General features: G+C 40.0%; 59 protein-coding genes and 12 pseudogenes (2 of these 71 cut by a window edge). 68 read left to right on the forward strand and 3 right to left on the reverse strand.

Translation table 11 applies throughout. The features are described from left to right. The 35 genes and pseudogenes from HHK02_RS02065 to HHK02_RS02240 form a co-directional block, all read left to right on the forward strand. Nucleotides 1-348, forward strand: partial view of a dipeptidase gene (locus HHK02_RS02065; RefSeq protein ID WP_003670741.1) — the final stretch only. Its footprint begins 987 nt before the window's first position; 348 of the gene's 1335 nt are visible here — the last part of the coding sequence; its start codon lies beyond the left edge, outside the window; it ends in the stop codon at nucleotides 346-348. Continuing rightward, nucleotides 349-1866 carry a YfcC family protein gene (locus HHK02_RS02070; RefSeq protein WP_078009610.1) on the forward strand — a complete coding sequence of 506 codons (1518 nt, stop codon included), beginning with the start codon at nucleotides 349-351 and terminating at the stop codon, nucleotides 1864-1866. It abuts the gene before it with no gap. Further along, entirely contained in the window at nucleotides 1867-2811 is a 945-nt protein-coding gene (locus tag HHK02_RS02075; RefSeq protein WP_011953543.1) for a Dyp-type peroxidase, read from the forward strand. It begins immediately after the preceding gene. Further along, nucleotides 2812-3318 (forward strand): ATP-binding cassette domain-containing protein, encoded by a 507-nt coding sequence (locus HHK02_RS02080; RefSeq protein WP_181462700.1) that lies wholly within the window; start codon nucleotides 2812-2814, stop codon nucleotides 3316-3318. It abuts the gene before it with no gap. After that, nucleotides 3319-4236, forward strand: coding sequence for an ATP-binding cassette domain-containing protein (locus HHK02_RS02085; protein ID WP_181462701.1), 918 nt, complete (start codon nucleotides 3319-3321; stop codon nucleotides 4234-4236). It begins immediately after the preceding gene. Beyond that, nucleotides 4237-4953 carry an alpha/beta hydrolase gene (locus tag HHK02_RS02090; RefSeq protein ID WP_016496555.1) on the forward strand — a complete coding sequence of 239 codons (717 nt, stop codon included), beginning with the start codon at nucleotides 4237-4239 and terminating at the stop codon, nucleotides 4951-4953. Continuing rightward, the gene (locus tag HHK02_RS02095) at nucleotides 4954-5982 is read left to right on the forward strand and encodes a YeiH family protein (RefSeq protein ID WP_078009611.1); all 1029 of its coding nucleotides are present in this window, start codon (nucleotides 4954-4956) and stop codon (nucleotides 5980-5982) included. Beyond that, a complete protein-coding gene (locus tag HHK02_RS02100) occupies nucleotides 5983-6519 on the forward strand; it encodes a flavodoxin family protein (protein WP_181462702.1) in 537 nt (178 codons plus the stop codon). Beyond that, nucleotides 6520-7434, forward strand: coding sequence for a PLP-dependent cysteine synthase family protein (locus tag HHK02_RS02105; RefSeq protein WP_152744457.1), 915 nt, complete (start codon nucleotides 6520-6522; stop codon nucleotides 7432-7434). It begins immediately after the preceding gene. A gap of 185 nt (nucleotides 7435-7619) precedes the next feature. After that, the gene (gene hemH / locus HHK02_RS02110) at nucleotides 7620-8552 is read left to right on the forward strand and encodes a ferrochelatase (protein ID WP_152719107.1); all 933 of its coding nucleotides are present in this window, start codon (nucleotides 7620-7622) and stop codon (nucleotides 8550-8552) included. Continuing rightward, a complete protein-coding gene (locus HHK02_RS02115) occupies nucleotides 8553-9857 on the forward strand; it encodes an Nramp family divalent metal transporter (protein ID WP_181462703.1) in 1305 nt (434 codons plus the stop codon). It begins immediately after the preceding gene. Continuing rightward, nucleotides 9858-10403, forward strand: coding sequence for a class I SAM-dependent methyltransferase (locus HHK02_RS02120; protein WP_098035565.1), 546 nt, complete (start codon nucleotides 9858-9860; stop codon nucleotides 10401-10403). Further along, entirely contained in the window at nucleotides 10404-11072 is a 669-nt protein-coding gene (locus HHK02_RS02125) for a potassium channel family protein (protein ID WP_085679035.1), read from the forward strand. It begins immediately after the preceding gene. Continuing rightward, entirely contained in the window at nucleotides 11073-12416 is a 1344-nt protein-coding gene (locus HHK02_RS02130) for a TrkH family potassium uptake protein (protein ID WP_004562239.1), read from the forward strand. It abuts the gene before it with no gap. Then, entirely contained in the window at nucleotides 12417-14189 is a 1773-nt protein-coding gene (locus tag HHK02_RS02135; RefSeq protein WP_004562240.1) for an oleate hydratase, read from the forward strand. Then, nucleotides 14190-14951 (forward strand): NADPH-dependent oxidoreductase, encoded by a 762-nt coding sequence (locus HHK02_RS02140; protein ID WP_181462704.1) that lies wholly within the window; start codon nucleotides 14190-14192, stop codon nucleotides 14949-14951. Further along, entirely contained in the window at nucleotides 14952-16091 is a 1140-nt protein-coding gene (locus HHK02_RS02145) for a glycosyl hydrolase family 8 (RefSeq protein WP_152744453.1), read from the forward strand. Then, nucleotides 16092-17405 carry a glycosyltransferase family 2 protein gene (locus HHK02_RS02150; RefSeq protein ID WP_085679047.1) on the forward strand — a complete coding sequence of 438 codons (1314 nt, stop codon included), beginning with the start codon at nucleotides 16092-16094 and terminating at the stop codon, nucleotides 17403-17405. Between the two features lie 147 nt (nucleotides 17406-17552). Beyond that, nucleotides 17553-18416, forward strand: a complete 864-nt coding sequence (locus HHK02_RS02155; RefSeq protein ID WP_085679050.1) for an efflux RND transporter permease subunit — start codon at nucleotides 17553-17555, stop codon at nucleotides 18414-18416. Next, the gene (gene phoU, locus HHK02_RS02160; RefSeq protein WP_029507504.1) at nucleotides 18417-19121 is read left to right on the forward strand and encodes a phosphate signaling complex protein PhoU; all 705 of its coding nucleotides are present in this window, start codon (nucleotides 18417-18419) and stop codon (nucleotides 19119-19121) included. Then, on the forward strand, nucleotides 19122-19877 hold the full coding sequence (gene pstB / locus HHK02_RS02165; RefSeq protein WP_098035581.1) for a phosphate ABC transporter ATP-binding protein PstB: 756 nt from the start codon (nucleotides 19122-19124) through the stop codon (nucleotides 19875-19877). Further along, on the forward strand, nucleotides 19878-20759 hold the full coding sequence (gene pstA, locus HHK02_RS02170) for a phosphate ABC transporter permease PstA (RefSeq protein WP_098035580.1): 882 nt from the start codon (nucleotides 19878-19880) through the stop codon (nucleotides 20757-20759). Further along, nucleotides 20760-21659, forward strand: coding sequence for a phosphate ABC transporter permease subunit PstC (gene pstC, locus HHK02_RS02175; protein WP_003671970.1), 900 nt, complete (start codon nucleotides 20760-20762; stop codon nucleotides 21657-21659). It abuts the gene before it with no gap. Next, nucleotides 21660-22532 carry a phosphate ABC transporter substrate-binding protein gene (locus tag HHK02_RS02180; protein WP_180875037.1) on the forward strand — a complete coding sequence of 291 codons (873 nt, stop codon included), beginning with the start codon at nucleotides 21660-21662 and terminating at the stop codon, nucleotides 22530-22532. Beyond that, on the forward strand, nucleotides 22533-23243 hold the full coding sequence (locus HHK02_RS02185; RefSeq protein ID WP_098035578.1) for a winged helix-turn-helix transcriptional regulator: 711 nt from the start codon (nucleotides 22533-22535) through the stop codon (nucleotides 23241-23243). A gap of 126 nt (nucleotides 23244-23369) precedes the next feature. Then, nucleotides 23370-24845, forward strand: a pseudogene (locus tag HHK02_RS13070) (transposase). Continuing rightward, nucleotides 24846-25229: a hypothetical protein gene (locus tag HHK02_RS02195; RefSeq protein WP_181462705.1), complete on the forward strand. Its 384-nt coding sequence runs from the start codon at nucleotides 24846-24848 to the stop codon at nucleotides 25227-25229. Beyond that, a complete protein-coding gene (locus tag HHK02_RS02200) occupies nucleotides 25230-26243 on the forward strand; it encodes a hypothetical protein (protein ID WP_003671535.1) in 1014 nt (337 codons plus the stop codon). It abuts the gene before it with no gap. Continuing rightward, nucleotides 26244-26774, forward strand: a complete 531-nt coding sequence (locus tag HHK02_RS02205) for a GNAT family N-acetyltransferase (protein WP_003671533.1) — start codon at nucleotides 26244-26246, stop codon at nucleotides 26772-26774. It abuts the gene before it with no gap. Continuing rightward, nucleotides 26775-27347 (forward strand): annotated as a pseudogene (locus tag HHK02_RS02210) (type I phosphomannose isomerase catalytic subunit); the annotation flags it as partial. A gap of 6 nt (nucleotides 27348-27353) precedes the next feature. Then, the gene (locus HHK02_RS02220) at nucleotides 27354-27779 is read left to right on the forward strand and encodes a zinc-binding dehydrogenase (protein ID WP_003671529.1); all 426 of its coding nucleotides are present in this window, start codon (nucleotides 27354-27356) and stop codon (nucleotides 27777-27779) included. Further along, nucleotides 27780-28244, forward strand: coding sequence for a low molecular weight protein-tyrosine-phosphatase (locus HHK02_RS02225; RefSeq protein WP_181462706.1), 465 nt, complete (start codon nucleotides 27780-27782; stop codon nucleotides 28242-28244). Beyond that, nucleotides 28245-29288, forward strand: a complete 1044-nt coding sequence (locus HHK02_RS02230; protein ID WP_003671526.1) for a hypothetical protein — start codon at nucleotides 28245-28247, stop codon at nucleotides 29286-29288. It begins immediately after the preceding gene. Beyond that, on the forward strand, nucleotides 29289-29846 hold the full coding sequence (gene efp / locus HHK02_RS02235; protein ID WP_003664757.1) for an elongation factor P: 558 nt from the start codon (nucleotides 29289-29291) through the stop codon (nucleotides 29844-29846). Beyond that, on the forward strand, nucleotides 29847-30956 hold the full coding sequence (locus HHK02_RS02240; RefSeq protein ID WP_181462707.1) for a PTS transporter subunit IIC: 1110 nt from the start codon (nucleotides 29847-29849) through the stop codon (nucleotides 30954-30956). A 148-nt stretch (nucleotides 30957-31104) separates the two neighbouring features. Here the strand turns inward: HHK02_RS02240 and tnpA are convergent. Beyond that, nucleotides 31105-31563 (reverse strand): annotated as a pseudogene (tnpA, locus tag HHK02_RS02245) (IS200/IS605 family transposase). A gap of 166 nt (nucleotides 31564-31729) precedes the next feature. Between tnpA and HHK02_RS02250 the strand changes: the two are divergent. The 8 genes and pseudogenes from HHK02_RS02250 to HHK02_RS02280 all read left to right on the forward strand — a co-directional run. Next, entirely contained in the window at nucleotides 31730-32131 is a 402-nt protein-coding gene (locus HHK02_RS02250) for a hypothetical protein (protein WP_003671520.1), read from the forward strand. Further along, a complete protein-coding gene (locus HHK02_RS12845) occupies nucleotides 32132-32257 on the forward strand; it encodes a hypothetical protein (RefSeq protein ID WP_003664763.1) in 126 nt (41 codons plus the stop codon). After that, nucleotides 32258-33121 (forward strand): MetQ/NlpA family ABC transporter substrate-binding protein, encoded by an 864-nt coding sequence (locus tag HHK02_RS02255; protein ID WP_178084821.1) that lies wholly within the window; start codon nucleotides 32258-32260, stop codon nucleotides 33119-33121. Then, nucleotides 33122-33598: an S-ribosylhomocysteine lyase gene (locus tag HHK02_RS02260; protein WP_003664767.1), complete on the forward strand. Its 477-nt coding sequence runs from the start codon at nucleotides 33122-33124 to the stop codon at nucleotides 33596-33598. It begins immediately after the preceding gene. After that, a complete protein-coding gene (locus HHK02_RS02265; RefSeq protein ID WP_085720337.1) occupies nucleotides 33599-34285 on the forward strand; it encodes a matrixin family metalloprotease in 687 nt (228 codons plus the stop codon). Beyond that, complete coding sequence (locus HHK02_RS02270) at nucleotides 34286-34486, forward strand: hypothetical protein (RefSeq protein WP_231124896.1); 201 nt, start codon at nucleotides 34286-34288, stop codon at nucleotides 34484-34486. Beyond that, complete coding sequence (locus HHK02_RS02275; protein ID WP_078010085.1) at nucleotides 34487-34672, forward strand: hypothetical protein; 186 nt, start codon at nucleotides 34487-34489, stop codon at nucleotides 34670-34672. Continuing rightward, nucleotides 34673-35029: pseudogene (locus tag HHK02_RS02280) on the forward strand (helix-turn-helix domain-containing protein); the annotation flags it as partial. 152 nt (nucleotides 35030-35181) lie between these two features. Here HHK02_RS02280 and HHK02_RS02285 read toward each other — a convergent pair. Next, nucleotides 35182-35514, reverse strand: a pseudogene (locus tag HHK02_RS02285) (RNA-guided endonuclease InsQ/TnpB family protein); the annotation flags it as partial. Between the two features lie 2 nt (nucleotides 35515-35516). Here HHK02_RS02285 and HHK02_RS02290 point away from each other — a divergent pair. Next, nucleotides 35517-35849: pseudogene (locus tag HHK02_RS02290) on the forward strand (RNA-guided endonuclease InsQ/TnpB family protein); the annotation flags it as partial. Here HHK02_RS02290 and HHK02_RS02295 read toward each other — a convergent pair. Further along, nucleotides 35842-36126: pseudogene (locus HHK02_RS02295) on the reverse strand (IS30 family transposase); the annotation flags it as partial. The pseudogenes HHK02_RS02290 and HHK02_RS02295 sit on opposite strands and share 8 nt — an antisense overlap. A 257-nt stretch (nucleotides 36127-36383) precedes the next feature. Between HHK02_RS02295 and HHK02_RS13075 the strand changes: the two are divergent. The 24 genes and pseudogenes from HHK02_RS13075 to ezrA form a co-directional block, all read left to right on the forward strand. Next, nucleotides 36384-36491: pseudogene (locus HHK02_RS13075) on the forward strand (IS30 family transposase); the annotation flags it as partial. Then, complete coding sequence (locus tag HHK02_RS02300) at nucleotides 36492-37907, forward strand: sugar porter family MFS transporter (protein WP_181462897.1); 1416 nt, start codon at nucleotides 36492-36494, stop codon at nucleotides 37905-37907. It begins immediately after the preceding pseudogene. Then, on the forward strand, nucleotides 37908-39530 hold the full coding sequence (locus HHK02_RS02305) for a xylulokinase (RefSeq protein ID WP_098046612.1): 1623 nt from the start codon (nucleotides 37908-37910) through the stop codon (nucleotides 39528-39530). Next, nucleotides 39531-40259, forward strand: a complete 729-nt coding sequence (locus HHK02_RS02310; RefSeq protein ID WP_003666594.1) for an L-ribulose-5-phosphate 4-epimerase — start codon at nucleotides 39531-39533, stop codon at nucleotides 40257-40259. Next, nucleotides 40260-41681: an L-arabinose isomerase gene (gene araA, locus HHK02_RS02315; protein WP_078009152.1), complete on the forward strand. Its 1422-nt coding sequence runs from the start codon at nucleotides 40260-40262 to the stop codon at nucleotides 41679-41681. It abuts the gene before it with no gap. Continuing rightward, nucleotides 41682-42230: a sugar O-acetyltransferase gene (locus HHK02_RS12850; protein WP_152697264.1), complete on the forward strand. Its 549-nt coding sequence runs from the start codon at nucleotides 41682-41684 to the stop codon at nucleotides 42228-42230. Continuing rightward, on the forward strand, nucleotides 42231-43073 hold the full coding sequence (locus tag HHK02_RS02325; RefSeq protein ID WP_098046615.1) for an aldo/keto reductase: 843 nt from the start codon (nucleotides 42231-42233) through the stop codon (nucleotides 43071-43073). Then, nucleotides 43074-44171, forward strand: coding sequence for a GntR family transcriptional regulator (locus HHK02_RS02330; RefSeq protein ID WP_098046616.1), 1098 nt, complete (start codon nucleotides 43074-43076; stop codon nucleotides 44169-44171). It begins immediately after the preceding gene. Beyond that, nucleotides 44172-44660, forward strand: coding sequence for a universal stress protein (locus tag HHK02_RS02335; protein WP_003666602.1), 489 nt, complete (start codon nucleotides 44172-44174; stop codon nucleotides 44658-44660). Next, nucleotides 44661-44957, forward strand: coding sequence for a hypothetical protein (locus HHK02_RS02340; RefSeq protein ID WP_098046617.1), 297 nt, complete (start codon nucleotides 44661-44663; stop codon nucleotides 44955-44957). Beyond that, the gene (locus HHK02_RS02345) at nucleotides 44958-46262 is read left to right on the forward strand and encodes a replication-associated recombination protein A (protein ID WP_181462709.1); all 1305 of its coding nucleotides are present in this window, start codon (nucleotides 44958-44960) and stop codon (nucleotides 46260-46262) included. Then, complete coding sequence (locus tag HHK02_RS02350) at nucleotides 46263-46751, forward strand: YueI family protein (RefSeq protein WP_029507553.1); 489 nt, start codon at nucleotides 46263-46265, stop codon at nucleotides 46749-46751. Further along, nucleotides 46752-47024, forward strand: a complete 273-nt coding sequence (locus tag HHK02_RS02355) for a hypothetical protein (RefSeq protein WP_181462710.1) — start codon at nucleotides 46752-46754, stop codon at nucleotides 47022-47024. Next, entirely contained in the window at nucleotides 47025-47432 is a 408-nt protein-coding gene (locus HHK02_RS02360) for a VOC family protein (RefSeq protein WP_003672370.1), read from the forward strand. Continuing rightward, nucleotides 47433-48176, forward strand: coding sequence for a hypothetical protein (locus tag HHK02_RS02365; RefSeq protein WP_003666612.1), 744 nt, complete (start codon nucleotides 47433-47435; stop codon nucleotides 48174-48176). Next, nucleotides 48177-48926, forward strand: coding sequence for a peroxide stress protein YaaA (gene yaaA, locus HHK02_RS02370; protein WP_180374489.1), 750 nt, complete (start codon nucleotides 48177-48179; stop codon nucleotides 48924-48926). Then, nucleotides 48927-50432 (forward strand): annotated as a pseudogene (locus HHK02_RS02375) (thiamine pyrophosphate-binding protein). Beyond that, nucleotides 50433-51638: pseudogene (gene frc / locus HHK02_RS02380) on the forward strand (formyl-CoA transferase); the annotation flags it as partial. 9 nt (nucleotides 51639-51647) lie between these two features. After that, nucleotides 51648-52880, forward strand: coding sequence for an NCS2 family permease (locus HHK02_RS02385; protein ID WP_181462898.1), 1233 nt, complete (start codon nucleotides 51648-51650; stop codon nucleotides 52878-52880). Continuing rightward, nucleotides 52881-53934 (forward strand): annotated as a pseudogene (locus HHK02_RS02390) (glutamate decarboxylase); the annotation flags it as partial. Between the two features lie 29 nt (nucleotides 53935-53963). Then, nucleotides 53964-54253, forward strand: a pseudogene (locus HHK02_RS02395) (glutamate decarboxylase); the annotation flags it as partial. Further along, on the forward strand, nucleotides 54252-55781 hold the full coding sequence (gene gadC / locus HHK02_RS02400) for a glutamate:gamma-aminobutyrate antiporter (protein ID WP_181462711.1): 1530 nt from the start codon (nucleotides 54252-54254) through the stop codon (nucleotides 55779-55781). The pseudogene HHK02_RS02395 and the gene gadC, both read left to right, overlap by 2 nt. After that, nucleotides 55782-56387 carry a 30S ribosomal protein S4 gene (gene rpsD, locus HHK02_RS02405; protein WP_003666632.1) on the forward strand — a complete coding sequence of 202 codons (606 nt, stop codon included), beginning with the start codon at nucleotides 55782-55784 and terminating at the stop codon, nucleotides 56385-56387. Beyond that, nucleotides 56388-57671, forward strand: the 5' portion of a protein-coding gene (gene ezrA / locus HHK02_RS02410; protein ID WP_035160188.1) for a septation ring formation regulator EzrA. It continues 420 nt past the right edge of the window; only the first 1284 of its 1704 coding nucleotides appear in the window; its start codon is at nucleotides 56388-56390; its stop codon lies beyond the right edge, outside the window. It abuts the gene before it with no gap.

The raw sequence follows: 57671 nt of genomic DNA on the forward strand, positions 1-57671 counted from the left end.
ATCGATCGCGATAATTTACTAGCAAAACTAAGTAAACAGGTGGCAGCTTATGATTTGAAGTATGTTCATTTTGATTATTTAGCACCCCTGTACGTTCCAAAAGACAGTAAATTAGTGCAAACTTTGATGAAAGTTTATAAAGAACAAACTGGGGATGTTGATGCTGAACCACAAATTTCTGGTGGGGCAACATTTGCTCGAACCATGAATAATTGTGTTGCCTTTGGCGGAATGTTACCAACAACTCCCGATTATATGCATCAAGCTAATGAACAGTGGCCATTGCCAGACATGTATAAAGCGATGGAAATCTATGCGCAGGCAATCAAGAAGCTTTGTGTGGATTAAGTGCAGGAAACACAAACGAAGAAAAAACATCATTTTCATATGCCCTCTGCGTTTACAATTTTATTTTTAATTATTATTTTAATTGCAATTTTAACGTGGATTATACCAGCAGGGACATATGAGACGGATAAAGCTGGAAATATTATTTCTGGCACATATAAGGCGGTGACAAATAAACCCCAGGGAATTTGGGATGTCTTTATGGCACCCGTTATCGGGATGGTCGGTGATAAAAAGACAGATGGAGCCATCTCAGTATCACTATTTATTCTTGTTATCGGTGGATTCCTAGGAGTGGTTAATAAGACAAATGCATTAAACGAAGGGATCGGTTCAATCGTTCGCCGGTATAAGGGACGAGAAAAACAATTGATTCCAATTTTAATGCTTCTGTTTGCTCTTGGTGGATCAACATATGGAATGGGGGAAGAAACGATTGCATTCTATCCTCTCTTGATCCCCGTGATGATGGGTGTTGGCTTTGATTCAATTGTAGCGGTTGCGATTGCTTTAGTGGGAAGTCAAGTTGGTTGTTTAGCATCAACTGTTAACCCATTTGCCACAGGAGTAGCTTCTCAAACGTTAAATATTTCTCCTGGTGATGGTTTAGTTTCCCGGGTAATCCTTTTAATTATTATGATAACGATTAGTATTATTTATGTTTACCACTATGCATCGGTAATTGAAAAAGATCCAACTAAATCATTGGTTTACAATCAACGAGCAGAAGATGAAAAGCACTTTTTAGTCAAGGCTGATCCTAGTGACGACCATAAGATGACTGGTCGTCAAAAGACAGTTATTTGGCTATTCGGAATTACTTTTGTTGTGATGATTCTAGGACTAATTCCATGGTCAAACCTTAATAGCCATTGGACATTTTTTGATAAATTTACAAAGTGGTTGGTTAATATTCCATTCCTAGGCGATTTATTAGGGCATGATATGGCACCCCTTGGAACATGGTACTTCAATGAAATTACCATGCTCTTCCTCTTTATGTCGGTCTTGATTATGGCTGTTTACCATATGAAGGAAAGCGAATTTATTGATGCTTTCATGTCAGGAATGGGAGATTTCTTAAGCGTTGCAATTATTGTGGCAGTTGCACGGGGAATTCAAGTAATAATGAATAATGGGATGATCACTGGAACAGTTCTTCACTGGGGAGAATTGGGCCTTCATGGATTATCACAAACGATCTTTATTATTTTGACTTACATTTTCTATATCCCAATGTCATTCTTAATTCCATCAACGTCTGGGTTAGCTGCGGCAACGATGGGAATTATCGGACCAATGGGACATTTTGCGCATGTTTCTGGTAGCCTTGTTATTACTGCTTATCAAGCAGCTTCGGGTTGGGTTAACCTTATTACCCCAACTTCGGGAGTTGTTATGGGAGCGTTAGCAATTGCGCATATTAATGTCGGCATTTGGTGGAAGTGGATGCTGAAATTAATGATTTATCTCTTTGTTGCTACTTGCTTGTTCTTAGGAATTGCTGCCTTGCTCTAGATGGTAATGAATCCTAATAAAGCACAAGACGTTTGGAAAGACGCCGGTGAACATGTCCAATTTACTGTATTAGAATTAAAACGAGAAAATCAAGCAAAGGAACAAGAAGCAATTCAAGAATTTGTTGAACGGTTCCAAGCAATTACTCGATCACTGCGAATTCGGGATAATAAGGGTAATCTTAAAGTTTCTTTAGGCTTTAGCAACGACGCATGGGACTATCTTTTCCCAAATGCCCCTAAACCCAAAGAATTAGAAACTTACCAAACATTAACCGGGCCAAAATACAAAATGCCTGCCGCAAAAGGAGATATTTTCCTCCATATTCGTGCAAACGATGAGGCTGCAGTTTACGAATTCATGGCTCAAGTAATGCTCTTTATTAGAGATATTACTAATGTTGTTGATGAAACAAAGGGCTTTCGCTATTTTGAAGGCCGGGCCATTATTGGCTTTATTGATGGAACTGAAAATCCGGAACCTCAGGATGCTGCTGAATATGCAATTATTGGTGATGAGGATCCTACGTTTGAAAATGGTTCATATGCCTTTGCACAAAAATGGCGGCATAACATGGACATTTGGAATAAGCTAACTACTGAAACGCAAGAAAAAGCTGTTGGACGAAAGAAGTTTTCTGACTTAGAATTAAGCGAAAAAGAGAAGTTTAAGAATGCTCATAATGTCGCTTCCCAAGCGGAAATTGATGGTATTGAACAGAAGATTGTGCGCATGAATGTTCCATATTCAGACCCTGCCGCTGATAATACTGGAACTTTCTTTATTGGTTATTCACGGCATTGGACTGTAACTAAGAAGATGCTTGAAAATATGCTTGAGCAAAACGATTATCTCCTAACTTTCTCTGATATTTTAGGTGGTCAACTCTTCTTTATTCCTTCGCGTCCAATGTTGGATCAAATTGCTGAAGGCGAATTAAATTAGATGGAACCAATCACGATAAATAATTTAACTTTTGCTTATCCGGGACAAGAACCGCTTTTTAATCATTGTGATCTTAATATTAGCAGCGATTGGAAACTTGGTCTTCTTGGACGAAACGGTCGGGGCAAAACCACACTACTCAAAATCTTGCAAAAGCAACTTTCCTTTCAAGGAAGTATTCAAACCAATCTTAAGTTTAACTATTATCCATTAGTAATTCGTGAACCGAATGATTACACATTGAATGTCCTTATGAGAAGTGGCTATCAAGGTGAGCAATGGCAAATCGAACGAGAATTAAATTTAATGGCAACTCCCACAGAATTACTATGGCAACCTTTCAGTACTCTTAGTGGTGGCGAACAAACACATGTGATGCTAGCAACCCTTTTTGCCCAGGATGGATATTTCCCCCTGCTTGACGAACCGACTAATCACCTTGATCAAGATGGTCGAAAACAAATTGCTCAATATCTAAAAGCAAAAAAACGGCTTCATTATCACTAGGTGATTGAACAACACCAGCTTGTTTTAACCCGTGGTAATTACAGTGATTATTTCGTTCATAAGGAGCAACGAGATTCTACGGCTATCAAGAAAAACGAAAATTTATTAAAAGATATTCATCATTTAAAGCAAACACGTCAGGCAAAATCTCAATGGGCTCAACAAGCAGAAAATGAAAAGAAGAATAATTCGCATGCGGATAAAGGCTTTATTGGTGCCAAAGCTGCAAAAATGATGAAAAAAGCAACCATAATGAAAGGACGCTTAGACACCGCAATCGAGGAACGAAAAGGACTTTTAAAAGAGATTGAAAACGTTGTTCCGCTAACAATTAATGTCCTCCCCACTAATCATCAACTATTGTTAAGCATTAATGATCTAACGTTATCGTATCCAACTAAACAACTCTGTTCTAATATCACTACAACCATTGAAAAAAATGACCAGGTCCTGCTCTGTGGGAATAATGGTACTGGAAAATCTAGTATTATTAATGCAATCATCGGGACATTCAGTGGTAAGCAAAGCGGAGATATACTTTTTAGCAGTGCCCTTAAAATCAGCACAGTACGTCAAGATTATTATGATAATCATGGAAGTTTACGTAGTTTTGCATCTTCTTCTAAAATTAACTACGATCAATTTCTTAACCTTCTTCGTAAATTAGGGATGGAACGTGCTACTTTTAATGTTCCGATTGAAGAAATGAGTATGGGACAACAAAAGAAGGTTGAACTAGCACGGTCATTAGCTGAGCCCGCTCACCTTTATTTATGGGATGAGCCGCTAAATTATCTTGATACCTATAATCAGCAACAACTAATTCAGTTAATTCAAGAAAAGCGACCACCAATGCTAATTGTTGAACATGATCAAAATTTCATTAAGCAAATTGCCACAAAGAAAATTGAAATTTAAATGGAAATTAAAAGTGTTAACTTAGATCAACCATATTCGTCTCTAGATATTTATCATAGTAATACTGATAAAACTTTACCCGGCCTTGTTATTTTGCCAGGAGGCAGTTATAACAAGATTATGGAACGAGATTCTGAGCGGGTGGCATTAACGTTTGCAACCCATGCATGGCAAACATTTGTTGTGCGGTATCCAGTAGTTGAACATAAAAATTATGAAGAAGCCAAAATAGCAGTTCACCAAGCATTTGAATATATTGTTAACCATGCAAATGAATTAGATGTTGACGTTGATCGACTGGGAATTATTGGCTTTTCTGCAGGAGGCCAAATTGCCGCTGCATATAGTAACGAAAAACTAACACACGCTAAATTTGCCGCATTAGGATATCCTGTTATTCAACCCTTGATTGATGAACGCATGGGGGTTACAACAGAAAATGTAGCGGAATTGGTAAATCCACAAACACCACCAACCTTTATGTGGGGATCGGCAAAAGATGAATTAACTCCCTTTGTTGATCACCTCCAAGTATATGCAGATGCGTTAATCAAGTATGATGTTCCATATGAATTACATGAGTTTGGCACTGGGGGACATGGAATCGCATTAGCTAACGAATATACTGGTATTGTCAATAATGATCGAGTAGATAATCATATGGGAAAGTGGTTCCCACTATTTCTTGAGTGGTTAACTGAGTTGAATTTAATTTAGATGAGTATTATGAAGACTAAGTCATTCTGGATTGCTGCTATTATGACCTTAATTTGTTCTGTTGCTGGGGTGCTTTTAGCAAAACTACCTTATGTCAACTTGATTGGAGCATTGGTTATTGCTTTATTATTAGGTATTGCCATGCAGTTGACTCCTGCTAGCTTGCGGAATGAAGCTCAAGGCGGCATCGGATTTATTTCTAACAAATTTTTACGTCTTGGTATTATTCTTCTTGGTTTCCGCTTAAACCTAGAAAAACTTGCTGCCGCTGGGGTTAAGACTATTTTGGTTGCAGCTATTGGGGTTACCGGAACGATTGTCCTCACTTATTGGCTTAGTCGAAAGTTTGGTGCAGAAGATGAATTAGCTATCCTTTCTGCTTGTGGCTGTGGTATTTGTGGAGCGGCTGCTGTAATGGGGGTTTCACCACAAATTGAAACTGACAACGAGGAGCGCAAACGAGAAAATGAAGTATTAGCTGTTGCCGTTGTTTGTGTAATGGGGACAGTCTTTACTTTAGTTGAAATTGGAATCAAACCATTACTCGGACTTACCGATCCACAGTTTGGAATTGTGGCTGGTGGTTCATTACATGAAATTGCTCATGCCGTTGCAGCCGGGGGAGCTTTTGGTGAAGCAAGTTTAGATAACGCCCTTATTATGAAACTTTCACGGGTTCTTCTCTTAGCGCCAGTCGCTTTAATTGTTGGTTACTGGTATCAACACCGCCTTATAGTTGAAAGTGAAGAAGAACATACTAAAGAACCAAAGAAATTACCAATTCCTTGGTTCCTCGGTGGTTTTATTTTAACTAGTGTGTTAGGAACCTTTCTTCCATTCTCACCAGCCTTTCTTGATGCACTTGTTCAAGCAGCCTATATCTTTTTAGGAATGGCAATGGCTGCATTAGGTGTTTCAGTAAACTTTAAGGTTATTTTTAAACGTGGAGGGGCCGTTTTTGGCGCGGCTGTGATTAGCTCAACCTGTTTATTGGTATTTATGATTATTATGAGTAAAATATTCTTCTAAATGAAGATTGTTGTATTAACAGGAAGTCCCCATCATCCAGGAACTTCTGAGCAATTAGCAGATGCCTTTGTTAAGGGCGCTACTGAAGCAGGAAATGAAGTTTATCGCTTTGATGCTGGACGCCGGACCGATGAATTTTCGATGATTAAATTGGAAGACAATCATCCCGGACAAGAAGTTGCGATTGAACCGAATGATGTTATTACTAATGAAGTAATGCCTAAGCTGTTAGCGGCAGACATGGTAGTCTTGGTTAGTTCGCTATATTATTACGGGATCAATGCAGCGCTAAAAGCAGTGATTGATCGTTTCTACAACTATAACCATGAACTTCACGGCGGAAAGAAAGCTATTACTTTAGTGAGTGGTTATGGTCAAGAAGATGCCTTTGCTTCACTTAACTTATATTTTAAGCAATTGCTTGAATATATGTGTTGGGATAAAGTAGGAGAGGTGCTCGCAGCTGATTCTTGGAATAATCAAAAACTAGCTAAACATGTTGAAGAAGCTTACCAGCTGGGAAAGACGGTTAAATAGATGTTAGTTGAAAATACTTATGATTTGATTGGTCACACCCCCTTGATGCACTTGCCGATGAAGGCTCCAAATGACGTTAATATTTATGCTAAGCTCGAAATGTTTAACCCAGGTGGCAGTATCAAGGATCGTTTGGGGATGGCGCTAATCCAGCGAGGAATGGAAGAAGGAAAAATAAAAGATACAACGACAATCATCGAGCCAACTGCCGGAAATACAGGGATTGGAGTTGCTTTAGCAGCACTAAAATACCATTTACCAGTTAAATTAGTGGTACCAGAAAAGTTTAGTTTTGAAAAGCAAACGTTAATGTGTGCATTGGGAGCCAAAGTGATTAATACTCCAAGTGAAGAAGGGATCAAAGGAGCAATTGCGGCCGCCAAAGAATTAGCTGCTGAAATCGAGGATGCTTACGTGCCTTTACAATTTCAGAATCCAGCGAATCCTGATGTTTATCAGCACACCTTGGGACCAGAAATTTTAGCTGATCTTGCTAATAAACCGCTGGCGGCCTTTGTAGCTGGTGCAGGAAGTGGTGGCACTTTTGCGGGAATTCAAAAGGCGCTCCAAGATGCTTACCCAGAATTAAAAGGCTATATTGTTGAACCAGCCGGATCGATTTTAAATGGGGGTCCAGCCCATAGTCACCGTACAGAAGGAATTGGAGTGGAGTTTATTCCACCGTTTTTTAAGGACTTAGATTATACCGGGGTAAAAACAATCAGTGATGAGGATGCATTCTATTATGTTCGCTGGGTTGCTAAAAATCTTGGCCTCTTTATTGGTAGCTCTAGTGGGGCTGCGCTTGCGGCAAGTTTAGAAGTTGCTAAAGAATTGCCACACGGGGCTAATTTAGTCACGGTATTTCCTGATTCAAGCGAGCGTTACCTCAGTGAACATATTTATGAGGAATAGAAAGTAAGTGGGAATTAACCTCCTCGACAAGGCGGTGGGCTAAGGATAGAATGGTGATTAGCACGGCACGGGCTGATTATCGTTCGAACTTAGCCTCGAGCCTTGTGGTTAATTTCCACGATATCGTAACAATATACCTATAAAAAACGAGGCTGTTGAAAAAACAAAAGTTTTTTCTCAGCCTCATGAAAAAGAACGGACTATTATTAGTCAATCTCGGTTCACCCGATACGCCAACAACTCCCGACGTTAAGCGTTATTTGAAAGAATTTCTCAGCGATCGGAATGTTATCGAAATGCCACCAGCACTATGGCAACCACTCCTTCGCGGAATTATTCTTCCAACTCGGTCATGGCGATCAGCGACTTTTTATCGTAATTGTTGGACAAAAGATGGGTCTCCATTGATTGTCTACACAGAACGGTTGGTTGCTAAGGTCCAGAAATTGATGCCGGAGTGGATTGTCAAAATGGCAATGACCTATGGCAAGCCTAAAATTAGTGACACAATTGTCGAAATGAAAAAGGAATGTCAAAATATTACGGTTCTCCCTCTCTTCCCTTTTTTCACTAAAAGCACAACCCAAACGGTCATTGAGAAGGTAAAGGATGCTGATCCAGAAGCGAAAATAATTGATCGTTTCTCGGCAGAAGAAGATTATTTAGACTTATTGGCTAAGCAAATCCAAACGGCATGGGATAAAGGGAAATATGACAAATTACTCATTTCGTATCATGGAATTCCGACAGCCATGGTTAATCATGGTGATCCTTATCGTGATGAAACAGAAGCGGCCACCGCGGAACTGATTAAACGGCTGGACATTCCTGAAAAGCAAATTAAGATGGCTTACCAATCTAAGTTTGGCCCAATGCCATGGTTAAAACCTTACCTCCGGAATACGCTGCTTAATGAGGCACAACTCGGTCATCGTGATGTGTTAGTCGTTGCTCCATCATTTGTAGCGGACTGTTTAGAAACATTAGAAGAAGATCAAGTGCAGAACTATCAAGTCTTTCGTGAAAATGGCGGAAATAACCTTGTAATGGTCCCTTCGCTCAATGACTCACCAGAATTTGCTCAGTTTATTACTGATCTTGTGCAACGAAAGGGATAAATGGAACGAAAAAGTTTAGATGAAATCAATGGAAGTGTTGATGTTCCAAATGTTTATCAAAGTGCATTTTGGCAGAAATTTCTTGCTTATAGTGGGCCGGGTGCTTTAGTCGCCGTTGGTTATATGGATCCAGGAAACTGGTTAACGTCGCTTGCCGGTGGTAGCCAATACCGCTACCAGCTATTAGTGGTCCTTTTTACCGCCATTTTAATTGCTATGTATATGCAATCTTTATCAATCAAGCTTGGGGTTACGACTCGGACCGACCTTGCACAGGCCATTGCACGACGTTTACCTACTCCCCTGCGGATTGCCTTGTGGTTATTTAATGAAATAGCAATGATGGCAACGGACTTAACCGGAGTCGTTGGAACTGCTGTCGCCTTAAACATGTTATTCAAGCTGCCCTTACTTATCGGCGTCCTGCTAACAATTGCGGACGTGCTAGTTGTCTTATTTTTCCTTCATTTTGGGATCCGCCGAATTGAATTTATCGTTTTAACTGCTATTCTGGTTGTCGGCGTCATCTTTGTGATTGAAGTCTGTTGGGCCCACCCTGAATTTTCCGCGATCATGGACGGTTTTGTTCCTCGTTCCACAATTTTTACTAATCACAGTGAGTTGCTAATTAGTTTAGGGATTGTCGGCGCCACGATTATGCCCCATAATATTTATCTTCATTCCTCCCTGGCGCAAAGTCGACGCTACGATGAACATGATCCAAAGCAAGTCAAAGAAACGCTCCGTTTTGCTAATTGGGATTCATTAATTCACCTTTTTGCGGCCTTCGTCGTCAACGCCCTTCTGCTTATCCTTGGAGGAACCCTCTTCTTTCATGCGGCAAGTCTCGGTAGTCTTGAGGATGTCTTTTTCGGGCTAAAGAATCCTCAGATCGTTGGTAGCCTCGCTAGCCCATTAATGAGTTGGTTGTTTGCCTTTGCCCTTTTGGTAACTGGTTTAATCTCCTCTATCACTAGTACCTTGGCTGGTCAAATTGTCATGGAAGGATTTATCAATATTCGCCTCCCACTCTGGAAAAGGCGTCTCCTTACGCGGGCCGTAACCTTAGTACCAATCTTAATTATCGGCTTCATGATTAATTTTAACGAAGAACAATTTGAACAACTCATCATTTATGCGCAAATCGTCCTCAGTATCGCCTTGCCATTTACGCTCTATCCCCTTGTTGCTTTGACGGGCAATAAGAAACTGATGGGACCACATGTCAATTCACCATGGCAAACCGTCCTTGGATATGTTTTGGCTAGTTTGGTTACTGGGTTGAACTTGCTTGTGTTGGTATAATTGATAGTCGTTATTGGGATCGTAATTGTTATAGTTGTTGGAATTATTGGATGGTTGATCTGGCAAAGGCAACAGGTCTGGAAAAAGATAAGTGCTGATTTATCGATACGCGGGGATGTTCAAATCCTTGATATGAGCATTGGTAATGGAAAAACGTTTATTAACCTTGCCAAGCAATTGACTGCTCCCGGCAAAATTATGGGAATAGTTAAAAATGAAAAGCAAGCACAGCAAGTGAAAGAACTGATCAAAGAAGAGGCAGTAGCTGATCGCGCGAAAGTAGAATTGACTGATAACACTAATTTGCCTTTCACTGATCATCAGTTTGACTATGTTCTGATTAGTAATTTACAGCAGGTAAAACCGGCAATTACGCAAGGACGTGTTTTGCAAGAGGCGATAAGGGTCCTCGCTTTTAAGGGAACCATAGTGATTACTGCTACTACTGTACAACACTATCGTCAACTACTGGAATATTATCGTTTTAAAGACATTAAAGTTAAACAAATAGGTGGACAGCGCGTGATGATTGCACGACGAAACTAATTGGCTAAAAAAGAAAGTTATGCTGTTATTGGAATTGGACAATTTGGGGCCTCGATATGTGAAGCTTTAGTTCAAGCTGGTCAAGAAGTATTGGCGATTGATTCTAGTGAAGAAGTGGTAAATGAATTTGCGGGGTCAGTTATGCGGGCGGTAATTGCGGATGCGCAAGATGAGGATGCTCTGTGTGACCTTGATATCGGTAGTTTTGATCATGTGTATATTTCAATCGGAAAAAATGTTGAAGCAAGTATCATGGCCACGCTAATTGCTAAAGAACTCGGGGCACCAGATGTAATCTGTCGGGCTGAAAATGTTAATCATGCGCGCGTTTTGGAACGAATTGGCGCTGATATGGTTGTTCGTCCAGAGCATGATTTAGCTAAGCGGCTTATTTTTCAACAACTAAATCCAAGCGTCGTTGATTATGTCACCTTGAGTAAGGAAATAACTTTGGCAGAAGTAAATATTAATAATCCAAAGTTCTTTAATAAGACCTTAGACGAACTGGATTTTCGTAATCGTTATAATGTCAATGTGATTATCATTGTTAGTAAGGATGATGAAGTTAATCAAATGCCGCAAGCTAATGACGTTATTCAACCGCACGATAAAATCACAGTTGTTGGGCAGTTAAAGGATATTCGGAAGCTAAACGATATTGTTAGTTAAGTGATTGAAATAAATAAACATAAATATACATTTCCCAAAATTCTTACATTTGGGTTCTTAATTGTTATTTTTATGGGAACGATTTTACTCTCCTTGCCGTTTGCAACGCGACCAGGAGAAACGACAAATTTTATGACTGCTTTCTTCACTTCAACGAGCGCAACCTGTGTAACAGGATTGACGTTAGTTAGTACAGCTCATCACTGGACATTATTTGGCCAGATTGTGATTGCAATCTTGATGGAAGTGGGAGGCTTAGGTTTTATGACGTTTGCAGTCATGATGTCGTTACTGGTCCGGCAACGAATGCGAATGTCAACACGATTATTAACTCAAGAAGCCCTTAACCTTGATCATTTGTCGCAGTTAAATGTGGTTTACCTTATTATTCGGCTTTCATTGTTAATCCAATTAGCTGGTGGAATATTTCTATTCTTTGATTTCTATCCACGGTACGGATTAGGCAAAGGAATATGGTTTAGTATTTTTCACTCAATTTCGGCCTTTTGTAATGCCGGCTTTGACTTGTTTGATAATAGTATGGCAAACTATGCTAATGATCCTTACATGCTATGTGTGTTAGCAGTTTTGATTATTGCCGGCTCACTTGGTTTCTTAGTATGGAAAGATATCCTCAATTATCCTAAATATCACCGGCTATCCCTGCATACTCAGTTAGCATTACGTACTGGAGCAGTCCTCTTTATTGTTTCTGTGGTTATTTACTTTATTACCGAGAAGAACTTAGCACAATTAAGTGATAAATTAAGTTTTTCCAACCGTATTCTCAATACTATTTTTATGGCAATCACGCCACGAACTGCTGGTTTAATCACTTTTCCTTACACTGATTTAAGTGCTGCCGGCCTCGCGTTTACGGTTATTTTGATGTTTATCGGAGGAACGCCGGGGTCAACTGCTGGTGGGGTTAAAACCACAACAATCGGTCTATTAACGATTCAGAGTTTTGCAACTTTGCGTGGACAGCGAGACACGACATTTGCTCATCGCCGGTTTACCCAAGAAAATATTTATCGTGCTTTGACATTACTGTTTGTTGCTTTATTTATTTTGCTTGTATCAATTTTGGTGCTTGTTGAAACACAGGATTTGCCAAAACATGATTCGTTGGCGTATGTTACTTTTGAGGCAGTGGCAGCCTTTGGGACAACTGGAATATCGTTGGGAATTACAACCCACCTTAATTTATTAGGTCAATTTATTATGATGTTTTTAATGTTTGTGGGCCGGGTAGGAATTTATACTGTAATGTTCTCAATCCTAAATGCAAGTACAGCAGCGAAGAATTATCGTTATCCAGAGGAGAGTGTGTTAATTGGCTAAATGTACTATTCAAACGGAAATTATGAAGCATTTGCTCGTCCCCGTAAGCCGGCGGGAGTGGATAAAAAACATGCTTACATTGTTGGCGCTGGTTTAGCAGGTCTTTCTGCGGCTGTCTTCCTAATTCGTGACGCCCAAATGCCAGGCGAAAACATCCATATTTTTGAAGAGTTACCAATCGCTGGTGGTTCCTTAGATGGTCAAGATCGCCCCGATGTTGGCTTTGTCACTCGTGGTGGCCGTGAGATGGAAAACCACTTTGAATGTATGTGGGATATGTATCGTTCAATTCCATCCTTGGAAATCCCTGGTGCATCTTATCTTGATGAATATTATTGGCTAGATAAGGATGATCCAAATAGTTCAAATTGTCGCTTAACTTATAAACGGGGCAATGAGGTTCCAACTGACGGCAAGTATCTTCTTGGAAAGTCAACTAAGGAATTAATGAAACTGATTCTTACACCTGAAGACCAGCTTGGGGACTTAACAATTGGGGATTACTTCTCTGAGGACTTCTTCAAGAGTAACTTTTGGATTTACTGGTCAACCATGTTTGCTTTTGAGAAATGGCATTCGCTAGCAGAAATGCGGCGATACGCAATGCGATTTATCCACCACATTGACGGTTTGCCTGACTTTACTGCTCTTAAATTCAATAAGTACAACCAGTATGAATCAATGACCAAACCATTGCTTGCATACCTTAAAGATCATGGTGTTAAGTTTGAATATGATACACAGGTTCAAAACGTCCTAGTTGATACCAAGAATGGTGAAAAGCACGCTAAAAAGATTATTCTTAAGCAAGGCGGCGAAGATAAAACGATCAACTTAACTGACGATGATCTGGTATTTGTTACTAATGGTTCAATCACGGAAAGCTCAAATTATGGGAGTCATCACCAGGTAGCACAACCAACCCGTGCCCTTGGCGGCAGCTGGAAATTATGGGAGAACCTTGCTAAACAATCGCCATCATTTGGTCACCCGGATGTCTTTTGTAAAAACATTCCTAACCGTAGTTGGTTCATTTCTGCAACTGCGACCGTCAAGAATCCACAAATTGAACCGTATATTGAACGACTAACTAAGCGTGACCTTCATGATGGAAAGGTAAACACTGGTGGAATTATCACCGTCACTGATTCTAATTGGATGATGAGTTGGACCATCCACCGGCAACCTCATTTTAAGAGTCAAAAGCCAAATGAAACCATTGTGTGGATTTATGGTCTCTATTCTGATACAGAAGGTAATTACATCAAGAAACGAATTGTTGACTGTACTGGGGAAGAAATTACTAAAGAATGGCTCTACCATCTCGGTGTTCCAGAAGCTTTAATTGACGATTTAGCAAAAGAAGAGTCGGTTAATACCGTCCCTGTTTATATGCCATTCGTTACTAGCTACTTTATGCCACGGGTAAAAGGCGATCGTCCGAATGTTGTTCCTGAGGGGTCAGCTAACTTGGCCTTCATTGGTAACTTTGCCGAATCGCCAACTCGGGATACCGTCTTTACAACTGAATATTCAGTCCGGACGGCAATGGAAGCTGTTTATAGTCTCCTCAATGTTGATCGCGGGGTACCAGAAGTCTTTAATTCAGTCTATGATATTCGCGAATTAATACGGGCAATGTATTATATGAACGATAAAAAGCCGCTTGAAGAAATGGATTTGCCAATTCCAAAGATTGTTGAGAAACCACTGCTCAAGAAAATTAAGAAGAATTGGATTGGCGAATTAATGGAAGAACAGCATTTACTTTAAATGACCAATGAAACGATTAAGCACCAATTAAACCATCGTACAATTCGGGCCTTTAAGCCCACAAACCTTTCAGCAGAACAATTGAATACTCTTTACTCTTTTGCTAGTCATACGCCAACCAGTATGTTTATGCAGCAGATGTCAATTATGCACATTACTGATCCAGATAAACGGGCCGCAATCAGAGAAATTAGTAAGCAACCGTATGTCGGCGCAAACGGTGACCTGTTCATTTTGTTAGTTGATCTTTATCGTAACCAACAAATACGACAGCAAAAGGGCAAGGATGATGGCCGTTTACATACCGCTGATATTTTCTTCCAAGGCCTTGATGATGCAATCATGGCTGCCCAAAACATGATTACTGCTGCCGAGAGTATGGGTCTTGGCGTCGTTCCCCTTGGTTCAATCAAAAATGATCCGCAAAAAATCATCGAAGTCCTTAATCTCCCTAAAATGACCTTCCCAGTTTTAGGCTTACAAATCGGTATACCTGACCAAGAACCTCAACTAAAGCCCCGCCTGCCATTAAAATTTATCGCATTTGATAATGACTATCCAAAAGAGATCAAGCTCAGTGACCTAAGCGATTATGATCAAGAAGTTACTACCTACTATGACCTTCGTGATGCCAACCGACGAATTGATTCCTTCACCAACCAGATTGCGGGGGCTAAACTCGATCGCCACTATACCAAGCGCGATGAAATTATGAAGGTGTTACACCGACAAGGTCTTTGCACTGATGAAGGAATTGATTAGATGAAACGACCAGTATATATTTGGCTCCTTACGCTCATTGTTGCGGTTATTTATATTGCAACGCTCGCGTTTGTAAGAATAAAGAATCCTGAACATATTCAGTATGAAGATTATCGGCGGTGGCAGGCAGCGTATTTAGTCCGCAAAAATAGTAAGCAAACGTTTGTTAATACCAGCAACGATCAAAAGCATCCTGTTGCATTATCGGAAGGACAAGGCTACGGGCTGCAAGTAGTATCTCGCGCTGCTGAAAAGGGCTGGGCAAGTGAAAATGACTTTGATAAGTTACTTAACTATTACCTTGCACATCGCGATTATGTTGGAAAACACCATGACCAGCTAACTTACTTAATGTCCTGGCGTCAGTCTTATAATAAAGAAGGTCAATGGGTTGATGATCATAATAGTGCGACTGATGGTGATCTTTACATTGCTGCGGCTCTTCACCGGGCTGCAAAAGTTTGGCCACAAAAAGCACCTTATTATCATAAGCTAGAGCAACAGATTGCCACTGATATCATGAAATATGAATATAACCCAACCACGCACATGTTAACAGTGGGTGATTGGGTTACGAAGGATTCTAAGTTTTATTATTTATTGCGAACTTCAGATGTAATGCCGACAGTTTTTGATCATTTATACGATTGTACTCACGATTCAAGGTGGCAGATGATCAAAAATAATATGCTTGACCGTCTGACTGCATTAAGTAAACAGCACCGAACAGGACTAGTACCTGACTTTGCCTGGGCTCGACCAGGGAGTACCAAGCCAGTGGGGCCGAATACGGTTGCCGGAAAATATGATGGAGACTATAGTGCGAATGCTTGTCGGGTTCCAATGATGTTGGCAAAAAGCAATGATCCACGGGCTCAGAAAGTCTTAAATAAAATGATGAGGTTCTTCAGTGAACAGTATTATATTACGGCTGGCTATTCATTAAACGGTCACCGATTGGTTAAATATCAATCAAATAGTTTCAGTGCGCCGATTTTTTATGCGGTTAGCTGCAATCGTAATGAAGGGTATGATAATCTGTTTGCTAGCCAGAAACATATCTTCAGTAAACCCTTAACAGAGAAAAATTATTATGATGCGACCTTAACGACATTAGCTGCTCTTGAGGGGATGAACTAAATGACCGAGTTTGTAATGATTGTGACCCTGATCTCAATTTGGAGTTCGCTATTAATGTCATCTATTACATTAGGTGGGGCAGTTCACTTTTGGCTTGAACATAGTAGAAAAATTGTGGATATTATCCCATTAAAACGATATCCATTAATTACGATTGTTGTTCCCGCTCATAACGAAGCAGTAGTTATTGCGCAGACGACCCAAGCAATCCTTGAATTAAACTATCCAGCAGATAAGGTCGAATTATTAATCTTTGCGGATAATTGCAATGATCAAACTGCTCAACGGGCCCGAACAGTGTTACAGCTTCCAAAATATAAATATGAGAAAAGAAAAGCAAAGGTGATAGAACGTCATGGTAGCGGAGGGAAGGCCGGTGTCTTAAACGATGCCCTTAAAATGGCTCATGGTGAATATATTGGTGTTTACGATGCCGATGCAATGCCGGAAAAAAACGCCCTCTATTTCTTAGTACGAAAAATCCTCGAAAATCCAACACGGTACGTTGCAGCATTTGGCCGGAATAAGACACGCAATGCCGAACAAAACTTTTTAACGAAGTGCATTAATCAAGAAATTGTTGTTACCCAACGGATCCAGCACTGTGCAATTTGGCATTTATTTAAGATTGGCCGGATTCCAGGAACTAACTTTATCATTCAAAGTAAATATGTCCGTTCAATCGGGGGCTGGGCAAATGGAGCCTTAACAGAAGATACTGATATTTCATTTAAGATTATGCAAAGTGGAAAACTAATCGCGTTAGCTTATAATTCGGAAGCTTTTCAACAGGAACCAGAACGTCTGCATGATTATTATTATCAGCGTCTACGGTGGGCAAAGGGAAACTACCAAGTTGTCCTTAAAAATTTTAAGTATCTCTTTAGAAAGAGCAATTGGCGAGTAAAGTTAGAAACATTTTATTATTCCTGTACTTTTTTCTGGTTTAATGCAGCAATCGTCCTTTCTGATGCAATCTTTTTAGCGAACGTAGGTTTTTGGATTGTTCATCTTTTCAATCCACAGGTAATGATTCCCTTTACATTCGGGGAAAGTAACATCCTAATCGCCCAACTTTTGCTTTTTAATTGGTTATTAATGATAATCTTGTATATTTTACAAATTACAACAGCAGCAGCTACGCAATTTGGGCAAGCGACGAATAAGCAAATCTGGTTAGCGCTTGCTTCATACTTTACCTATTCGCAATTATTTATAATTGTTTCGATTCATGCGGTAATCTCAGTTGCACTTGATCGACTATTACGGCGTGACGGGACAAAATGGGTAAAGACTAAGCGGTTTGCTGACTAAATGGTAAGGATTTTCTTTTGGTTAGCGCTCGTGATTACCCTGATCTTTTTTGTTCAGGCATTAATATTTGCGGTTCTTCAGTGGGTGATTTATTTTCGCGTTGAACAGACAACACTAAATGTAAAAAGGGAAAGGAAAAAGCAATGAATGATTCGGCGACATGTTGTAGAATCGGGGCTTATTGCGCTTTGTGTAATATTGACTGCAATTGTGTTAATGATGTGGTGGGCATCCCAATACGCCCATTTTATTACGACGGCCATGATGATTATGATCATTTTGGGCTTAATGGTAGGGAGCTTAGTACCAAATATTATTTTAACCTGGCTTGCAATCGGCCTAACAACGATTGGTAGTGCCATTTTATTGCTAGGTTATGTGGTAATGGATAATTCGATCAAAATAATGCTACTGTTTGCCTTTCCAATTACCGCAAGTTTAGCTTACTTTAGTCGTTATATTATTGGAGAATGGGGATGGCTTGACCGTAATCGCGCAGAGATAGAAAGCTATGCGACCCACTATAATCAAATAGTAAAACTTCAGACGGCCTATAATGCTAATAAGATTTATAAAAAGGAACTTCAATTCATTATTAAAGAACAAATTGCTGATTTGTGGATTGATGTTACAGCGATTCACTGGGTTCATAATCACCAAATACGGCAATTTCATCATAATGATTACAACTATGCTCTTCAGAAAATTGCGAAAGTCTTAAAACGGCGACGATTACCATCTGAAGCCTTGTACTATTTAGAAGATGGTACTTTTTTAATTTTGTCATATCATTTACCAGATATTATATTTGCTTATCAGAACCAAAGCACGCGTGCAGGACTTGATGAATTACAAATTAATAGTTCAAAACCTCAGTTTAAATGGGGACATTTGAAGGTTGATGATATCAATGCGACTTCATTTAAGAATCTGGAAAGTGTAATGCGTCATATTGAAAGAGATATGGAAACAGACCTTGTCGTTGAGTACCTAAGAGGGGTTCAGAGATAAATGGGAGCAATTTTTGACGATGAATTAAAACGGCTGCGGAGCCACTTCATGGAAATGGGAATTGACGCTAGTGAGCAGATCTATCAAGCAACAAAGGCATTTACGGATCATGATGCGGACTTAGCAGATAAGGTTTTAACAACTGATACAAAGATTAACGATGAAGAAATTCATTTGGAAAAACAGGCGTTGAAGCTAATGGCATTGCAAAACCCGGTTGCAACCGACTTTCGGAAAATTATCAGTATCTTAAAAGCTAGTACTGATATCGAAAGATTAGGAGACTATTCCACCCATATTGCCCGCGCTGCGATTACCTTAAGTAAATTTGAACATCATGAAGACATCGAACAGCCAATTGAACAGATGATGATGATTGTTCGCAAAATGCTTGAACGAATCCTTGATGCTTATGTCTATACTGATGAGCAGGTTGCCTATGAGGTTGCTAACGAGGACTTGAAAGTTGATTTACTTTATGTGAAATTACAAAAAGAAATCATGAAAGCACTGGTTAAAGGTGGCGAAGATGTAAAAGCCTATGAAAGTTATTTGGCCGTTATCCGGAATTTAGAACGCGCTGGCGACCATATTGTTAACTTAGCAGAATGGATTATTTACAGTGGATCGGGGAAACTGGTCGAATTGAATCCAGGAAAGGCTGACCCAACGTTAGTCCGTCGGAAATTAACTGGAAATCAGTAAATGGAAAATTCAGTTGCTCTTGAAGTGAAAAATTTACAAGTATTATATGGTGACAAACACGTTGTTCATGATGTTTCAATGAAATTTCCGGCCAATAAGATTACGGCAATGATTGGGGCTTCTGGTTCAGGAAAGTCAACATTGTTACGAAGTCTTAACCGGATGAACGATGACTTAGCAACGGTCAAAGGTGAAATTAATTTTCATGACTTGAATATTAACCAGCCTAAAGTTAATGTTTACCGGATTCGTCAACAAATTGGCATGGTCTTCCAGCAACCAACACCGTTCCCCTTATCAATCTATGAGAATGTTATTTATGGATTACGGCTTGCCAGAGTAAAGGACCGGCAAATTCTTGATCAACGAGTAGAGGAGAGTTTGCGTCAGGCCGCTTTGTGGGAAGAAGTCAAAGATCACTTAAAAGAAAGTGCGCTCGCCTTATCAGGAGGGCAGCAACAACGACTTTGTATCGCGCGGACGCTGGCAGTTCAGCCAGAAATTATCTTAATGGATGAACCGACAAGTGCCCTCGACCCGGTTTCGACTTCGCAAATTGAAGATACTCTTGTACAATTAAAAGAGAAATTTACAATTATTATGGTTACCCATAATATGCAGCAAGCATCACGTTCAGCAGACTGGACAGCTTTTATGCACCAAGGAAAATTAATTGAATTTAACCAGACGGCAGATACTTTTATGAATCCTCAACAACAACAAACGGCGGATTACCTTAGTGGAAAATTTGGTTAGATGCGTCCAGAAAAAGTAGATCGGTTGGCAACCGTGATTATTTTAACTTTAACCGGTTTAGTAGGGTTAGTTTTATTTGCCTTGTTAGCGTACCTATTACTATCAGGAATTCCCCATATTTCTTGGCATTTCTTAACGTCAAGCGCTGAATCATTTAGAAGTGGTGGGGGAATTCGTGATCAATTATTTAATTCTCTTTACCTGGTTGTTTTAACATTAATCGTTTCGATTCCTTTAGCATTGTGTGCTGCCATTTACTTAAGTGAGTATGCACCAGATAATCGGTGGACAAACTTATTACGCTTGGCGATTGAAGTTTTGAGTTCATTGCCATCAGTAGTAGTGGGATTATTTGGTTACTTAGTCTTTGTTTTGCAATGGGGGTTAGACTTCTCCTTACTTGCGGGGGCACTAGCATTAACAATTTTGAACTTGCCGATTTTAACGCGGGCATGTGAAGACGCCCTTTGCCAAGTTCCTTATCTTCAACGTCAGGCCGGATTGGGATTAGGAATGTCAAAGTGGCGAGTAACAACTAAAATTGTTTTACCGGCTGCTTTACCGGGAATTATTACTGGAGCGATCCTAAGTGCTGGCCGTATCTTTGGGGAAGCTGCTGCCTTAATCTACACGGCCGGGCAGAGTTCACCGGCAATTAGCTATACCGATTGGAATCCATTTAGTCCTACCAGTTTCTTAAATCCATTACGACCAGCCGAAACTTTAGCTGTCCATATCTGGAAAGTTAACAGTGAGGGATTGGTTCCAGATGCCCGTGCTGTTTCAAATGGTTCAGCAGCGGTTTTGATTCTAACAATTTTAATCTTTAACCTATTAGCTAGATATATTGGTTATTTAATTAAGCAACGACTTGCAAAGTGAATGGAAGACTTACGACAACGTTTGACACAGCCCTCGGTTGAAAGTAAGCAGGAAGCCTCAGGGAAAGTAATTAGTTATCTTGCAATTACTTTAATTGGGGGACTAGTGGCAACGATCTTAATCTTTTTAACTTGGAAAGGAATTGCCCTCTTTACTGGCAATCACTATTCATTGTGGGATTTTCTAAGTGGAATTAAATGGCGGCCAAGTGATCATGTATTCGGGGCCTTACCGATGATCGCCACTTCTTTTAGCGTTACTCTTTTGTCAGGAGTAATTGCTTTGCCGCTTGCCTTAGTAGTAGCTATTGCAATCACAGAGATTTTGCCATCAACCGCATATAAGTTTCTTCAACCGACCATTGAATTATTAGTCGGAATTCCATCCGTCGTATATGGCTATGTCGGTTTAACAGTAATCGTTCCCTTCTTACGTCGCTTTTTCGGCGGCACTGGCTTTGGGATTCTCGCTGCTACTTGTGTATTGTTTTTGATGATTTTACCAACAATGACCTCGATGACAATTGATAGTTTTAGGGCAGTTCCTAAACAATATCGCAATGCGTCTGCAGGGCTGGGGGCAACTCGCTGGCAGACGATTTCGCGGGTGATTATTCCGAGTGCTAAAAGCGGGATTTTAACGGCAATGGTATTCGGGATGGCCCGGGCATTTGGTGAGGCCTTAGCAGTCCAAATGGTAATTGGAAACACGACGGTAATGCCAACGGGATTGATGCATTCAGCGGCCACCTTGACTAGTGTTTTGACTACCGGAATTGGAAACACAGTCATGGGGACGATCTCAAACAATGCACTCTGGTCCTTAGCTTTAATTCTATTAGTAATGTCCTTGGCCTTCAATCTTTTAATGCGGCTCGTTAGCCGGAAAGGGGTAAAATAAATGAAAAAAACGATTATCGGGGTTGTTATCGTCGCAATAGTCTGTTGGTTAGGTGGGTCATGGGTACTCGCTAAGCAACAACCATCACAAGAAAAAATTACCATTGTCGGCTCAACAGCTCTTCAACCATTAGCTGAAGCAGTTGCAAATGATTACCGGACTAAGCATCCCCAAACCAGCATTATTGTACAGGGTGGGGGTTCAGGAACCGGCCTTAGTCAGGTACAAGCAGGAGCAGTAAATATCGGATCTGCTGATATCTTTGCTGACCAGCAAGATGGAATTAATGCCAATAAATTAGATGATAATATTGTTGCTGTTTCGGGAATAGTACCAATTGTTAATGAAGAACTTGGCATTAAGAATTTAACAATGAAACAGCTTCAACAAATTTTTACTGGTCAAATTAAGAATTGGCAAGAAGTTGGCGGACCTGATTTGCCAATTACAGTTATTAATCGTGCTCATGGGAGTGGAACCCGGGTTGCGTTTGAACAGACGGTATTGAAACCGGGGATGCAGGCAGTAAATGCTCAAGAACAAGATTCAAACGGGACAGTCAAAGAAATTATTAGAAATACACCAGGGGCAATCAGCTATATTGCATTTGCTTATCTTAATGACCAAGTTCAGTCAGTTAACCTTGATGGAGTAGCACCAACTGCTGATAACATTACGACTAATAAGTGGCCATTATGGTCATATGAGCACATGTATACGCAAAAACAGCCATCCCAATCAACTGCAAATTTCATTAAGTATATGCAAAGCGAGAAAGTTCAAAAGACGCTTGTAACAGAAGCTCACTATATTAGCATTCATGATATGAAAGTTGAAAAAACACCAACTGGGAAAGTAACTGAAAGGAAATAGATGACCAATAAATTTTTGCTAATGAGCCAGCAAGACGATCTCGTCCACCAGTTACAAGCTATTTGTAAAAAAGAACACTGGACCTATGAGCTCGTGACTACTCCGACTGGGTTAGTAGTAGCCTTAGAAAAAAATCAAATTAGCGGAATTTGGTGGGATATGACGGAAGTAAGCTTAGACACCACGATTGCTACCATGACCCTTATTCGGTCGCAAGTCCAAGGACCGATTACCGTTTTTACTCCTCGCTTTACGGAACACATTCAACGAAAATTATACCGGGCACATGTTGATGATGTAATTGCATTCCCTCTCCTCCCCAGTATTTTCCGCTCCTTAATTCAGCAGCGCTTGTGGACTTACCACTATCCACAGATGCATTCATTAGCTGATGATAATACAACCAAAAATGATCCAGTAATAACTACTGGATCATGGGAAATTAATCAAGAAACCTATACTGTTACTAAAAATGATAAAACAATTGCTTTAACACCCAAGGAATTTCAATTACTTTCTTACTTAGTTGATCATAAAGGACAGGTATTAAATCGGGATCAACTCGTTAATGGAGTTTGGGGATATGATATTCTTGATACTTCACGGATCGTTGACATTCATATCAGTCACCTCCGCGATAAACTTGAAGATGACTCCCAACACCCTACTCACCTTCTCACAGTACGGGGATTTGGCTATAAATTTGTTTAAGGCTGGGAAAAAACTCCTAGTCCAAAATAAAAACCGGATGATGAATTTTTTGAACAATTCATCATCCGGTTTTTATGTACACAGGAAATCGTTCCTGATATGATGTAATTATCCCTAAAAACAACCATGTATCCAAATTATACCATAGGGCAAACCGAATTCTCACTAAACTATAACTATGATTTACCACAAAATCATGTTGCACGATTAATTAGTGATTTTGTCGACTCGATTCCACAAGATGTGCTATTAGAAGATTCAGTAGCGGCTACCGGCCGCCCCTTCATCGCATCCAGCAATTATGCTTAAATGCTTAAGATTCTCTTGTTTGCCTACGCACGCCAAACTTATTCTGGAAGAAAGATTGAAATGATGTTGGATGAGAACCTACCAATGCGTTGGTTAGCTTATGATTATACTTATAGCTACCATACCATCAATAACTTTCGCCGCAGTCAGCACGCCAGTAAGCTAATTAAACATGCCTTTGTCTACTTTACCATGGTTTTGAAAGATCACAGACTAATTCAAAACGATGCGGTTTTTATCGATGGGACCAAGGTAGAAGCCGATGCCAATAAATATTCATTTACTTGGCGACGGGCAGTTGAAAAGTATCACGCTAAGTTAAGAGAAAAGACAAGTAAGCTTTATGAGGAACTAGTAGAAAAGCAAGTGGTGCAAGAAATGGCACCGGAGCTGGTTACTTCCGCCGAAGGCATGGACGTAATGGAACAAGAACTGGCGGAGAAAATCACTAAGCTAGATGGAGAGATTAAGCAAGAACCAAAAATCATCAAAGGTGGTTCAGTGAGAAAACGGCGCCGTCGTTTTCTAAAAAAGCTTCGTCACCAATTAAGCAACGACCTAATTCCGCGTGCCAAAAAGTATGAACGTGCCGAAAATATCTTCCAAGGTCGTAATAGCTATTCCAAAACTGACCACGATGCGACCTTCATGTGTATGAAGGAAGATCCAATGATGAATCGGGAGTTGAAGCCCGGCTATAACCTGCAAATCGCTACCCATAAGCAATTTGTCCTTGATTACGGGCTGTTTTCAAATCCAACTGACACCAGGACCTTAGTGCCATTCCTTACCCAGTTTCATGCTTTAGATTTCTTTGAACATATCGTCGCCGATGCAGGCTATGGTAGTGAGTACAATTACACAATGATTCTTGATCGGTTTGAAAAGTAGATGAAGGTTAACCCAACCTGGAATTATTATAAAGCTAAAGTTAAAGATACCCTCTCAAGTGACGAAGGAAAGGCAATTTATCGTCGACGGATGTCCGACGTTGAGCCGGTCTTTGGTCACATGAAGAGGGATTTTGGCATACCCCGAACTCATCTCAGTGGACAACGGGCTGTGGAAAATGATATCGGGCTAGCCCTGATGGCATTAAATCTAACGAAATTTGGCCAATCAATTAGTCGATTGAAGACTAATTTCATAACTAATTTAAAATCCGAACTACGATTTTTGGATCGATCAAAAATCATAGTCCGGATTTTATTGTTAGAGAACCAAGAATTAATAGTTAATTCCCAGCCTCGTTTTATTAGTGTAATCAATTTAATTTATCTTTCATCCGTGTGAATGATGAATCAAGAAGCTAATCATGGAATTACTTATTCTTTAAGCTTTTTGCGTAATGCTGATTACTCTAAAGTTCTTTTTTGGCTAGGAATAAAACCGCTGGACTTTGATGATTTACACGAATTATTGACTAATATTTCTGATAATCAATCGATAACCATAATTGAGGAATTACAAACCAAATACTTAATCAGTCCGATTAAAGAAGCTGGTTGTTTTGTTCTCACGACAGGTGGTCAAGAAATTGCCCGTCTCATTATGTCATTAGGGGTATGGGGACGTCAGCAAATGGATGAAAATGGTGGCAACAATAGCGTTCAAGTCGTTCTCCCCCGATTCTTCCATGAGGCAAAAAGAACTATTAAAGTATCGAAACATGGTTGAATGGACAAAATCATTGCGTTGACCCGTCAACAGCGAGAAGATATTTTACAACAGTTAAGGCCAGACCAGGTTCAGGCATTGAGTGAATTTACGCGTTATGCGATGCTATCGCGTTTTCATACTCATCACTATCTTAAACAGACTGATTGGGAGTTTCAGGGAATGGTAATTGATCCTTGGTATCAGCGACAACATGATCATCCTGGCGACAACCTCTATTGTGATTGTGGTCGGCGTTTAAAGAATCAATTTATCTTACGTTCACGGACAACTGGTCGGCAACTATTTTTAGGCATCTCTCACTTCCAGCAGCATGCAAGCATTCCCCACAAAGTTGCTAGGGAGATCCAGGCAGGCATTAATGAAATTAACCTGTATATGGATAGTATTCTGTTGGCTTATCAAGCTGGTCGGCGTTTTCCAAAAAAGATATTCCAGTTTGTTGTTGCCCAGCAGGGATTTAAGAACCACGAAGGGACGATCCTTTACCAGCGATGCAACTTATTTAGTCAGGTTGACCTTCCACTCCACCAACGCGATTATCAAGATCTGCAAACCTTATATCACCAATTAAAACAAGGAGTTACCCACCGTCTTACCAAAGAAGAGATTACACAATTACGAGATGATATTGCAACGGATTGGCGACAAGTCGACCAGCAGATTACGATGTTTAATTATCTTCTTCGTCAACACGGCCTCACAGTTCAAGATCTTCACCGGATTAAGAGCAATTCAATTAACTATGCTTTACAGCGCCGGAAAACTCGTTTCATGATTCATGATTATAAGCAGTTTAAGGATGTGACTTTGACGAAGGCGCGGAGCCAGTTAGCGATTAAATTACGGCAATTATCATTCTATCTGCAAATATTCCAGCCAAATGAGTTAGCAAAAGTACAGTGTGAACAAGCGCAACAAATATTGATCGCTCATAAGATGAGTAGTCCTAAATCACATTTCTTTGGAATAAAAGAGGCACAAATTTTACTAAAAAGTAAATATACAATATAATTGGATTTAGACATACAGCCCGTGAGGTTGAGTTTAAAAGAATATAAACAAGTTAAACAATTATATATGCGCGCATTTCCGAAATATGAGCGAGAACCGTGGACGTGGCTGCTCATCAAGAGTAAGTATCAACGCGCTGACTTTATGGCCTTTTATGACCAGGAACAGTTTGTTGGATTTGCTTACGTTATTCACAGTCACGGTATGCATTATATTTTGTATCTCGCAGTTAATGATCAAATCCGTTCTCAAGGATACGGGACACGGATTATTAATGAACTTCGTCGCCTTTACCCTGAGGATTCGCTGGCTCTGGACGTTGAGCAGCCTAATCCTCAAGCGGCAAATAACCAACAGCGGTTACGACGACTTAAATTTTATCGGCGCAATGGCTTTTTCCCAACTCCAAAGCTTTTCAAAGAGGAAAAAGTCACTTTTCAAGTTTTAGCAACCAATAAAAAAATCAACCAACGAAAGATTGATAAGGCCTTTGAGTGGTTCTCATGGCCGCTTGGTTGGCTGATTCAATAATTGCCAAAAGTTTATCAGCAACATCCTGAGCTGTTTGGTAATCCACGCTCTTCTGTTTTTCCATTATTAACAAAGATTCTTGATGCTAATGCTAGTCTATCAATTCAAGTTCATCCCGACGATGCTTACGCCGAAGAACATGAGCACGAACTAGGTAAAACAGAGTGTTGGTATGTCATTCATGCAGAACCTGGAGCTTATTTAACATACGGCCATACCGCAAAAACGCGCGATGAGCTTATTAAGATGATCGATAATCACCAATGGTCAAAACTTTTTAGTAGAAAGCCAGTAAAAACAGGGGACTTTGTCTATGTGCCAAGCGGAACTATCCATGCCTTAAATAAAGGAATTATCGTCTTAGAAACCCAGCAAAGTTCTGATACCACTTATCGGATCTATGACTATGACCGTCGAGATAAAAAACAGGTCAGCTACGCCAGCTTCATTTAAGTGCCATTTACTGAGCCACAAATTAACCCCCGCATCGTCCATAATGATAGTTCAATAATTACTACTTTAATTTCTCAACCTGACTCACCATTCTTTACCGTCTACAAGTGGGAGATCAATGATTAATTGGGCGCTACTGAAACAATTAATAACACGGCTGAAGATCCCGTCAAAGCAATTAAGGAAATCGTTCCGCGTGGTGTAACTTATGCAATCGATACTACCGGAAACACCGGTGTAATTAAGTCAGCAATTGATAGTCTTGCCACCGCTGGAGAATGTGTCCTCTTAGGAGTTTGCGGCGATATTACCTTAAACTTAATGAATGATATCTTATCAGAATCTAAGAAAATCTCTGGGGTTGTCGAAGGAGATAGCAATCCCCAAGAGTTTATTCCTCAACTAGTTAAGTACTACAAGCAAGGCAAGTTCCCCCTTGATAAGCTTGTTAAGTACTACGATTTTGCTGATATTAACCAAGTTATCGCTGACTCAACAAACGGAAAGGTTATTAAGCCAATCATCAAAATTGATCCTGAATTAGCTAAATAAATGAAAGTAATTTTTGTTTGCCTTGGTAATATTTGCCGCTCACCAATGGCGGAAGCAATGTTCAAAAAAATGGTTGCAGAAGCTGGCCTTGCTGATCAAATTACTATTGGTTCAGCCGGAACAAGTAACATTGCAGAAGGTTCACCTGCTGATAGTCGAACAAAAGCCATTCTCGATAAATATCACATTAAAGACGACGGAATGATTGCCCGTCAATTGCAGGACAGGGATTATTATGATGCCGATTATATTATCGCAATGGATCAGATGAATGTCCGGGACGCAAAAGATATGGCACCAGCTGGGTTAGAAAATAAGGTTCATGGAATCTTTAAAGCTACCTCAGGAAAAGAAAATTGCTATATCGTTGACCCCTGGATCACTCACCGATTCCAAGATACCTATGATAGCTTAAGTGAAGCTCTCCCCAATTGGCTTGCTAAGCTAAAGAAGGAAATTAAATAAATGAATAAAAAAATAGGATTTTTAATGGTTACGGGGATGGGCCTATTATTAGCTGGTTGTGGAAATCAGGCTAACAATAAAGCGGCTAATTCTTCATCTGCCTCAAGCAGTAGTTTATTAGTGGCTAAAAGTAATGTGAAAGTTAATAGTGATAACATGAGCCCCCAAGAAGCTGTTAGTTTGATTAGTACGTATTGTGGCCTTCGTTATGGTGGGAATTGGGCTGCCATGGCTAAAGAAGCGCAAAAAGAGGGATTGCAGGTAAATCTTTACCCAAGTTCTAAATACCAATTGAGTGATGGAGGACAAGGAGTAGCTTACGATGTGACTGCTGGTGGAAAGTCACAGGGCTTGGTTTACACTGTTAATAACGATGATGTAAACATCTACCAAAATGTCAAGGAAAATCAAAAGAGTACTAAACTTGCCACAATCTCAAAGTCAGAAATGGCCAATTATGTTAATCAAGAAGGTCAGGGAAAGCTCGTTAATGACTTAGCTGCTAAGGCACAGGTAGTCGATAAGCGCAGTGGGGATAGCAATTCCTCAGCAAGCACCAGTAATTCTGGCAATGATCATAAGTATGGCCGCAGTGGTACTATTGATGTTCCAAGTGAAATGCAGGGAACATGGTATTCGGCAGATAATGATGCTGATTCAACAATAACATTTGGTCCTCATACCTTTACCTACAGTGGTGAGAATAGCAGTACAACAACTCAACTCTTTAAACAGGATTCTGAGTGGGGTGAAGACGAGGATAACTATACTAACGAAGGAATCCAAAACGCTACTAAGAACTGGGGGAAAGCCAGTTTCTTTAACATGGATGGATCACGATGGTTAAATATCCGTGGTTGGGTTCAAAATGCCGGTGACGGTTCATCATATACTGTTAAGACCGAAACAATCGATGGAAAGCAGGTTAAAGTTCTTGTATCAGCCGGGGGTGCCGGAAATTGGGTAGATGCTGTTTACTACCAATCAAAGGATATGGCACAACAAAACGCTGATAAGAAGTTTGACGATCTTAATTACCAATAAATGATTCAAACAATTGATTTGAAAAAGGGTATGGTTTTTGAACGTGACGGTAAGTTATTAAAGGTTCTTCAAATCAACCACCACAAGCCTGGTAAGGGTAACACTTTAATGCAAATGGACATCCAAGACCTCCGTTCAGGTTCAATTGTCCACACTACTATGCGTCCATCTGAAAAGGTTGAACAAGTTAACGTTGACAAGCGTTCTGCTCAATACCTTTATGATGAAGGTGACTCAGCCGTATTTATGGACCTTGAAAGCTACGAACAATACAGTTTAAACCATGACTTGCTTGGTGACGACAAGAACTACCTTGTTGAAAACATGAAGGTTATCTTAAACTTTGTTAACGGCGACATCATTGGTGTTGAATTACCAACTACTGTTGAATTAACTGTTGCTGAAACTGAACCAATGATTAAGGGTGCTACTATCGATGGTGGTGGTAAGCCTGCTACGATGGAAACTGGTTTAGTTGTTAACGTTCCTGCATTTATCAAGAACGGTGACAAGTTAATCATCAACACTACTGATGGTAGCTACAAGTCACGGGCTTAGATGATGGAAAATCGAGTTAGCAATTCTAAAGCTAATGCAACTTATCAAAATTCATCAAAGGTCAAGGAAGTGGCCTATCGAATTTTTGCGGCGGTGGCTAATGCTATTTTGGTCGTTCTAGGAGGAGGATTATTAACTCAAACAATTGGTAACTTGACAGGTATCCATGTCCTTACCCTAATTGGTGGTGAGGCTCAAGCATTATTAGCGCCTGCTATTGGGGTTGCGGTTGCTTCACAGATGAACACAAATACATTAGTTACATTTGCATCAATGGTAGCGGCTACCGTTGGATCAAATGGTGTTCATTTTACTGATACGGCGGTTAAAGGAATGACTGCAACAGGGCAAGTAACTGCGGCGGCAGCGGGAGCACCGATTCTTACTACTGGCCAACCTGTTTCTGCTGTTTTAGCGGCACTTGTTGCTGTTCTTGTCGGTAAGTATTTAACTGGAAAGACGCCACTTGATATGGTTCTTGTTCCATTTGGTGCGTTAGCCGTGGGGATCGGTTTTGGTCTAGTCGTTGCGGCAGTTGTTACGCCGGCGCTTCTTGCTGTGTCCGCCTACATTGCGCATTCGATGCAAGTTTCACCAGTTTTAGGATCAATGGTAATTTCCGTTGTGTGGGCCCTATTTCTGATGACGCCTGCCTCTTCTGCAGCCTTGGCCGTTGCGTTGATGCTTGATCCGATCTCTTCGGCGGCTGCCTTGATCGGTACTACTGCTCAATTTGTTGGTTTTACTGCGATGTCATTTCGGCAAAATAACCTTGGCGCAAATATCGCCCAAGGACTTGTTACCCCTAAAGTTCAATTTCCCAATCTCCTCATCAATCCTTATCTTTTAGTTCCAACGGTTGTTTCAGCAGCTGTTTGTGCACCAATTGCAACAGTTCTGTTTGATTTCCGTTCAACATCGACCTTAGGAGGATTGGGACTAAACTCCTTGATTGCACCAATTGCTTACTTATCACGCGGCTGGGCTCAGTTCAGCACATACATGGTTTTCGGCGTGGTAGCACCCGCTGTTCTTTCAATTGCTCTTTACCTTGTTCTTAAGCGCGCTGGATTCATCGGTGAAAAGCAATTACATCTTGAGCTAGTTTAGAAATCATAACCACCCGTCAAACGGGTGGCTTGCACATCGGCTATAAGCCGATAATAAAAGCCGGCGTCTCAAGGCGCTGGCTTTCGCTTTGCTCAAGCCAAAATGCTCTGACTACTTTGCCACCGCTTTAAGCGGTGTTTATACTACCTCACTTACCCTTAAAAGGGTCCGAATATTCCACACTTGTTAGCTTATCCATTGATATATCACGTTTCTCTTGATCTCGGATATGCTTCTTTATCGTGGATTCATTCAATCCAACTGTACTTATATAGTAGCATTCAGCCCAAAAATGTCGGTTCCCATATTTATATTTTAAGTTTGCATGTCGATCAAACATCATTAATGCACTTTTCTCTTTTAAGTATCCCATAAACTACGAGGCACTTAGCTTCGGCGGAATACTTACTAACAAGTGCACATGATCTGGCATCATATGACCTTCAATTATTTCTACTCTCTTATATTTGCACAATAAACGAATATAATCTCTCAGGTCTCTTCAGTATTGATTGAAGATCGCTTTACGTCTATACTTTGGTATGAATACGATGTGATACTTACATAACCACTTCGTATGGGCTAAGCTATTTAATTTATTAGCCATATTTATATAACCTCTTTTCCCTTATTGACTTTGGCTTGAACACCTACATCTTAAGGCAAAAGAGGCCTTTTTTATATAATTTTTATCGCCCACCCGCATAGCAGGTGTTTTTTTGTTTCGTGCACTCGCTCTGCTCGCGCACTCAACTAGGTCTAAAGACATTAATATGTTGGCTTTTGGGCCAACTGGGGTAGTAAATGCTAGTGTCCAAGCAGATACGACTACCCCAGCAACAACGCAAGCAGGTGGTATTGTAGCTGAATCGGCGCAACCGCAAAATTCAGGGGATGAGACTGCCCTAGATACTGCTGAAACGAAGAGAAATGTTGTAGCTAATACTACTGACACTTCTAGAACCAGTGAACAAAAGACTACAACTGCTCAGGCTACTGAAAATTCAAGTGCTGCTTCTTCTGCAAATAAAACTAATAGTGAAGAAGAAAATAAAAATGCTTTTCTTACTTTCAATGTAAATACTGCTGACACCCCTGCCAATGAAGCAATTCAAGAAAATAAGATTGTTGCAACAACAGCCACTACTACCACAAATGGTGGCTATGATTATTAAATGAAATGGGTAAGAAAACTTGCACAAAGCGTAGTAACGATTGTTTTACAAGCACTGGTTGCCCGACTCGTGTATCACTTATTTGCAAAGAAGCAACCGAAAGAAACAACGAAAAGCAATGACTAAATGATGAGAAAGAAAAAGCATACCGGATGGTGGATTATTGGTATTGTAGTAGTGATTTTAGTTGCAGCTGGACTTAGTGTGGGCGCTAATGGTGGTTTTACCCGCAACGATGAGATTACTGTTGGAACGATTGGCCCAGATGTCCAGGTTTGGCAACACATTGCAAATAGTAAACAGGCCAAAAGTGAAGGTTTGAAGATTAAGGTCAAGAGCTTTACTGATCCCGTAGCTTTAAACCGGGCGACTGCTAGTGGTGAAATTGACGTAAATGCTTTCCAATCATGGTCATATCTGCAAGCTTATAATAAGGAAAATAAGAAAGCACAATTAGCGGCGATTGGAACTACCTATTTAGAACCAATGGGCTTATATTCAGATAAGTATAAGAGTGTTAAAGACATTCCAGATGGTGCCACAGTTGCGATCGCTAATAACCCAGCAAACACGGCGCGTGGTCTCTTACTCTTACAAAGTGCAGGTTTGATAAAATTGAAGCCGGGCTTTGGGGCAACAAGTGGAACCAATGAGATTGCGGCTAATCCAAAGAACCTTCAATTTAAAGAAATTGATGATACCACCGGACCACGAGTATTAAAGTCAACTGATTTAGTATTAATCGGTAATACGATTGCTTTAACTGGTCATTTAAATGTGTTGAAAGATTCTATTTATCACGAAAAAGTTGATCAAAGCACGAAGGATAACATTAATGTTTTAGCAACTGCTAAGAAGAACCGTGATAATAAAGAATATAAGAAGTTAGTCAAGCTTTACCATAATAAGCAAATTCAACAATGGATTGCTAAAAAGTATCAAGGAACAAAGGTGAATGTTGATAAGCCATTAAATTATCTAGAAAATTAAATGGCTAAAGTTGAAAGTTTTACATTAGATCACACAAAGGTTAAGGCACCTTACGTTCGTTTAATTACCGTTGAAGAAGGGGCAAAGGGAGATAAGATTAGCAACTATGATTTACGGTTAGTCCAACCAAATGAAAATGCAATTCCAACTGCTGGTTTACATACGATTGAACACTTACTTGCTGGCTTGCTTCGTGACCGTTTGGATGGCGTGATTGATTGTTCCCCATTTGGCTGCCGGACTGGTTTCCACTTAATTACGTGGGGTGAACACTCAACTACTGAAGTTGCCAAGGCCTTGAAGTCCTCACTTGAAGAAATTGCCTACAAGACTAAGTGGGAAGATGTTCAGGGAACAACGATTGAATCTTGCGGTAACTACCGTGATCATTCATTATTCTCTGCTAAGGAATGGTCAAAGAAGATTCTTGATGAAGGGATTTCAGATAAGCCATTTGAACGCCACGTGGTTGACTAAATGCGTCGATTTTTAGTAGCACTCTTAGTCACGGGGATGGTTGGAATTAGCGATTATCATGTCTATGCTGATGCAGATGCGCCTTCCCAACCTTTCCAATCATCATTTTTTAGTCAGGATTCTTCTGATAGTAATGATTTTCAGTTTTCTAATGGCGGCCAACGACCAAATGCAGAACGGCTAAGAATCCCAGAAAATACACCGACACCGCTTGAAGGATTTAGGTGGAAGAAAAAGAATATTACTATTTACATGGAAACTGCTGATCCAAAATTAAAGTGGGCTTTTCGTGATGCGGTCAAAAAATGGAATAAGACGAAAGCAGTTCATATCCGCTGGACTAAGAACGAAGATAAGGCCAATATTATTGTGGCTGATGGTGATCTAGCACGAAATAATACAGGAAACAATGGTGTTGGCTATACAACATCTGAACTCGGCTCAACCCGGACGGAATATGATCCGACTACGAATACCTTGCATAAGGCAACCTCAACTTTGGACCCTAATCAGTTAGACTATACTAATAAAGAGTTTCGAAGTGAGGTTGCACAACATGAACTGGGACATGCCCTTGGGTTAGCCCACGCTCCAGAGTATGAGCATAGTGTGATGATCCCACGAAACATCAAAAACGGAATAACTAAAAATGATGCTAAAACGTTAAGAACGTTATATCGGGAATAAATGCAACTATTTGCGAACTTATGGCGATTTTGGGGAATTGATACGATGAACATTTTTCTGCGCTTTGGTTTTAACCTGCTTGGCTTAGTGATTGCCTTTGCCGGGTATGCCCTTTATCAACAGTGTGATTGTTGTTTTCAACCGCATGATAAGTTGACAGTCTATTTAAAGCGCCGCGCCAGTCTTAAATTCACGAAGTAATTGTGTAAAATAGCTGATTCTTCGCGAGATGGTTATTACAAATGGCTCAATCGAAAGCCAAGTCGATATTATAATGAGCAAGCAGAGTTACTTGAAGCGATTGTAGAGTTAGAAGAAGAACATAATTGGACGCTGGGATATTTAGCGATGACTACATATTCTTTTGGTTGGCGAATTTGTTCCTAAATGAGTGGACGAAAGACTGACTTTGAAGAACGACTTACTATCATTGAAGAGTTGATTAAGCATAATGTGAACTACAATTGGGCAGTTGAAAAGTACCATATTAGTTACCAACAAGTTTATGGCTGGTATCAAAAGTATCGCAAAAGCGGTAATGACCCAGAATCACTTCGTGATCGCCGAGGCAAAGCTAAGCCAGAAGAGAAGTGGACGGAAGTTGACCGACTCAAGGCAGAAAATCGCTTATTAAGGGCTCAGCTAGAAAAGCAAAAGATAGAGATTGCGTTCGCAAAAAAATTAACAGAAATACGCAATCGGGAGGTGAAAAAGGACTCCGGTACCAAGCGATCAAAGAACTAACAATTGAACTACTCCCACTTAGCTAAACCTACGGTTTAATGCTTGAAGTGGGAGATTCTGGAAACATCGCATACTTACCCTACCGATTCTGAACGAACCTTCAAGCAGAGGTTACGACTATTAACCAAGGCTCGTCCCGAGCCTAACTTTATCTATCGGATAGCTAATCCTTTTTGCAAGATGACTTGTGCAGCGTTAATATCACGATCTAAATGTTTACCACAGTTTGGACAATCCCACTCACGTACCGCTAACCATTCCGATTTATTCAATCCTAACCGATGATTATTCTTCCCACAATTAGCACAAATTTGGCTAGTATATGACGGATTGACCTGAATAAGCTTTTTACCGTACCAGTCACACTTATATTGCAACATATCTACTAATTTTGACCAGCTAGCGTTAGCGATTGCTCTAGCTAAATGGTGATTCTTCATCATTCCCTTAGTATTAAGTTTTTCCAACACAATGATGTCGTACTTTTAAGTACGACATCATTGTGTTGGAAAAACTTAATACTAAGGGAATGATGAAGAATCACCATTTAGCTAGAGCAATCGCTAACGCTAGCTGGTCAAAATTAGTAGATATGTTGCAATATAAGTGTGACTGGTACGGTAAAAAGCTTATTCAGGTCAATCCGTCATATACTAGCCAAATTTGTGCTAATTGTGGGAAGAATAATCATCGGTTAGGATTGAATAAATCGGAATGGTTAGCGGTACGTGAGTGGGATTGTCCAAACTGTGGTAAACATTTAGATCGTGATATTAACGCTGCACAAGTCATCTTGCAAAAAGGATTAGCTATCCGATAGTTGTGTCTGGCGTCCAGCCTTGAGCCACTTTGGCTTTGATATAAGTTACCTCATCAGTGGGCAATTGAATAGCCTTCCGACCGCAATGAGCCTTGTTTTCACGATAGTGTTGGTAATATTCTTGGAGCGTGTGGCCGGCGGCCAGAAAGCGATAAACTCGGTAGACGGTTTCTAAGCTCCGGTGCAAAAGTTTGGCAGCCCGGTAGGCTTTTACTCCTTGGTCACGAAAATTAGCGATCATCGTTAGTTCGTCTATGGTAAGATGATGGTAGGTCATTTGTGGTGTCCTTTCTTTTGATGTATGGGTATTCAAAAGTCTACCACAAATGGCTTTTTATTTTTCTAACTTAATTTTACAAACCGCGAATGACCTACCATCATCTTACCATAGACGAACTAACGATGATCGCTAATTTTCGTGACCAAGGAGTAAAAGCCTACCGGGCTGCCAAACTTTTGCACCGGAGCTTAGAAACCGTCTACCGAGTTTATCGCTTTCTGGCCGCCGGCCACACGCTCCAAGAATATTACCAACACTATCGTGAAAACAAGGCTCATTGCGGTCGGAAGGCTATTCAATTGCCCACTGATGAGGTAACTTATATCAAAGCCAAAGTGGCTCAAGGCTGGACGCCAGACACAATGGCTAAAGCCGAGAAGAAAATATCAAGTGCATTTATCTACTTCTTCGGATCATTTGGGGGCATCCTATTTGGTTACGATATCGGTGTTATGACTGGTGCCTTACCTTTCTTACAAGCTGATTGGCACCTTGAAAATGCAGCTTCTCTAGTTGGTTGGATTACTTCAGCAGTTATGTTTGGTGCAATCTTCGGGGGCGCATTAGCCGGACAACTTTCTGATAAGTTCGGTCGGCGGAAAATGATTTTAATGTCTGCAATTGTATTCATGGTATTCTCCGTTTTATCTGGTGTTTCACCAGACATGGGCGAAGCAAGTGCCTACTATCTGATTATTGTCCGGATGCTTTTAGGTTTAGCGGTAGGGGCTGCCTCAGCGTTGGTACCAGCTTATATGTCCGAAATGGCACCAGCTAAAGCACGTGGACGTTTATCTGGACTTAACCAAACAATGATTGTTTCTGGAATGTTATTGTCATATGTTGTTGACTTCCTATTGAAAGACCTTCCTGGTGAATGGGCATGGCGTCTTATGTTAGGATTGGCAGCTGTTCCTGCTTTAATCTTATTCCTTGGTGTTCTTCGTTTGCCAGAATCTCCACGGTTCTTATTGCGTAAAGGTGATGAAGCCCAAGCGCGGAAAGTTCTTTCTTACATTCGTAAAAATCCAGCTGAGATTGACCAAGAATTAGCAAGTATTAAAGAAACTGCTAAAGAAGAGCGACAAGCAAATCAAAAGACAAGTTGGTCAACCTTATTCAGTGGCAAGTATCGTTACCTAGTTATTGCTGGGGTTGGGGTTGCAGCCTTCCAACAATTCCAAGGTGCAAACGCGATCTTCTACTACATTCCATTAATTGTTCAAAAGGCAACTGGCCAAGCTGCATCTTCAAACTTAATGTGGCCAATTGTTCAAGGGGTTATCTTGGTTGTTGGTTCCCTGGTTTACATGTGGATTGCTGATAAATTTAACCGGCGGACATTGTTAATGGTTGGTGGTGCTGTCATGGGACTTTCCTTCATTCTTCCAGCCGTTATTAATTGGATGATGCCAAATATGAATCCGATGACAATTGTTGTGTTCTTATGTATCTATGTTGCGTTCTACTCCTTCACATGGGCTCCGTTAACATGGGTGCTTGTTGGTGAAATCTTCCCACTAGCTATCCGGGGTCGTGCCTCTGGTTTAGCTTCATCATTTAACTGGATTGGATCATGGTTAGTTGGTCTTATCTTCCCAATTATGACGGCAAGTATGCCACAAGAAGCTGTTTTTGCGATCTTCGGAATTATCTGTATCTTAGGAGTTATCTTTGTTAAGACTTGTGTTCCAGAAACTCGTGGGCACACTCTTGAAGAAATTGAAGAGCAAGGAACAAACCATGGTCGAGTAAAGGCCAGCAATCCTGAAAACTAGATGAATTTACGTGAAACAGCGACACAAGTAAAAAATGGTCAGGCTTCACTAGGAATTGAGTTAGGCTCTACCCGAATTAAAGCAGTCTTGATTAATCCAGATTTTGAAACAATCTCTTCTGGGAGCTATACCTGGGAAAACCAATTGAAAGACGGGATCTGGACATACCCGCTGGATCAAGTTTGGGAAGGGATTCAAGCTGCTTATGCCAAGATTAAGGCAGATGTCCAAAGTAAGTACCATGTGAGCTTGGATGAAATTAGTTCAATCGGTGTCAGTGCCATGATGCATGGGTACCTACCATTTGATAAAAATAACCAATTACTTGTTCCATTTAGAACCTGGCGGAATAACATCACTGAGGAATCCGCAGATAAGTTAACTGATTTATTTGATTTTAATATTCCACAACGATGGAGTATTGCTCACCTCTACCAAGCAATTTTGAACAAGGAACCGCATGTTAAAGACATTGATTTCATTACAACTTTAGCTGGTTATGTTCACTGGAAACTTTCGGGTGAAAAAGTTTTAGGAATTGGGGATGCCTCAGGAGTATTTCCAATCGATGATCAAACATTAACTTATCGTCAAGACTTTATTGAAAAATTCAACTCATTACCAGAAGTTGAACAATACCCATGGCAACTTAAGAATATTTTGCCTGCAGTCCTGGTAGCTGGACGCGATGCAGGTCACTTAACTGCTGATGGAGCAAAGTTACTTGATCCAAGTGGGACTTTGCAAGCTGGTAGTTTGATGGCCCCTCCAGAAGGGGATGCAGGAACTGGAATGGTTGGAACTAACAGTGTTCGAAAACGGACAGGAAATATTTCGGTTGGAACTTCAGCCTTCTCAATGAATGTGTTAGATGCTCCATTAAAGAAGCTTCACCGTGATATTGATATTGTTACTACGCCAACCGGTGTTCCAGTAGCCATGGTTCATATCAATAATTGTTCTTCTGATATTAACGCCTGGGTTGGATTATTTAGAGATTTTGCTAATGCAATTGGAGCCAAGATCGATACCAATACGCTTTACGAGACCCTATTTGATTCAACGGTTCACTCCGACCCAGATGCTGGTGGATTAATTAATTATAGTTATCTTTCTGGTGAAAATATTACCAAGATTCAGGAAGGACGTCCCCTATTTGTCCGTACTCCAAATAGTAAGATGAACCTCGCTAACTTCTTCCTTACTCAACTCTATGCAGCATTTGCGCCATTGAAGATTGGGATGGATATCTTACTAAATGAAGAACACGTTCAAACCGATGTCATGGTTGCGCAAGGAGGACTCTTTGGGACACCAGTTATTGGGCAACAAGTTTTGGCGAATGCCTTAAATATCCCAATTACAATCATGAATACTGCCAGTGAAGGTGGACCATGGGGAATGGCGGTTCTTGCTAAGTATGCTGAGACGTACGGAAAAGAATCCCTAGCAGATTACCTTGACGAAAAAGTCTTTAAGAATCCAGAAAGTATGACCCTTACACCAGAACCTGCTGGCGTAAAAGGATATGAAAGCTTTATTACTCGTTACCAAGCAGGCTTACCTGTTGAAGCATTAGCTGGTGATGACATTAAAGAACGTGAAGAGAAAGGGAGTAAATAGATGTTAGAAGATTTAAAGAAAGAAGTTTATGAAGCAAATATGCGGCTTCCTAAACTAGGCCTTGTTTCCTTTACATGGGGCAATGTTTCAGGGATTGACCGTGAAAAAGGATTGTTTGTTATTAAACCTTCTGGAGTTCCATATGAAGAGATGAAGCCGGAAGACATGGTTGTTGTCAACTTGGATGGTGAGGTAGTCGAGGGTGACTTGAATCCATCCAGTGATACTCCTACTCACACTTACCTCTATAATCACTTCCCAAAGATTGGTGGAGTCGTTCATACTCATTCACCATGGGCAGTAGCGTTTGCAGCTGCACGGATGGATGTTCCAGCAATGAATACCACTCACGCTGATACTTTCTATACTGATGTCCCAGCTGCTGATGCTTTGACGAAGGAAGAAATTGAAGAAGACTATGAAGGTAATACAGGAAAGGTAATCGTTCGTTCATTCAAGGAACGGGGTTTGGACTATGAAGCAACCCCAGCGGCATTAGTAATGCAACATGGTCCATTTACCTGGGGGCCAACACCTGACAAAGCAGTTTATAATGCTAAGGTGTTAGAAGTTGTGGCAGAAGAAGATTATCATGCAATGCAATTAACGCACCAAGACCTTCACTTACCTCAATACTTGTTGGACAAACACTATTACCGCAAGCATGGTGCGAATGCATATTACGGACAAAATAATGCGCATTCAAAAGATCATGCAGCTCACGCTTAAATGGATATTAAGAATTACGAATTTTGGTTTGTTACTGGTAGTCAATTCCTTTACGGTGAAGAACAATTAAAGTCAGTTGCTGCTGATGCTGAAGATATTGTTAATAAGTTAAACGAAAGTGGTAAGTTGCCTTACAAGGTTGTCTTCAAGGGTGTTATGACAACTGCTGAAGGAATCACTAAGTTTATGAAGGAAGCTAACTACAATGACAACGTTGCCGGTGTTATGACATGGATGCATACCTTCTCACCAGCAAAGAACTGGATTCGGGGAACTAAGCTTTTACAAAAGCCACTGCTTCACTTAGCAACTCAATACTTGAACAAGATTCCATATGACACCATTGACTTTGATTACATGAACTTAAACCAATCAGCTCATGGTGACCGTGAATATGCTTACATTAACGCTCGTTTACAAAAGCATAACAAGATTGTTTACGGCTTCTGGGGAGATGAAGAAGTTCAAGAAGAAATCGCTGACTGGCAAAATGTTGCGGTTGCTTACAACGAAAGCTTTAACATTAAGATTGTTCGTTTTGGTGATACAATGCGGAACGTTGCCGTTACTGAAGGTGACAAAGTTGAAGCCCAAATGTTCCTTGGCTGGACTGTTGACTACTGGCCAGTAAGTGACTTAGTAGAATATGTAAATGGTATCAGTAAAGAAGAAATTGATGCTGCTTACAAGGACTTAGCAAGTCGTTATGAAATGGTCCAAGGTGATAATACTAAGGAACACTATGAACACTCAGTTCGTTACCAACTTCGTGAATATCTTGGTTTGAAGAAGTTTATGGATGAAAAAGGCTACACTGGCTTTACCACCAACTTTGAAGACTTGCATGGCCTTGAAGAATTACCTGGGTTAGCTGCTCAATTATTGATGCGTGATGGCTACGGCTTTGGTGCTGAAGGTGATTGGAAGTCTGCCGGAATGGATCGCTTATTGAAGATTGCTGCTGATAATGTTGCTACTGCCTTTATGGAAGACTACACATTAGACCTTCGTTCAGGTCACCAAGCAATTCTTGGTTCACACATGCTTGAAGTTGACCCAACAATTGCTTCAGATAAGCCACGAGTTGAAGTTCACCCATTAGACATTGGTGGTAAAGATGACCCAGCACGGTTAGTATTTACTGGTCGTGAAGGTAAGGCTGTCGATGTTACCCTTTCATACTTCAACGATGGTTACAAGGTTATTGGTTACTCAGTTGATTGTCATAAGCCAGAAGCTGAAACGCCTCATCTTCCAGTTGCTAAGCAGTTATGGACACCAACTGTTGGCTTAAAGGAAGGTGCTGAACGCTGGATGCATGCTGGTGGTGGTCACCACACAATCTTGAGTTTCAGTTTGAAACCACAACAAATTAAAGATCTTTTCGGAATGTTAGATGTTAAAGTTGATTTTATTGAATAGATGCTAGCAGGGGAAGCTTTTAACGTTTACGATCCCGAATTAGTTAAAGAGCGTCAATATGCCCGTCAATTAGTTGAGCGATTTAATGCTCTTGGCGAGATGAACCCGACTGCAAGCAATACTGTGATTCGTCAATTGTTTGGACACGTTGGCGAAAAGTGTGAAGTTCATCCGCAATTCAAATGTGATTATGGTTATAACATTTATGTAGATGATGATTTTTTTGCTAATTATGATTGTGTCATGCTTGATGTTAGTCCAATTCGGATTGGGAAGCATTGTTTATTGGGACCGCGAGTGCAGATTTATACTGTTAATCATCTCTTGAACCCACGATTACGGCGCAATGGAGCTTACGGCCAAAGTAAGGATGTCACTATTGGGGATAATGCGTGGATTGGTGGCGGGGCAATTATTTGTCCAGGTGTAACTTTGGGTAATAATGTAATTGTTGGTGCTGGAAGTGTAGTGACAAAGTCGTTTGGTGATAATGTTGTTATTGCGGGTAATCCAGCACGGATCATTAAAGAGAATCCATATGTAGAATAAATGAATAATAAGGTAAAACAATTATTACTTGCTGATGGTCAATCAATGCCTCAAGAAGGATTTGGCTTATATAAAATTACTGATCAAAGTACGATTACCTCCGCGATAAAGTATGCCTATGATGCTGGCTATCGTCTTTTTGATACCGCGCAATTATATAAAAACGAAGCAGAGGTTGGAAACGCCTTACAAGAGCTTGGTTTACCTCGTGAGGACCTTTTTATTACCACAAAAGTATCTGAACCTAATCAAGGGTTTAAGCAAACAATTGCCTCTGTTAAAGACTCCCTTCAAAAGTTGAAACTCGATTATGTTAACCTTCTGCTTATTCATTGGCCAATTGAACGAGCTTTCTTTGACACTTGGGCAGCCCTTGAAGAATTAAAAAAGGAAGGTCTGACCCGTTCAATCGGTGTTAGTAACTATCAAATGATTCACCTTCAGTATCTTGCTACTCAAGCGCATGAGATACCCGTTATTAATCAAATCGAACGTCATCCTCGCCTAAACCAACAACCATTGCTCCAATACGATAAGGAACATGATATTGTTACCCAGGCGTGGAGTCCGCTTGGGCGTGGAACCATCCTCGACAATCCAACCCTCAATAAGATCGCTGCTAACCATCATAAGTCTGCTGCTCAAGTTGTCCTCCGCTGGCAATTGCAAAGCGGGGTCGCCTTCATTCCGAAGTCAGTTCATGAAGCGCGAATCAAGCAAAATATTAACATCTATGACTTCACATTAAGCGACGAGGAAATGACTGCTATTAATAACTTAAATAACTTTACACGCGTAGGTAAAGAACCAGCACTAGTTTACGAATATAACCTTAAATATTAATTGGAAGTGAAATATGAAACAGTAAAGCAAACTTTACGAAACGAAATTATTGATGGAAAATATAAAATCAATGAAAAACTGCCAACTGAAAGTGCCTTAATGAAGCGTTTTAATGTGTCCCGTTATACAATTCGTCGCGCTGTTGGGGACCTTGAAAACGAGCACTATATTTACCGTATTCAAGGTGGTGGGATGTTTGTTCAAGACTGGCAACGCGATTGGACAAAAAGCGAAAAAAATAAAATCATTGGGGTAATCAGCACTCATATGGCTGACTATATCTTCCCTCCAATCATTTCCGGAATTGATAGTGTGGTAACAGAACAAGGTTACTCAATGATTGTTGGAAATACGCTTAATGACCATAAACGTGAACGCCAAACAATCTTAAATATGTTGGATCTTCAAATTGCTGGATTAATTATTGAGCCGACTGAAAGCGCCATGCCTAATCCTAACTTAGACCTTTATCGGCAAGTCCAGAAATATAAAATTCCAACAATCCTATTTCACTCTACTTATCCTGGCTTTGATTTTCCTTCTTTACTGACAAAAGACCGGGAAGCAGAGGAGAATTTGGTAAAATACCTCTTTAGCCTCGGACATACTAATATTTTAGGAGTATTCCAAATAGATGATCAGCAAGGCGTTGACCGCATGACTGGAATGATCAAAGCCTATCAAGATAACAATATCCCCACTACTAAATCAAATGTTATTATGTACCAATCAAGCGAAGACTATGAAGATATTATCAAAAAAGTCGACATGATGCTTAATAGTAATAATGATATTACGGCGATTGCCTGCTATAATGACCGCCTTGCCACAAGAGTTATTAGTCATCTTCAAAAACAGGGAAAACAAGTGCCAACTGATATTTCAGTAATAGGTTTTGATAACTATGAAATGGCACAAATTATCTCCCCCAGCCTCACTACAGCTAATCACCCCAAACGTCAACTAGGTGAAGATGCTGGGAAAATGATCTTAAAAATGATTGCAGGCGAAGAAGTCACTTCAAAAGTTTATACCCCAACAATAATTAAGGGACAATCGACCACTTCGCTTATTACAAAGGAGAATATCAATGAATAAATGGCACAAGAATACAAACACATTTTAGTTCCTGTTGACGGTTCTAAAGAAGCTGAATTGGCTTTTAAGAAAGCTGTTGCTGTAGCAAAACGTAATGGTGCAGACACTGAATTACGTTTACTTCACGTTGTTGACACACGTGCATTCCAAAACATTTCTAGTTTCGATACTTCAATGGTTGAACAAGTTACAGAAACTGCAAAGAAGACTTTAGACAAGTACATCGACTATGCTAAAGAGCACGGTGTTGAAAATGCTAGTTACTCCATTGAATATGGTGCTCCAAAGACAATTATTGCTCGGGATATGCCAAAGGAAATGGGTGCTGACCTCATTATGATTGGTGCTACTGGGCTAAACGCTGTTGAACGAATTTTGATCGGTTCTGTTACCGAATTTGTTACCCGAACAGCAATTTGTGATGTTCTAGTAGTACGGACCGATTTGGATAACAAGCCAATCGAAAATCCAAAGAAGCGTCGGTTCTAAATGTTGTTACCACTTCTAATGACCCTGTTTGGTTTAATTGCTCTTTTTGAAGGAGTCTTTCTCTTAACCCACATCCATAAGCCATTTCTTGTTTTCGATCCTACTAAAAGCAAATATTTAGCTCCACAATTAAAAAATTGGGGGATTGTGATGACCATCGTCGGTATTCTAAGTATCATTTCTGGATGGACAAACAATACTGGATTCCTAGTTATTATGGTAATCATTGGCTGTGTCAGCGAAACGTTAATGGCTTTCGCAATTACTGCTGATTTTCGCATAAATCATCGCAAGTAAATGCAACAACCACTTGCTTATCGAATGCGGCCGCGAACGTTAGATGAAGTGGTCGGTCAACAACACCTTGTCGGACCAGGTAAAATCATCTCACGCATGGTTAAAGCAAAAATGCTTTCTTCAATGATTCTATACGGCCCTCCCGGAACTGGTAAGACCAGTATTGCCAGTGCGATTGCTGGTTCAACTAAATATGCTTTTCGAAAACTAAATGCGGCAACTGATACAAAAAAGGATTTACAAATCGTCGCAGAAGAAGCTAAGATGAGCGGAACTGTAATCTTACTACTCGACGAAATCCATCGATTAGATAAAGTAAAACAAGATTTTCTTCTTCCGCACCTCGAAAACGGACGAATTATCCTCATCGGGGCGACAACAGAAAATCCATATATTAGTATTAATCCCGCCATTCGCAGTCGGACGCAAATTTTCCCAGTTTACTCACTTTCAACTGATGAAATGAAGACCGCTATCCAGCGTGCATTAGTTGATAAAGAACGCGGTCTGGGTAACCTACCATTAGTCCTTGAAGAAAACGCCGAGGACCAACTAGTAGCAGCGACCAATGGTGATCTTCGAAGTGCCTTAAATGGATTGGAACTTGCTGCCAAATCAACTGATCCAAGTGAAGATGGGAAAATTCATCTTACGCTACCGATTATTGAAGAAAGCGTCCAGAAAAAGGCGTTATCCGCTGATAAAGATGGCGATGCTCATTATGATGTCATCTCAGCCTTTCAAAAGTCTATTCGCGGGTCAGATACTGATGCGGCCCTCCACTATCTTGCTCGTTTAATTGAAGCTGGCGATCTTCCTATTATTGCACGGCGCCTAATGGTCACAGCCTACGAAGATATTGGACTTGCGAATATGCCTGCCGTGCAACGAGCTGTTACGGCAGTTCAAACTGCAGAACGAGTGGGCTTTCCAGAGGCACGAATTCCCTTAGCAGATGCTGTCATCGAACTATGCCTGTCACCAAAATCCAATTCGGGAATTAATGCAATTGATGAAGCTCTTGCTCAGGTTCGGCAAGGTGGCTTTGGTGACGTTCCAGCTCACCTTAAAGATGCCCACTATAAAGGAGCTGCTAAGTTAGGCCATGGACTAGATTATGATTACCCTCATGACTATCCCCAAGATTGGGTAGCTCAACAATACTTACCTGACCGAATCAAAGATGCTCAATATTACCAGCCAAAAAATAATGGTCGTTTTGAAGCTAGTTTGGGCCGACAATACTGGCAATTACGAAAGACTCAACAACATACTTTAAGGGGTAAACATCATCCGAGCAAATAAATGTCTGAACAAGAAAAAAGTGCTGCTCAACAGCGAATTGACAATGCTGTTTACGGTACACCAAAAATCAAGCCCGATGAACAGCGAAAATATCTCGGAACATTCCGTGAACGCGTCTGTCTAACAATTAGTGTTCAAGAACTACAGGAACAAGATTGGACAAAGGCATTAACTGCCGAGTTAGATCGTGGAATTGGCAACCTTGTTTTTATCAACGGTAACCTCCCTCACGACGAAATTCATCCATACATTCAAACTGCTGCTAAAGATAATGCTCAATTTACATTGAAAACTGATCCAGAATATAAAACTGACCCAGACTCATTAGCAGTTGTCGTGGCGGCAAAAACAGCTGTTTACCAATCACCAGTCGACGTCAAAAAACGATATCCTAATCTGGTAAATTCAAATAATAGTATGACTGAAAAAAACAATGATCAACATCAAAGTTTTTTCCACCATCTCTTCCATAGAAAGGATCGTGGCTAAATGTTTAGTGCAGTATTTTGGGTTTTAGCATTTTGGTTTATTGTCAATCTAGTCTGGACAATTGCGCGCTTTAATAATCGGATGATGTCAAGAACGTTTGCCTGGATAAATGTAGTGGCAGTAGTAATTGGTTTTTGGACGTTTTACGCTGCCAGCAATGGCGGGGGCGGAATTGCTCCTTGGTTTCGGTTGATGAATTGGACTAACATTGTCCTTGCGATTTTTCAATTTTATAATGGATACCGCCCACATCAATATAGTAAAAAATCATAGATGGCATTTAACAAGAGTTTAGCAGGTTACTTTGACGATGTACAACACATTGGGATTCCAACCGATGATATGGCAAAAACAATTGCTTTTTGGGAAAAGCTTGGTTTCAAGAAGCTTGGTGAATTTGATACTGATGACCAGGGAAATGAAGTTGTTTTCATGCAATATGGTCACCTCACTTTAGAAATCTGGACTGGCGACGGTGCCGTTCACGAAACGGGTGCTATTAACCACATTTCCCTTAATACTAGTGATGCTGACGCGGCTTTCAAGGCTGCTAAGGCTGAAGGTTTCAACCTAAAGGACGATGAAGTTCAACACCTTGACTTCTGGGATAAGGGAATTAAGTTCTTCAACATTGAAGGTCCTAACAGTGAAACAATCGAATTTTGTGAAATTGTAAAATAAATGGAACAAGAAAAAGTTCCAGTACAAGGTCAAGTTGCCGAGCGAACAATTTCATTAACTGCTAGTTGGGCATACTTTGCACTGTCAATTGTTATTAACTCAATGGGGAACGTCCTAACACTTGTTACAAGTTCACACGTCCACCCACAATTTCTTGGCTCCGCTTATTGGACAGCCGCAGAAAACAACCTAGGGATTGCCGTTTTAGGGAACAATTCAATGACCCTTTTCTGGGCTTTCATGGTCTTAGGGATGTTAACTTCTGTCCTCAACGCAATTTTGATGCATAAGTGGGACTGGCGACGAATTGGTGGTAATTTTATTTTCATGTTGCCATTTTCTATTTTTATCCAGTGGTTCTCTGACATCTTTAACCGAATTATGCCGGACGCTACTACCTTACCGATGATTATCCTATATGTTTTCATTAACTTCTTAGGGGTTGCTTTCATCGGAACCGCCATTTCAATTTATCAGCGTGTCAACCTCGTGTTACACCCCGCTGATGACCTTTTCCAAATTATTCGTTTCCGTTATTGCCATGGTAACGCAACAATTGCGATGTGGTTATCATACATTCCGCCAACAATTATGGCAATTATCGCTGCATTCATGCAAGGCGGTATTTACAACTTTGGATTAGGAACATTATTTGCCCTTGCCTTCCAAGGTGCAATTACTGGTTGGGCAGACCGTTATATCTTCCCTAAATTAAAGCACCAGGCACTTGATATTGGTAATTAAGTGAAAATAATCATTTCTCCAGCACGAACAATGCAAGTTGATACTGACTCCTTACTTTACAAAGATTTGCCGGAATTTCTTCAACAGACAAAAGACATTTTGGGGTGGATGAGGAGTTTATCTTATGATGAGTTACACAAAGTATGGGGAAATTGCAGCTCGCGTTTAGCGATGAAAAATTATCAATGGCTCCAACAAATGGATCTTCAACGAAAGCTGACGCCAGCGATTATTGCCTTTACTGGTTTGCAATATCAATATATGGCGCCAAGTGTTTTTTCGGAGGATGGGCTGAAATACGTTCAAGACAATTTACGGATATTATCAGGATTTTATGGTATTTTACGGCCGTTTGATGGAATAATACCTTACCGCTTAGGGATGGGTGACATGGCGCCAGTGAATGGATATAAGAATCTTTATGACTTTTGGGGAGAACAACTTTATCATGAACTCTATAAAAATGATGATTTAGTAATTAGCTTAGCCTCGGTCGAATACGAAAAGGCAATTACTCCTTATCTACAAACGCACGATCGATTTATCAAATGTATTTTTGGGGAAGAAATAGATGGAAAGATAAAACAAAAAGCAACATTAGCTAAAATGGCTCGTGGGAACATGGTGCGATATTTAGCAGAAAACCAAATTCAAACAATTGAAGGCGTCAAGCAGTTTAATATCGGCGGTTACCATTTTCGGGAAGATCTGTCTACTGATGAAAAATTAGTTTTCGAACTGGTAAAGTAAATGGTAGGCGATTCTTTAAATAAGACAGGTGCCAATTTATTAATCAAGGCCTTGCAAGAGAATAATATTAACCGGATGTATGAAATAGTTGGAATCCCGGTAACCGATTTAGCGTGGCTCGCTGAATTACGCGGAATGAAATATTATGGTTTTCACCGTAAAGATTCAGCAGTTAATGCCGCCGCGGCAACTGGTTACTTAACGCAAAAAACTGGCGTTGCATTAACTGTTTCAGCACCCGGTTTTTTGAATGGATTAACAGCTTTAGCTCAAGCTACTAAGAATTGTTTTCCGTTGATTATGATTTCAGGTTCGTCTGAACGCCATATTATTGACTTATCACAGGGCGATTATGAAGGTCTTGACCAATATAATGCGGCAAAACCCTTCTGCCAAAAAGCTTATCGGGTTGATCGAGCAGAAGATATGGGATTAGCTGTTGCAAGAGCAATTCGGACAGCAGTTTCAGGCCGCCCTGGTGGTGTTTATCTTGATATTCCAGCTGACACAATTGTTCAAGAAGATACTGCTGATCAATCTAATTTTGGGGTTTATAAGTTAGTTGATCCTGCCCCTAAACAGGTACCTAATGATGAAGCAATATCACGAGCGGTTGATTTAATCAAGAATGCCAAAAAGCCCCTTATTATTTTAGGAAAAGGAGCTGCCTATGATCAGACCGAAAAACAAGTGCAACAATTAGTAGCTGAAACGAATATTCCATTTTTGCCAATGTCGATGGCAAAAGGGTTAATTCCAGATGATAGTCCTCATTCTGCTGCAGCGGCTCGTTCTCTTTCACTACGAAATGCCGATGTAGTAATTGTGATTGGTGCCCGTTTAAACTGGATGCTTTCATATGGGGATGCCCCACAATTTAACCCGCATGCAAAATTTGTTTAGTTGGTTCCGGCACTGTTGGCAACTGGATATCAAGCGCCCGCAGCATGGTTAGAGCAAATTGCGCAAGATACTGAGAAAAATGACAAAAGGTTTGCGCAACGAATTGCTAATGGTAAAGTAGCACAAAAATTTGGCTATTATGGAGCGATTGCGCCTATTACTGAATACTTCCAACAACACCCAGACACCTATCTAGTCAGTGAGGGGGGCTAAATGATTGGAATGCAGCTCCCCCGTCATCGGCTCGATACGGGAACTTGGGGCGTCATGGGTGTTGGCCTTGGTTATGCAATTGCTGCGGTGGTTGAAACAGGAAAACATGTTGTTGTGCTTGATGGCGATAGTGCATTTGGTTTTGATGGGATGGAGATTGAAACGATTTGTTGAATGGCTAAGGCCTTTGGTGGCGATAATTATTTTGTAAGTAATTACGATGAGATGAAAAATGTCTTTGCAAGAGCTGTTGACTCGGAACGCCCAAATATTATTAATGTTCAAATTGCACCATCGATGGGAAAAGAATCTGGCCTTATTGGGAATCTAAATCCAAAGCTTAATTTACAACCACTTGAAGAAAATGAGAGGAGCCATCATAATGACTGAGTGATTAAAATTGAACGGACTAATACCGGAGACCCAACTCGTAATGAGCTGCTTGATATTAAAGATTCATGGAGCCTTTATTATTTACAATTAAACGCAAATAAAAAATCATTAACTCTTGATATTAAAACCCCAGAAGGTCAAAAAATAATGTATGACTTACTCAAGAAGGCTGATGTCTTTGTGGAGAATATCAAGCCTGGTGCGGCGACTAGGGCAGGTTTTGGCTGGGAAAAGTACACGAATTAAATGGCCTCCTTAAAAGAATTTAATAAGGGATCACGTTTTGCCAATGTAAAAGCCTTTGAACCTGTTGCGCAATCTGCTGGTGGTGCGGCTTCAGCAACGGGATGGAATGAAGGAAGTGCAAATATCCCAACACAGTCAGCAGCTGCATTAGGAGATTCTAACTCTGGAATGCATTTAACGATTGCAATTTTAGCTGCTTTGCTACAACGAGAGCACCCTGGTAAAGGGAGCTATGTTTATCAATCAATGCAGGATGCGGTTATTAATCTCTGTCGAATTAAATTGCGGGATCAATTGATGTTAGATAATCTCGGAGCATTGCCATTTTATGCAGTCTATCCTAACTATAAATTGGGAAAAGCAATTCCTAGGTCCGAAAATAGTGAAGGTGGACAAGTGATTGGCTGGACTTATAAGGCAAAAGGTTGGGAAACGGATCTAATGCCTATGTTTATATTATTATTCAAAATAAAAACAAAAGTTGGGAGACAATTGCTAATACGATGGGTCATCCTGAATGGGCTACTGATGAACGATTTAAGGATTGGGAACATCGACAGCTCCATAAACAAGAAATTTACCCATTGATTGATTGAATCATATACCAAGAATTACGATAAGTATGAGTTAACTAAAAAACTTGGAGAGGCTGGTATACTAGTCGGCCCGGTTTTAGATTGGCATGAACTCGAAAATGATCCAGATTTAAATGAAGATGGTACCTTGTTTAAGATTAATCAGGGAGGAAATCGCGGCGAATTTAAGACGGTGGGGATGCCATTTACGATGTCAAACTATAAACCAACCTATAAACGAGCCCCAGATCTTGGTGAAAATAATAAGGAGATTCTATCTTCGCTTGGTTATGATTCGGAACAAATTGAAGAATTAGTAAAGGGCGTAATCTCAAAAGTAGAAAAGCCTCATAATCCGCGGACAAAAGTTATTAAGGATTAAGTGTGTATTTTGGAAGAAACACGAACAATCGACTTTTTTGACCGAACTTTTCATTTGTCAGAGAATAATACGAACATTAAGCAAGAATGTTTAGCTGGATTGACGACTTTTGTTTCAATGGTCTATATTCTTTTTGTTAATCCAAGCGTTTTAGGGGTAGCCGGAATGGATAAAGGGGCGGTTTTTACTGCAACTGCTTTATCAGCAATTATTGGCTGCTTTTTGATGGGAATTTTGGCTAATTATCCAATTGCGATTACTCCGGGATTAGGTGATAATGCTTTCTTCACTTATTCGGTTGTATTAGCAATGGGAATTCCGTGGCAAAAGGCAATGGCTGCGGGGATAGGAATATTTATCTCTTTTGTTGGGTTGCAGGGTGGTGGAATTATTGTTTCAAGTAAATCATCACTAGTTGAATTAGGATCGCTGACGGTTCCTACAACCTGGATTACAATTTTTGGAATTTTCTTGATTGCAATTTTAATGGTCAAAAAGGTCCCAGGAGCAATTTTTATCGGTTTAGTTGTAACAACGCTTCTTAGTTTATTAACGGGATTGGTTAAGATGCCGGATCATTTAATTTCAATGGCTCCTAGCTTAGAACCGACTTTTGGAGTGGGAATTAAGTTCTTGTCAACAATGACTGATCCAAAGATGTGGGCTGTTGTCTTAATCTTCTTATTGGTAGCTTTCTTTGACACTGCTGGAACCTTAGTTGGGTTAGCCCAAGAAGCAGGATTAATGAAAGATAATAAAATGCCCCGGATTGGTCGAGCTTTGATGGCCGATTCGCTTTCGATGTTAAGAGGGGTGGTAATGGGAACAACCCCAACTTCTGCATATGTTGAACCTTCAGCTGGTATTGCGGTTGGTGGGAAAACTGGTCTGACTGCGATTGTAACAGGAACTCTTTTCATTTTAAGTATGGCTTTTTCTCCTTTGCTTGAAGTTGTTACTACTCAAGTGACCGCCGCTGCTTTAATTGTGGTCGGAGTATTGATGGTTTCCGCCTTGAAAGATATCGAATGGGATAAATTTGAAATTGCACTGCCGTCATTCTTGGTTGCTATTGGAATTCCGCTAACTTATAACATTTCTTATGGGATTGCATTTGGCTTTCTTACGTATCCAATCTTGATGGTTGCTGCAGGACGTCGCAAAGAAGTAAATGTTGTAATATGGAGCATGTTTTTTGTTTTTATTGCATTACTGTATATTTTGAATATTTTGTTGAAATAAATGGGAACTTCAACAGTGGGATCTTCTGAAGGTTGTATGCTTGGTGGTTTAGCAATGAAGTTTGCTTGGCGAGAACGAGCCAAAAAATTAAGGCTTGATATTAATGCCCGAAAGCCAAACTTAGTAATATCTTCTGGATATCAAATTTGTTGGGAAAAATTTGCAATATATTTTGATGTTGAGATACGGACAGTTCCAATGGATGAAGAGCACCAATCGCTTAATATGAATACAGTTATGGATTATGTCGATGAATATACTATCGGTATCGTAGGGATTATGGGAATTACTTACACCGGTCGTTATGACGATATTGCAAAATTAAATGATCTAGTTGAAGAATATAACAAAACAACAGATTACAAAGTCTATATTCACGTTGACGCTGCTTCTGGTGGATTCTATGCTCCATTTATGGAACCTGACATTAAATGGGACTTCCAACTAAAGAATGTTGTTTCAATTAACGCGTCAGGCCACAAGTATGGTTTAGTTTATCCTGGTATTAGTTGGGTATTATGGCGTGATAAAGAATTCCTGCCTGACAAGCTAATTTTCAAAGTTAGCTACTTAGTAGGAGAATTACCAACAATGGCAATTAATTTCTCACGCAATGCCTCACAAATAATTGGGCAATACTACAATTTCGTTCGTTTTGGCTTTGAAGGATATAAAAAGATTCAAAAACGTACCCATGATGTTGCATTTTACCTAGCAACAGAAATCCAAAAAATCGGTATGTTCGAAATGGTTAATGCTGGTTCGCAAATTCCAATTATTTGTTACAAGTTAAAAGACTTAACTGCACAAGACTGGTCGTTATATGATTTAGCTGATAGATTACGTATGCAAGGATGGCAAGTTCCTGCTTACCCATTTCCAAAGAACTTAGATACAATTGAAGCACAACGAATAGTATGTCGTGCTGATTTCGGAATGAGTAGAGCTCACGAATTTATTCATGATATGAAGCGCGATATCGAAGCTTTAAATAATTCAACATTAGTAGGACATAAAACAACTAAGCTTAAAAAAGTATGGTTTCACTCATTAAACCTTAGAATAATTAATAAAGAGATCTAAATGATCAAGAAAAAACGTGATGTGTTAGATTCTATTTTCGGTTCATACACCTCTGATCACACACTATCAAAATATGAATTAAATAAGGAACCTGTTCCTCCAGAAATTGCTTATCGAATTGTCAAAGATCAATTAATTGATGAAGGAAATGCTCGTGAAAATCTGGCTACTTTTTGTCAAACTTATATGGAACCAAAAGCTACTCAAATTATGGCAGAAACAATGCAAAAAATGCCATTGATAAATCAGAATATCCACGAACAGCTGAACTTGAAAACCGTTGTGTAAATGGTTAACAATCAACATATTAAAAGAAACTTAACTCTTTTCGGCTTCTTTTCTTTAACAGCTTCAATGGTACTCACTGTATATGAATATCCAACATTTGCCACCTCAAAACTCCACTTAATATTCTTCCTTATTCTTGAAGGTTTATTCTGGTTCATTCCAGTTGCCCTATGTGCTGCTGAAATGGCTACCGTTAACGGTTGGAACAATAACGGCGGTGGCATCTTTAGCTGGGTTTCTCATACTCTTGGAAAAATATGGGGATTTGCAGCTATTTTCTTCCAATGGTTTCAAATTACTGTTGGATTTGTGACAATGATTTACTTTATTTTAGGTGCATTTTCATATGTACTTAATTGGCCAGCGTTAGATACAAACCCCATGATTAAATTTTGGGGTGTGCTACTAATTTTTTGGCTTTTAACATGTTCACAATTTTGGGGAACGAAATATACTGCCTATATCGCTAAAACCGGCTTTGTAATTGGCATTTTAATCCCTTCCGTTACACTCTTTGGACTTGCGATTGCCTATGTGGTAACAGGAGGAAAACTACAAGTTGATTTTTCGTGGCACGCTTTTATTCCTAACTTTACCAAGTTAAATACACTAGTTGTTTTTGTATCATTCATTTTAGCTTATATGGGTGTTGAGGCTTCGGCTTCTCTCAAAAACCCAAAAAGAAACTATCCGTTAGCGATGTTCATTTTAGTCATATTAGCTATCTGCCTTGATACATTTGGTGGTTTTGCAGTTGCAGCGGTCGTACCGCAATCTGAGCTTTCTTTAAGCACAGGCATTATTCAAGCCTTTAAATATTTATTACTTTATTTTAACACTCATCTTAACTGGCTAGTTAAAATAATTGATCTAATGATTGCCTGTGGAGTAATGGCAGAAATTAGTTCATGGGTTATTGGTCCTTCGCGGGGAATGTTTGCTACTGCTCAGCAAGGAATTTTACCATCAATTTTTCAAAAAACAAATAGACATAATGTTCCTATTAATTTAATTCTTGTACAAGGAATTGTCGTTTCTATTTGGAATGCTGTCTTAACTTTTGGTGGCGGAAGTAATAACGTCTCTTTCTTTGTTGCCATCTCTCTAACAGTAGTTATTTACTTAGTAGGATATTTACTGTTTTTCATTGGTTATTTAATCTTAATTTTTAAGAAAAAAGAGCTAAAAAGAACTTATGAAATTCCTGGTGGAACAGTTGTAAAAGCAATTGTGGCTATTTGCGGACTACTAGTTTCAGTTTTTGCTTTCTTAATTTCTTTTGTTCCACCAAGCAGTTTGCCAGTAACATCTCATCATTCCTATTTGTATGTATTGATAGGGAGTTTTGCAATCACAGTGTTACTTCCATTTATAATATATGAAATATACCAAAGACACAGCAAACACCATCAAATCAATACTCCTCAACATTTACTTGCAAAAGACGTTAACCCAACTACCCCACCAATCGCTCGAGGAGAACATCATATTATTACAAATTCAGATAAAAAAAAGCATTTAGCAAATTAAATGTCTCGTTACACTGGTCCAAGTTGGCGTGTTTCACGTCGTCTTGGCGTTTCACTTTCAGGTACTGGTAAAGAATTAGCACGTCGGGCTTACGCTCCTGGTGACCACGGTCGTGATCGTCGCGGTAAGCTTTCAGAATATGGTACACAATTACGTGAAAAGCAAAAGCTACGTTTTATGTACGGTATGACTGAACGTCAATTCTCAAACCTTTTCGTTCGTGCCGGTAAGATTAAGGAAGGTACTCACGGTGCCAACTTTATGGCATTGCTTGAACGTCGTCTTGATAACATGGTTTACCGTCTTGGTTTAGCCACTACTCGTCGTCAAGCTCGTCAATTAGTTAACCACGGTCACATCACTGTTGATGGTAAGCGTGTTGATATTCCATCATACGAAGTTAAGGTTGGTCAAATCATCGCCGTTCGTGACAAGTCTAAGAACTTAGACATCATCAAGAACGCTGTGGAAGCTGTTGTTTCTCGTCCTTCATACGTTGACTTTGATGCCGACAAGCTTGAAGGTAAGCTTAACCGCATTCCAGCACGTGAAGATATGAACGCTGATATTGATGAAGCTCTTATCGTTGAATTCTACAACAAGTAAGTGGTTTTTCAAGTATTGATTGGTATTTTAATTATTGTTGTAGCAATATTAGCTTGCGTATATTTTTATCAACGACGAGCTGTTAAACAGATCAACGACTTAATGGAAAGCGAGAAAAAGCTAGCAGATCAAAAAGTTGACCAGCAGATCAAAAATGTTGAAGAATTGCAACTAATCGGGGATGCTAAAAAGCAATTTGAAACAATTAAAAACAAGTATGAAAAACAAGTGCGACCAGCGATCACAGCCTTTAATAAACGAGCTCCCCAATTATTAGCAGATTCACGGACGAGCAAGTTGCTGACAATTAACACTCAGATTCGAGACCTGCAAGCAGATTTGGCAAAGTTAACAACAACTCTCCAACAGATCCAAAAAGACTTACAACATCTTCGTCAACAACAACATACCCATAAGCAAGCGGTCGAGCAGATTAAAAATAAATATCGTCAATTCCACCGGCAACTAAATGAGAAGAGCTTCGAATATGGAGACAGTGAAAAGCAGTTAAATAGCAGATTAAACGAATTAGAGGATCAATTCGCTCAATTTACTGATTTAACTAATAAGGGCGATATTGAAGCGGCTCAAGAGATTTTAACCAATTTGCAATCTGAAAACGATAAATTTGAACAAGACCTTAAGAAGATTCCTCAGCTCTATAAGCCAATTGCAACCGAGTTTCCAGAACAATTATCCGAGCTAAAAAGTGGTTATAAGACACTTGTAAAACAAAATTTCCACTTTACGGAGAAAAATATTGATAAGCAAATTGAACAGCTCCAATCCAAACTGGATCAGACGATTGACCAACTTAACAATTTACAATTAGATGTTGTGGAACAATCTAATAAAGATCTTAGTGACCAGATTGATTACTTATACGGGGTAATGCAAAAGGAAATTGATGCTAAGAATGAAGCTGTTCATTTGATTGAAGTGATGAAAGGCTTTACAAAACACGCTCAACGGCAAAATGACGAACTTGGTGTAGAATTAGACCGGTTAAGTTTGAATTACACACTTACTAATCATGAACAAGAAACCGTACGTGAACTTGGTGAACAAATTAAAGCAATTATTAAGCAGTACCGTGATGACGCAGAAGCAATTGCTAACAAAACAGCTGTTTATAGTCAGGTTCTTGATCGGCAAAAATCTAATCAAAAGAACTTAACTGAAATTGAAAAAAGTCAAGAAAAGCTTAACGATGAAGTTGCTAAATTGCAAACTGATGAACAACGTGCCCGTCAAATGCTGCAAAAATATTCCACCCAGATTCGT

The organism is Limosilactobacillus reuteri (assembly GCF_013694365.1).
Classification (GTDB): Bacteria; Bacillota; Bacilli; order Lactobacillales; family Lactobacillaceae; genus Limosilactobacillus; species Limosilactobacillus reuteri_E.

Bases quoted from the DNA above. Each gene is read 5' to 3' on its own strand.
- HHK02_RS02140 (WP_181462704.1), top strand. From the start codon at position 14,190: ATGACCAATGAAACGATTAAGCACCAATTAAACCATCGTACAATTCGG.
- HHK02_RS02180 (WP_180875037.1), top strand. From the start codon at position 21,660: ATGAAAAAAACGATTATCGGGGTTGTTATCGTCGCAATAGTCTGTTGG.
- pstC (WP_003671970.1), top strand. From the start codon at position 20,760: ATGGAAGACTTACGACAACGTTTGACACAGCCCTCGGTTGAAAGTAAG.
- HHK02_RS02090 (WP_016496555.1), top strand. From the start codon at position 4,237: ATGGAAATTAAAAGTGTTAACTTAGATCAACCATATTCGTCTCTAGAT.
- HHK02_RS12845 (WP_003664763.1), top strand. From the start codon at position 32,132: ATGAAATGGGTAAGAAAACTTGCACAAAGCGTAGTAACGATTGTTTTA.
- HHK02_RS02105 (WP_152744457.1), top strand. From the start codon at position 6,520: ATGTTAGTTGAAAATACTTATGATTTGATTGGTCACACCCCCTTGATG.
- HHK02_RS02145 (WP_152744453.1), top strand. From the start codon at position 14,952: ATGAAACGACCAGTATATATTTGGCTCCTTACGCTCATTGTTGCGGTT.
- hemH (WP_152719107.1), top strand. From the start codon at position 7,620: ATGAAAAAGAACGGACTATTATTAGTCAATCTCGGTTCACCCGATACG.
- HHK02_RS02075 (WP_011953543.1), top strand. From the start codon at position 1,867: ATGGTAATGAATCCTAATAAAGCACAAGACGTTTGGAAAGACGCCGGT.
- HHK02_RS02200 (WP_003671535.1), top strand. From the start codon at position 25,230: ATGGACAAAATCATTGCGTTGACCCGTCAACAGCGAGAAGATATTTTA.
- pstA (WP_098035580.1), top strand. From the start codon at position 19,878: ATGCGTCCAGAAAAAGTAGATCGGTTGGCAACCGTGATTATTTTAACT.
- HHK02_RS02355 (WP_181462710.1), top strand. From the start codon at position 46,752: ATGTTTAGTGCAGTATTTTGGGTTTTAGCATTTTGGTTTATTGTCAAT.
- HHK02_RS02305 (WP_098046612.1), top strand. From the start codon at position 37,908: ATGAATTTACGTGAAACAGCGACACAAGTAAAAAATGGTCAGGCTTCA.
- HHK02_RS02310 (WP_003666594.1), top strand. From the start codon at position 39,531: ATGTTAGAAGATTTAAAGAAAGAAGTTTATGAAGCAAATATGCGGCTT.
- HHK02_RS02230 (WP_003671526.1), top strand. From the start codon at position 28,245: ATGAATAAAAAAATAGGATTTTTAATGGTTACGGGGATGGGCCTATTA.
- HHK02_RS02345 (WP_181462709.1), top strand. From the start codon at position 44,958: ATGCAACAACCACTTGCTTATCGAATGCGGCCGCGAACGTTAGATGAA.
- HHK02_RS02360 (WP_003672370.1), top strand. From the start codon at position 47,025: ATGGCATTTAACAAGAGTTTAGCAGGTTACTTTGACGATGTACAACAC.
- gadC (WP_181462711.1), top strand. From the start codon at position 54,252: ATGGTTAACAATCAACATATTAAAAGAAACTTAACTCTTTTCGGCTTC.
- HHK02_RS02260 (WP_003664767.1), top strand. From the start codon at position 33,122: ATGGCTAAAGTTGAAAGTTTTACATTAGATCACACAAAGGTTAAGGCA.
- pstB (WP_098035581.1), top strand. From the start codon at position 19,122: ATGGAAAATTCAGTTGCTCTTGAAGTGAAAAATTTACAAGTATTATAT.
- HHK02_RS02335 (WP_003666602.1), top strand. From the start codon at position 44,172: ATGGCACAAGAATACAAACACATTTTAGTTCCTGTTGACGGTTCTAAA.
- HHK02_RS02195 (WP_181462705.1), top strand. From the start codon at position 24,846: ATGATGAATCAAGAAGCTAATCATGGAATTACTTATTCTTTAAGCTTT.
- HHK02_RS02095 (WP_078009611.1), top strand. From the start codon at position 4,954: ATGAGTATTATGAAGACTAAGTCATTCTGGATTGCTGCTATTATGACC.
- HHK02_RS02185 (WP_098035578.1), top strand. From the start codon at position 22,533: ATGACCAATAAATTTTTGCTAATGAGCCAGCAAGACGATCTCGTCCAC.
- HHK02_RS02115 (WP_181462703.1), top strand. From the start codon at position 8,553: ATGGAACGAAAAAGTTTAGATGAAATCAATGGAAGTGTTGATGTTCCA.
- HHK02_RS02100 (WP_181462702.1), top strand. From the start codon at position 5,983: ATGAAGATTGTTGTATTAACAGGAAGTCCCCATCATCCAGGAACTTCT.
- HHK02_RS02265 (WP_085720337.1), top strand. From the start codon at position 33,599: ATGCGTCGATTTTTAGTAGCACTCTTAGTCACGGGGATGGTTGGAATT.
- HHK02_RS12850 (WP_152697264.1), top strand. From the start codon at position 41,682: ATGCTAGCAGGGGAAGCTTTTAACGTTTACGATCCCGAATTAGTTAAA.
- HHK02_RS02135 (WP_004562240.1), top strand. From the start codon at position 12,417: ATGTACTATTCAAACGGAAATTATGAAGCATTTGCTCGTCCCCGTAAG.
- HHK02_RS02150 (WP_085679047.1), top strand. From the start codon at position 16,092: ATGACCGAGTTTGTAATGATTGTGACCCTGATCTCAATTTGGAGTTCG.
- HHK02_RS02300 (WP_181462897.1), top strand. From the start codon at position 36,492: ATGGCTAAAGCCGAGAAGAAAATATCAAGTGCATTTATCTACTTCTTC.
- HHK02_RS02365 (WP_003666612.1), top strand. From the start codon at position 47,433: ATGGAACAAGAAAAAGTTCCAGTACAAGGTCAAGTTGCCGAGCGAACA.
- HHK02_RS02240 (WP_181462707.1), top strand. From the start codon at position 29,847: ATGATGGAAAATCGAGTTAGCAATTCTAAAGCTAATGCAACTTATCAA.
- araA (WP_078009152.1), top strand. From the start codon at position 40,260: ATGGATATTAAGAATTACGAATTTTGGTTTGTTACTGGTAGTCAATTC.
- HHK02_RS02340 (WP_098046617.1), top strand. From the start codon at position 44,661: ATGTTGTTACCACTTCTAATGACCCTGTTTGGTTTAATTGCTCTTTTT.
- HHK02_RS02255 (WP_178084821.1), top strand. From the start codon at position 32,258: ATGATGAGAAAGAAAAAGCATACCGGATGGTGGATTATTGGTATTGTA.
- HHK02_RS02325 (WP_098046615.1), top strand. From the start codon at position 42,231: ATGAATAATAAGGTAAAACAATTATTACTTGCTGATGGTCAATCAATG.
- efp (WP_003664757.1), top strand. From the start codon at position 29,289: ATGATTCAAACAATTGATTTGAAAAAGGGTATGGTTTTTGAACGTGAC.
- HHK02_RS02155 (WP_085679050.1), top strand. From the start codon at position 17,553: ATGATTCGGCGACATGTTGTAGAATCGGGGCTTATTGCGCTTTGTGTA.
- HHK02_RS02350 (WP_029507553.1), top strand. From the start codon at position 46,263: ATGTCTGAACAAGAAAAAAGTGCTGCTCAACAGCGAATTGACAATGCT.
- HHK02_RS02225 (WP_181462706.1), top strand. From the start codon at position 27,780: ATGAAAGTAATTTTTGTTTGCCTTGGTAATATTTGCCGCTCACCAATG.
- HHK02_RS02250 (WP_003671520.1), top strand. From the start codon at position 31,730: ATGTTGGCTTTTGGGCCAACTGGGGTAGTAAATGCTAGTGTCCAAGCA.
- HHK02_RS02080 (WP_181462700.1), top strand. From the start codon at position 2,812: ATGGAACCAATCACGATAAATAATTTAACTTTTGCTTATCCGGGACAA.
- rpsD (WP_003666632.1), top strand. From the start codon at position 55,782: ATGTCTCGTTACACTGGTCCAAGTTGGCGTGTTTCACGTCGTCTTGGC.
- HHK02_RS02270 (WP_231124896.1), top strand. From the start codon at position 34,286: ATGCAACTATTTGCGAACTTATGGCGATTTTGGGGAATTGATACGATG.
- phoU (WP_029507504.1), top strand. From the start codon at position 18,417: ATGGGAGCAATTTTTGACGATGAATTAAAACGGCTGCGGAGCCACTTC.